This is a genomic window from Bradyrhizobium sp. 33ap4, from assembly GCF_032654765.1.
In the GTDB taxonomy this organism is placed as follows: Bacteria; Pseudomonadota; Alphaproteobacteria; order Rhizobiales; family Xanthobacteraceae; genus Bradyrhizobium; species Bradyrhizobium australafricanum.
Genome location: NZ_JAUMTJ010000010.1, coordinates 115,344 through 171,277 on the forward strand (window position 1 = coordinate 115,344; position 55,934 = coordinate 171,277).

The 55,934-nt window shown below is 61.9% G+C and carries 46 protein-coding genes (1 of these 46 only partly in view); 19 read left to right on the forward strand and 27 right to left on the reverse strand.

Features of this window, described 5'->3' with window-relative positions:
• Positions 1-438, reverse strand: the start of a protein-coding gene (locus Q2M23_RS10255) for an MFS transporter (RefSeq protein WP_316395466.1). It extends 846 nt beyond the left edge of the window; 438 of the gene's 1,284 nt are visible here — the first part of the coding sequence; it begins with the start codon at positions 436-438; its stop codon lies off the left edge, out of view.
• Between the two features lie 133 nt (positions 439-571).
• Positions 572-1,021: a hypothetical protein gene (locus tag Q2M23_RS10260; protein ID WP_057021152.1), complete on the reverse strand. Its 450-nt coding sequence runs from the start codon at positions 1,019-1,021 to the stop codon at positions 572-574.
• Between the two features lie 185 nt (positions 1,022-1,206).
• Here Q2M23_RS10260 and Q2M23_RS10265 point away from each other — a divergent pair, with 185 nt between their 5' ends.
• The 7 genes from Q2M23_RS10265 to Q2M23_RS10295 all read left to right on the forward strand — a co-directional run bounded on the left by Q2M23_RS10265 (position 1,207) and on the right by Q2M23_RS10295 (position 9,303).
• Complete coding sequence (locus Q2M23_RS10265; protein WP_199805383.1) at positions 1,207-1,665, forward strand: hypothetical protein; 459 nt, start codon at positions 1,207-1,209, stop codon at positions 1,663-1,665.
• Positions 1,666-1,770: 105 nt separating this feature from the next.
• Positions 1,771-2,436 carry a response regulator transcription factor gene (locus Q2M23_RS10270; protein WP_076834811.1) on the forward strand — a complete coding sequence of 222 codons (666 nt, stop codon included), beginning with the start codon at positions 1,771-1,773 and terminating at the stop codon, positions 2,434-2,436.
• Entirely contained in the window at positions 2,436-3,824 is a 1,389-nt protein-coding gene (locus Q2M23_RS10275) for a sensor histidine kinase (protein ID WP_316395468.1), read from the forward strand. Before Q2M23_RS10270 ends, Q2M23_RS10275 begins: the two co-directional genes overlap by 1 nt.
• Positions 3,825-4,037: 213 nt before the next feature.
• Positions 4,038-5,042, forward strand: a complete 1,005-nt coding sequence (locus Q2M23_RS10280) for a TAXI family TRAP transporter solute-binding subunit (protein ID WP_057021156.1) — start codon at positions 4,038-4,040, stop codon at positions 5,040-5,042.
• 32 nt (positions 5,043-5,074) lie between these two features.
• Entirely contained in the window at positions 5,075-5,668 is a 594-nt protein-coding gene (locus Q2M23_RS10285) for a hypothetical protein (RefSeq protein ID WP_229157735.1), read from the forward strand.
• A gap of 35 nt (positions 5,669-5,703) precedes the next feature.
• Positions 5,704-6,318 (forward strand): DsrE family protein, encoded by a 615-nt coding sequence (locus Q2M23_RS10290; RefSeq protein WP_057021157.1) that lies wholly within the window; start codon positions 5,704-5,706, stop codon positions 6,316-6,318.
• A gap of 123 nt (positions 6,319-6,441) precedes the next feature.
• Positions 6,442-9,303, forward strand: coding sequence for a hypothetical protein (locus Q2M23_RS10295; RefSeq protein WP_316395469.1), 2,862 nt, complete (start codon positions 6,442-6,444; stop codon positions 9,301-9,303).
• A 124-nt stretch (positions 9,304-9,427) separates the two neighbouring features.
• Here Q2M23_RS10295 and Q2M23_RS10300 read toward each other — a convergent pair whose 3' ends face one another.
• The 8 genes from Q2M23_RS10300 to Q2M23_RS10335 all read right to left on the reverse strand — a co-directional run bounded on the left by Q2M23_RS10300 (position 9,428) and on the right by Q2M23_RS10335 (position 22,162).
• Positions 9,428-10,855 (reverse strand): HlyD family type I secretion periplasmic adaptor subunit, encoded by a 1,428-nt coding sequence (locus tag Q2M23_RS10300; protein ID WP_316395470.1) that lies wholly within the window; start codon positions 10,853-10,855, stop codon positions 9,428-9,430.
• Positions 10,842-13,577 (reverse strand): type I secretion system permease/ATPase, encoded by a 2,736-nt coding sequence (locus tag Q2M23_RS10305; RefSeq protein ID WP_092079169.1) that lies wholly within the window; start codon positions 13,575-13,577, stop codon positions 10,842-10,844. The genes Q2M23_RS10300 and Q2M23_RS10305 overlap by 14 nt, the downstream gene beginning before the upstream one ends.
• A 491-nt stretch (positions 13,578-14,068) precedes the next feature.
• A complete protein-coding gene (locus Q2M23_RS10310; RefSeq protein WP_316395471.1) occupies positions 14,069-15,511 on the reverse strand; it encodes a hypothetical protein in 1,443 nt (480 codons plus the stop codon).
• Between the two features lie 366 nt (positions 15,512-15,877).
• A complete protein-coding gene (locus Q2M23_RS10315) occupies positions 15,878-17,092 on the reverse strand; it encodes a glycoside hydrolase family 5 protein (protein WP_316395472.1) in 1,215 nt (404 codons plus the stop codon).
• A 64-nt stretch (positions 17,093-17,156) separates the two neighbouring features.
• Complete coding sequence (locus Q2M23_RS10320; RefSeq protein ID WP_229189966.1) at positions 17,157-18,506, reverse strand: O-antigen ligase family protein; 1,350 nt, start codon at positions 18,504-18,506, stop codon at positions 17,157-17,159.
• Positions 18,507-18,599: 93 nt separating this feature from the next.
• Positions 18,600-19,781: a glycosyltransferase family 4 protein gene (locus Q2M23_RS10325; RefSeq protein ID WP_253588582.1), complete on the reverse strand. Its 1,182-nt coding sequence runs from the start codon at positions 19,779-19,781 to the stop codon at positions 18,600-18,602.
• A 17-nt stretch (positions 19,782-19,798) separates the two neighbouring features.
• Positions 19,799-20,932 (reverse strand): radical SAM protein, encoded by a 1,134-nt coding sequence (locus Q2M23_RS10330; RefSeq protein WP_316395473.1) that lies wholly within the window; start codon positions 20,930-20,932, stop codon positions 19,799-19,801.
• A 9-nt stretch (positions 20,933-20,941) separates the two neighbouring features.
• Positions 20,942-22,162: a glycosyltransferase family 4 protein gene (locus tag Q2M23_RS10335; protein WP_316395474.1), complete on the reverse strand. Its 1,221-nt coding sequence runs from the start codon at positions 22,160-22,162 to the stop codon at positions 20,942-20,944.
• Between the two features lie 335 nt (positions 22,163-22,497).
• Between Q2M23_RS10335 and Q2M23_RS10340 the strand changes: the two genes are divergently transcribed.
• Positions 22,498-23,511 (forward strand): polysaccharide deacetylase family protein, encoded by a 1,014-nt coding sequence (locus tag Q2M23_RS10340; protein ID WP_229157725.1) that lies wholly within the window; start codon positions 22,498-22,500, stop codon positions 23,509-23,511.
• A 113-nt stretch (positions 23,512-23,624) separates the two neighbouring features.
• Here the strand turns inward: Q2M23_RS10340 and Q2M23_RS10345 are convergent, their stop codons facing one another.
• From Q2M23_RS10345 to Q2M23_RS10360, 4 genes are all read right to left on the reverse strand, one after another.
• Positions 23,625-24,632, reverse strand: coding sequence for an FkbM family methyltransferase (locus tag Q2M23_RS10345; protein WP_229189970.1), 1,008 nt, complete (start codon positions 24,630-24,632; stop codon positions 23,625-23,627).
• Positions 24,633-24,649: 17 nt separating this feature from the next.
• Positions 24,650-26,074 carry an oligosaccharide flippase family protein gene (locus Q2M23_RS10350; RefSeq protein WP_316395475.1) on the reverse strand — a complete coding sequence of 475 codons (1,425 nt, stop codon included), beginning with the start codon at positions 26,072-26,074 and terminating at the stop codon, positions 24,650-24,652.
• A 384-nt stretch (positions 26,075-26,458) separates the two neighbouring features.
• The gene (locus tag Q2M23_RS10355) at positions 26,459-27,586 is read right to left on the reverse strand and encodes a Wzz/FepE/Etk N-terminal domain-containing protein (RefSeq protein ID WP_316395477.1); all 1,128 of its coding nucleotides are present in this window, start codon (positions 27,584-27,586) and stop codon (positions 26,459-26,461) included.
• A 166-nt stretch (positions 27,587-27,752) separates the two neighbouring features.
• Positions 27,753-29,252 (reverse strand): undecaprenyl-phosphate glucose phosphotransferase, encoded by a 1,500-nt coding sequence (locus Q2M23_RS10360; protein WP_316395478.1) that lies wholly within the window; start codon positions 29,250-29,252, stop codon positions 27,753-27,755.
• Positions 29,253-29,431: 179 nt separating this feature from the next.
• Between Q2M23_RS10360 and Q2M23_RS10365 the strand changes: the two genes are divergently transcribed.
• Both Q2M23_RS10365 and asnB read left to right on the forward strand, forming a co-directional pair.
• The gene (locus Q2M23_RS10365; protein WP_057021167.1) at positions 29,432-30,811 is read left to right on the forward strand and encodes a polysaccharide biosynthesis/export family protein; all 1,380 of its coding nucleotides are present in this window, start codon (positions 29,432-29,434) and stop codon (positions 30,809-30,811) included.
• A gap of 170 nt (positions 30,812-30,981) precedes the next feature.
• Positions 30,982-32,742 (forward strand): asparagine synthase B, encoded by a 1,761-nt coding sequence (asnB, locus tag Q2M23_RS10370; RefSeq protein WP_316395479.1) that lies wholly within the window; start codon positions 30,982-30,984, stop codon positions 32,740-32,742.
• A 163-nt stretch (positions 32,743-32,905) separates the two neighbouring features.
• On the opposite strand, the gene Q2M23_RS10375 is transcribed toward asnB, so the two are convergent.
• From Q2M23_RS10375 to Q2M23_RS10410, 8 genes are all read right to left on the reverse strand, one after another.
• A complete protein-coding gene (locus tag Q2M23_RS10375) occupies positions 32,906-34,084 on the reverse strand; it encodes an acyl-CoA dehydrogenase family protein (RefSeq protein ID WP_316395480.1) in 1,179 nt (392 codons plus the stop codon).
• Positions 34,085-34,149: 65 nt separating this feature from the next.
• On the reverse strand, positions 34,150-36,162 hold the full coding sequence (locus Q2M23_RS10380) for a non-ribosomal peptide synthetase (protein ID WP_316395481.1): 2,013 nt from the start codon (positions 36,160-36,162) through the stop codon (positions 34,150-34,152).
• Between the two features lie 36 nt (positions 36,163-36,198).
• Positions 36,199-37,239, reverse strand: a complete 1,041-nt coding sequence (locus Q2M23_RS10385) for an alpha/beta fold hydrolase (protein ID WP_316395482.1) — start codon at positions 37,237-37,239, stop codon at positions 36,199-36,201.
• A gap of 47 nt (positions 37,240-37,286) precedes the next feature.
• On the reverse strand, positions 37,287-38,198 hold the full coding sequence (locus Q2M23_RS10390) for a 4'-phosphopantetheinyl transferase family protein (protein ID WP_316395483.1): 912 nt from the start codon (positions 38,196-38,198) through the stop codon (positions 37,287-37,289).
• A 253-nt stretch (positions 38,199-38,451) separates the two neighbouring features.
• Positions 38,452-39,720 carry a GNAT family N-acetyltransferase gene (locus tag Q2M23_RS10395; protein WP_245311911.1) on the reverse strand — a complete coding sequence of 423 codons (1,269 nt, stop codon included), beginning with the start codon at positions 39,718-39,720 and terminating at the stop codon, positions 38,452-38,454.
• Between the two features lie 276 nt (positions 39,721-39,996).
• A complete protein-coding gene (locus Q2M23_RS10400) occupies positions 39,997-42,612 on the reverse strand; it encodes an AMP-binding protein (RefSeq protein ID WP_316395484.1) in 2,616 nt (871 codons plus the stop codon).
• Between the two features lie 280 nt (positions 42,613-42,892).
• Positions 42,893-43,903 carry a UDP-glucose 4-epimerase GalE gene (gene galE / locus Q2M23_RS10405; RefSeq protein WP_316395485.1) on the reverse strand — a complete coding sequence of 337 codons (1,011 nt, stop codon included), beginning with the start codon at positions 43,901-43,903 and terminating at the stop codon, positions 42,893-42,895.
• A 97-nt stretch (positions 43,904-44,000) separates the two neighbouring features.
• Complete coding sequence (locus Q2M23_RS10410) at positions 44,001-44,921, reverse strand: LuxR C-terminal-related transcriptional regulator (RefSeq protein ID WP_229189980.1); 921 nt, start codon at positions 44,919-44,921, stop codon at positions 44,001-44,003.
• Positions 44,922-45,382: 461 nt separating this feature from the next.
• On the opposite strand from Q2M23_RS10410, the gene Q2M23_RS10415 reads away from it, so the two are divergent.
• Complete coding sequence (locus Q2M23_RS10415; RefSeq protein WP_225162391.1) at positions 45,383-46,039, forward strand: LuxR C-terminal-related transcriptional regulator; 657 nt, start codon at positions 45,383-45,385, stop codon at positions 46,037-46,039.
• A 52-nt stretch (positions 46,040-46,091) separates the two neighbouring features.
• Here Q2M23_RS10415 and Q2M23_RS10420 read toward each other — a convergent pair whose 3' ends face one another.
• The gene (locus tag Q2M23_RS10420) at positions 46,092-46,508 is read right to left on the reverse strand and encodes a VanZ family protein (RefSeq protein ID WP_316395486.1); all 417 of its coding nucleotides are present in this window, start codon (positions 46,506-46,508) and stop codon (positions 46,092-46,094) included.
• Positions 46,509-47,132: 624 nt separating this feature from the next.
• Positions 47,133-47,369, reverse strand: a complete 237-nt coding sequence (locus Q2M23_RS10425) for a DUF6894 family protein (RefSeq protein WP_028335246.1) — start codon at positions 47,367-47,369, stop codon at positions 47,133-47,135.
• Positions 47,370-47,948: 579 nt separating this feature from the next.
• Between Q2M23_RS10425 and Q2M23_RS10430 the strand changes: the two genes are divergently transcribed.
• The 6 genes from Q2M23_RS10430 to Q2M23_RS10455 all read left to right on the forward strand — a co-directional run bounded on the left by Q2M23_RS10430 (position 47,949) and on the right by Q2M23_RS10455 (position 51,064).
• The gene (locus Q2M23_RS10430) at positions 47,949-48,209 is read left to right on the forward strand and encodes a hypothetical protein (RefSeq protein WP_076834843.1); all 261 of its coding nucleotides are present in this window, start codon (positions 47,949-47,951) and stop codon (positions 48,207-48,209) included.
• Between the two features lie 215 nt (positions 48,210-48,424).
• Entirely contained in the window at positions 48,425-48,766 is a 342-nt protein-coding gene (locus tag Q2M23_RS10435) for a hypothetical protein (RefSeq protein WP_168857653.1), read from the forward strand.
• Positions 48,767-48,945: 179 nt separating this feature from the next.
• Positions 48,946-49,656 (forward strand): septum site-determining protein MinC, encoded by a 711-nt coding sequence (gene minC / locus Q2M23_RS10440; protein ID WP_316395487.1) that lies wholly within the window; start codon positions 48,946-48,948, stop codon positions 49,654-49,656.
• A gap of 21 nt (positions 49,657-49,677) precedes the next feature.
• Positions 49,678-50,493: a septum site-determining protein MinD gene (minD, locus tag Q2M23_RS10445; protein WP_316395488.1), complete on the forward strand. Its 816-nt coding sequence runs from the start codon at positions 49,678-49,680 to the stop codon at positions 50,491-50,493.
• Positions 50,493-50,771: a cell division topological specificity factor MinE gene (minE, locus tag Q2M23_RS10450; RefSeq protein ID WP_026192121.1), complete on the forward strand. Its 279-nt coding sequence runs from the start codon at positions 50,493-50,495 to the stop codon at positions 50,769-50,771. Before minD ends, minE begins: the two co-directional genes overlap by 1 nt.
• Entirely contained in the window at positions 50,768-51,064 is a 297-nt protein-coding gene (locus Q2M23_RS10455) for a hypothetical protein (RefSeq protein ID WP_057021179.1), read from the forward strand. Before minE ends, Q2M23_RS10455 begins: the two co-directional genes overlap by 4 nt.
• A 157-nt stretch (positions 51,065-51,221) precedes the next feature.
• Here the strand turns inward: Q2M23_RS10455 and Q2M23_RS10460 are convergent, their stop codons facing one another.
• Positions 51,222-52,025 (reverse strand): NAD-dependent protein deacetylase, encoded by an 804-nt coding sequence (locus Q2M23_RS10460; protein WP_316395489.1) that lies wholly within the window; start codon positions 52,023-52,025, stop codon positions 51,222-51,224.
• A gap of 153 nt (positions 52,026-52,178) precedes the next feature.
• On the opposite strand from Q2M23_RS10460, the gene Q2M23_RS10465 reads away from it, so the two are divergent.
• The gene (locus Q2M23_RS10465) at positions 52,179-52,559 is read left to right on the forward strand and encodes a c-type cytochrome (protein WP_246786683.1); all 381 of its coding nucleotides are present in this window, start codon (positions 52,179-52,181) and stop codon (positions 52,557-52,559) included.
• A gap of 20 nt (positions 52,560-52,579) precedes the next feature.
• On the opposite strand, the gene Q2M23_RS10470 is transcribed toward Q2M23_RS10465, so the two are convergent.
• On the reverse strand, positions 52,580-53,737 hold the full coding sequence (locus tag Q2M23_RS10470; RefSeq protein WP_316395490.1) for an Ig-like domain-containing protein: 1,158 nt from the start codon (positions 53,735-53,737) through the stop codon (positions 52,580-52,582).
• Positions 53,738-53,922: 185 nt separating this feature from the next.
• Positions 53,923-54,387, reverse strand: a complete 465-nt coding sequence (locus tag Q2M23_RS10475) for an Lrp/AsnC family transcriptional regulator (protein ID WP_057021181.1) — start codon at positions 54,385-54,387, stop codon at positions 53,923-53,925.
• 161 nt (positions 54,388-54,548) lie between these two features.
• Here Q2M23_RS10475 and Q2M23_RS10480 point away from each other — a divergent pair, with 161 nt between their 5' ends.
• Positions 54,549-55,562 (forward strand): 1-aminocyclopropane-1-carboxylate deaminase, encoded by a 1,014-nt coding sequence (locus Q2M23_RS10480; protein WP_057021182.1) that lies wholly within the window; start codon positions 54,549-54,551, stop codon positions 55,560-55,562.
• Positions 55,563-55,934 lie beyond the last annotated feature (372 nt).

The window sequence follows — 55,934 nt, forward strand, 5'->3', positions numbered from 1 at the left end:
CTGGTTACGGCCGTTCTGTCGATTGAAGCCTGCCTGGCGGACGATACCCAGCGTGATGCCGGCGACGGCCGGACCGATCGCGGCGCCGGCAATCGCCGTCGCGACCTGTGAGGCTGCCACGAGCCAGAACTCCTGCGACAGCAGCACGATGCCGGAGGCGACGACACTGCAGATGCCGGGGATGATGACGAACAGCTTCTTGCTGCGCGTGGCGTCGATCAGGGCTCCGGCCGGCGTCGTCATCAACATCCCGGCAACGCCGCCCGCCGTCATCACCGTCCCGATCCAGCCGGCCTGCCAGCCCTGCGCGAGCAGAAATACGCCGAGGAACGGCCCGATGCCGGCCTGCATGTCGGCGATGAAGAAGTTCAGCGCGAGCAGCGGACGGAGCGCCTTCTCTGGACTCGCGCTGTATGAGGCCGTCGGTGCTATCGACACGTTGCATCCCGATGCTTGATTAAACAAACTGCCTGTCCGATGAGATCCTCGACGCACCCGAGCCGGTTGAGTCCGGTTCGGGTCCGGTTTCCTGTTACGGTTGCTCAGAGCGGCGTCAGTCGTCCCCTAAGCGTCAAGCAGCTTCGTGTCCGTTGCCGACGAGCTTGGCTTTCCGGATTCGTCCGCCCAATTCGACGTGCAGTTCGTAGGTCTCGCCGTTGCGCCGGCCGTCTATTTCGAAATGCTTGGGCTTGCGACGGGGCGTACCCATCGGTTCGAACCCGGCCGAGCGAGCGGCCTCGATCGCTGCGGCGGGGTCTGCGGGTTCGTGGTGGGCGTGCTCGGGCTTCTTCTTGTGCTGGATCGTCACGCCCGCGCCATCGCACGCGAAATGCGTCACCTTGAGCTCAGAAGGCTTCTGCTCGCCTTCCAGTTCGACATCGGCTCCGATCCGGAGCTTGACGAGGTCTGCTCCATGCGGCGTGAGATCGGCAAGCACCATGCCTTTCGGGGTCTGAACCACAAAGCGGTGCGCAAAAACGTGCACGATCCTGCCGGACAATTTGATCTGGTCTTCCGACATCCTGATCTCCTGATTTTCTACTGTTCGTGATTTGCTCAAAGCGCTTTGGGCCCAGGGGGCGGTGGCGGTGCTCCGGGCGGTGGTGGCGGGGCGTCAGCCCGCGGTGGTGGGGGTGGTGCCCCTGGGGGCGGCGGCGGAGGCGGCCCGTCGGCCCGCGGAGGCGGCGGTGGCGCGCCGCGAGGCGGATGCGGCGGAGGACCGAAGGCTTCGGTTCGGCCGTCGGCATGCGAGACGATTTGAGCGCGGAAGATCCCCTGATCGAACATTCCCTGGACCGTCACGATCTCTCCCCTGGTGACGGCATCGGCATTATCCCCACGCGGTCCGAGATCGATCAGGGCGCGGCCGCCGCCGTCCTCCATCAAGAACATGTGGCCGAAGATCTCAGCGACGTTGCCGCGCACGGCGGACGGACCGCCGGGTTGCAGCCTGTCGATCGCGGTCGGCTGCAGCAGCATGACGTTGCGCGGCGGCCAATTCTGGGCGACGCGAACGCCAGCGGCACCGGCCGCTGCGCCGGCGACAAGCACGGCAAGCGCGGCCCCTGCCAACAGGCCACGATGCCGGACCTGCCGACGCCCAGGCAGCGACGGGCTCGTATCCCTCTGTGCATCGCTTTCGGTCATTGGACGCTCCTTTCATGATTGCGATGCCTGAAGCCTAGGACACTGTCCCCAATCCAGCCTGAACCGTTCCGTTCAGCTTGAGTTAAGCTTGGGCGCCTAGTTCCGGTCCGAGGTGTGAGCCGAATGAAAATCCTTCTGGTCGAAGACGATCGCCTGCTCGCGCAAGAGATTGCCCGAGCCCTGCGTGAGGAGAATTTCGCGGTCGACATCGCCGCCAACGGCGAGGACGGACAGCACCTCGGCGAAACCGAATCCTACGATGCCGCGGTGCTCGATCTCGGGCTGCCCAAAGTGCCCGGCGTCGAGGTGCTGCGCGGTTGGCGGAAGCAGGGCCGGCACCTGCCGGTGCTGATCCTGACTGCGCGCGACGGCTGGACCGACAAGGTGGAAGGCTTCAAGGCCGGGGCCGATGACTATCTCACCAAGCCATTCCGGATCGAGGAACTGGTCATGCGCCTTCGCGCGCTGGTCCGTCGCGCCTCGGGGCATGCTGTGCCGCGAATTTCCTGCGGACCCCTGAGCTTCGAAACGCAGACCGGCGTGTTCGAGCTCGATGGATTGCCGTTGAAGCTGACCGGGTTGGAGTGGCGTGTTCTCGAATGCCTGATCCTGCGCAAGGACACCGTGGTCGAGCGAGGCCTGCTGTCGGAAAAGGTCTATGAGGGCGACGTCGGGACGGATTCGAATTCCATCGAAGTGATCGTCGCGCGGCTCCGGCGCAAGGTCGGCAAGGCGCTGATCGAGACCGAAAGGGGCCGCGGCTACAAGCTCAACTCGGGATCCCCATGATGAGCCGGAATGCATCGCTCGGCCGGCGCCTCATGATCGGAGCCGGCGTGTTCATCACCGCGGCCCTGATCGTCGCCGCGATCCTGATATCGTTCGTGCTGCATCGATTCGTGCAGGGGCAGATCGATCAGAGGCTCGACGCGCAGATCCTCTTCCTCGCGTCCATGCTTGAAGCCGACGGCGCCGGCAACATTCGTCTGGCGGGATCCGCCGACGGGCCGCCATTCGATCGACGCCGACGCGGCTGGTACTGGCAGATTTTGGGGCCAAAGAACGCCTTGCGGTCGCGGTCGCTCGACGGAGCGGATCTGGCTCCTCCCGATATCAGCAACAGACCCCTGCCGCCCCCGCCGCCGCCTCCCCCGATCGGCGAAGATCCGCCTCCGCGAGAACGCCCGCTGCCTGCCGACGGCAAGGGTCCATACGACAACGTACTCCACTTTCGCATTTTGAACGTCGCGGTGTCCGGCACTCCTGTCACGATCGTGGCCTCCGCGCCGAGAGACGCGGTGCGCGGGCCGTTGTGGGAAGCAATGCGCACGTTGGCCTTGTCGCTCGCGGTGCTCGGCATCGCATTGATCTTAGCGATGCTGATCCAGGTTCGTCTGGGGTTGCGTCCCCTCGAACGACTTCGTCAGGCGGTCGCCGATGTAAGAGCTGGACTTCGCGACAACGTGCCCGACGCGCAGCCGGGCGAGGTGCAGCCATTGGCCACCGAACTGAATGCGCTGCTGGTTCAGAACGCCACCAACCTGGAGCGGGCGCGCAAACACGTCTCGAATCTGGCGCACGGACTGAAAACGCCGCTTGCGACGCTGGCGGTCGCGCTGCAGAAGCAATCGTCAGGCTCAGAGGATCTTCACGGTCTCGTCGTCCTAATGGACCGGCGCATCCGGCATCATCTGGGTCGCGCCCGATCGGCCGCACTTTGCGGTCCGGTTCGGACAAGAACAGTAATCGCGCCACGCGTCGCGGATCTCGGTCTCGTCCTCGGCAAAGTGAACGCCGACAAGACGATCGATTTCGTCAATCATATACCAGCCGGCCTGGCGGTAGCCTGCGAACAGCAGGACGTCGACGAGATGCTGGGAAACGTGCTGGAGAACGCCTTCTCCTGGTGCGGCAGCAAGGTTGTCGTCGAATCTCGCGAGGAGACGCGAAGTGTGGTCCTCGTCGTCGAGGACGATGGACCGGGGCTTTCGCCGGAGCAGATGTCGCAGGCGGTGCAGGCCGGCCAACGGCTCGACGAAAGCTCTCCAGGATTCGGCTTCGGGCTGTCGATCACGCGGGAACTCGCCGAGCTTTACGCCGGATCCCTTAGCCTGGACCGGTCTCCACTCGGGGGACTTCGAGTGGCGATACGTCTGCCGTCCGCGGGGCTGGAGTGAGGGAAATCCCGGATGTCTGGTGCCGGTGACCGGTCCCTCGCTGCCGCGGCGTGGGGACACGCACAATGGATAATCCGGAAGGAGTAGTGGGCTCCCCCATGGGGAGAAATAGCGCGCGCCGATGAACTGCATGAAACTACGACAAAATCACCGATCGGCGAGGGCGGAGATCCCATGGGACAGACCGCAAAAAGGGAATTGCACCCGTTGCGCATGCTGGCGCTGCTGATTCCGCTGCTCACGACCGTTCCGCTGTCAAACGTGGATGCACAGGCGCAACCTGCTGCACCGCGTCAATTGCGCCGTGAGCCGCCGCCGCAAAAGCCGCAGGTGACGATGAATGCCTGGACGATCGGCCTCGCCGGGGGCCTGCTCGAGGGCGCGCCCATTCGTCTCGCGGCCGAAATCGCCCGCGTGGTAGACGATGGCGACAAGCTGCATGTGTTGCCGGTCGTGACGCGCGGGCCGACGGAGAATGTGAACTCGCTGCTGTATTTGCGCGGCATCGATGCCGCCATCATCAATTCCGACGTGCTCGAGGAATACAGGAGCCAGGTGCCGGATATCCAGCAACGGCTGGCTTTCGTGCTGAACCTGTTTCCGTCCGAACTGCATATCTTCGTTCGTCCCGAGATCCAAAGCCTGAGCGATCTCGCCGGCAAGAAGGTGAACTTCAATAATCTGGGTACCGCAGCGGCCTATTCGGGGCCGCTGATCTTCAGCCGCCTTGGCCTCGATGTGGAAAAAACATTCATTCCCCATCAGGTCGCGCTCGAGCAGATGCGCAAGGGCGAGATGGCCGCGGTCGTCTTCATCACCTCGAAGCCGGTGGATGCCTTCGTGCGCGGCCGCTGGGACCCGGGGTTCAAGTTCCTGCCTGTTCCCTATGACAGGAGGTTCGAAGACTTTTATCTTCCCGCCTCGCTCGAGGCCACGGAGTATCCCAATCTCATCAAGCAGGGCGAGCGCGTCACGACAATCGCCGTGCCGACCGCCCTGGTGGCTTTCAACTTTCCGGCCAAATCGAACCGCTATGAGCGCCTTGCGCGCTTCGTGGAGTATCTGTTCTCGCGGATCGACAAGCTGCAGCAGCCGGGCTTCGACCAAAAGTGGAAGACGATCAATCTCGCCGCGACCGTTCCCGGCCTGACGCGCTTCCCCGCAGCGCAGGCGTGGCTCGATCGCGAGCCGCGCGCCGCCGCAAATACATCGCAATGAGACGCGCGGCGACCTGCGCGGTGGCTGGAGTCTTGCTCGCAAGCGGCATTGCTTCGGCGCAGGCGGCAGGATATCGCCAGATCGCTCAGCTCCGCGATTGCTCCGCCAAGGAACGCTCCGAACGGCCGGAGTGCTCCGAGAAGACACCGCGGGCGTCGGCGCTGCCCCAGGCGAACCTGGGTAACAGCTGGGTCGTCAGCCTGACGACTTCACCGCTCGACTATTCACCGGTCGCCACCGCCACGACGTCATCGCGCGACGGTGCTGGCGAAAGCGCAATGACGCTTTCGATTCGCTGCCATGGCGGGCGGAGCGAACTGATCGTCGCGGGCTCCCGCGTGTCCGGTCGCGGCGATGGATATGCGATTTCCTACCGCATCAACGACGGTCCGCCGCAGCAAGTCGCGGCAGCTGTGCCTGCGTCCGGGACCGGCGTTGCGTTCGGCGGCGACGTGATTCGCTTGCTGCAGTCCCTTCCGGACGGCGGAGGTCTCAGTATTCACCTCGCACCCCGTACCGGACCGGCGCTGGATGCGGTGTTTCCGTTGGGCGGGATGGATGTGGTGCGCGCGAAGATCACCGCTGCCTGCAGGTGGCCACAGCCGACCGCAAAACCCAACGGCTAGGGATTTCAATAACGTGTCTTTAACAGGAGGTATCCATGCGCGTGTTTCAGCATATTGCGAAGGTAACCATCATCGGAGCCGCAACGGCGCTCCTGGCCGCTTCATACGCTGCGGCGGAGCAAGGCGGCGGACGGTACTGGACACCGACAACAACGAACCGCACTGCGGACTATCAGCACGTTTCAGAAAAGGTCCAAAGGGTTCATATCTCGCGCAAGGCGACCACCCACAAGAGGGAACGATCTCCTCTCGACGCCAACGCCCGGCTTCCATCCAACGCCAAGTCGCACAACCTGATCCTGCAGGTGAACACGAACGATCCCGCAGCCATGAATCTCGCGCTCAACAACGCAGTCAACGTTGCGCAATACTACAAGGATCTCGGCGAGAAGGTGAAGATCGAGGTGGTCACCTTCGGACCCGGCCTGCACATGCTGCGCGACGACACCTCGCCGGTGAAAGCCCGTCTCGAGGAAATGGCGCTGAGCACGCCGGAGGTCTCGTTCAAGGCCTGTGGCAATACCCAGGAAAAAATGCACAAGGCCGAGAACAAGGATATCCCGATTGTTCGCCAGGCGGAGGTGGTGAAGTCAGGCGTCGTGCGCGTGATGGAACTGCAGGAGAAGGGCTGGTCCTATGTGAAGCCGTGACCTGTGGCCTAACCCGAAAGGGGTGGGTGGGGTCCTCCATGCGGGCTGTAGGCTTCGCGCTGCGGTACGGCGCATAATGCCGTACCTCAACAGATCGTGTCGCCACGCGACAGGTGATTGCGGATGGGCCCGGTGATCCTCAAGGACAAGGCAGTTGCCGGCTGCGACATCGCAGATTCGTCGCGCCGCCTGCTGCCCAAGGCGGGACGGTCCGCGCTGTCGTGGACGACTGCTGCCATGCTCGCAATGGTGTGCGCGCCGGAAACACGGGCTTCCCCAGATCCGGCGCGCCCTTCGACGCAACCGCAGCATTCGGCGGCGGCCGGTAGTCCCGCTTTCATCGAAGCGGCAAGGAACGGCGCTCCCGAAGCCTTGCCGCCGGGTCGAGGCGGCAATGACAGACCGGTGCAGGTCGCCCAAGCGAGCGTCGGCGACACGGGGCAGGCCTCGAAACGGGAATACAACTGGGCGGAGTCGCTCTCCTGCGAACTGACGAATGCAAGACGTGACATCGAGTTGCTGCAACGTCTCGAGCAAGAGCGCTATCGGGCCGAGTCGATGGAGCAGAGTCTCGCGGCGGCGCGCCGCGATATCGAGGCCCAGGCCGCGTTGACGGACAAGGCGGCCGAAGAGAAGCAGGCCGCGCAGGGCGGCGCGGAGTTGCTGAACTCCCTGCAAGAGACGCGTGAGCGGGCGGAGCGCCTGGAGCGGGATCTGGCGGCAGCGCGGCGTGATGTCGAAACCCAGACCGTGCTGGCGACAAAAACGGGTGAGGAAGCGTCTCGGCTGAAAGCAGCGGCGGAAGGTGGCGCGGCGGATCTGCAGCGGGAGCGCGAGCGGTCCGCGCGGCTCGAGCAGGTTCTCGAGGCATTGCGCCGCAACGTCGAGACTCAGACGGCGCTGGCGGCAAAGGCAGGCGAGGAGGTTTCCCAGCTGAAGGGGATGCGTGAAAGCGGCGCTACGGAGCTGCAGTCGGCCCTGCAAAGGGAGCACGAGCGGAGCGCGCAGCTGGAGCAGGATCTGGCGGCAGCGCGGCGCGATGTCGAGACCCAGATGGCGTTGGCGACAACGACGAAGGAAGAAGCCCTGCGGCAGAAGCAGGCAGCGGACGTCGGAGCTGCCGAGCTCAGGCAATTGCGCGAACGAGCCGAGGCGCTGGCGCAAGACCTCTCGCTGTCGCGGAGCTCGATCTATGCATACGAAGCCCAAGTCCGTAAATCCGGAGACGAAGCGACGGAGCTCAGGCAGGCGGTTGCAAGCTGCACGGCTTCGGTCAGCAAATTCACACCCGACGAAGGTGAGCGGTTCGCACGGCTGGAGCGGGACCTTGCGGCTGCCCGCAGCAACGTCGAGACCCAGGCCGCGCTGGCGACCAAAGCCGGCGAGGAGGTTTCCCGACTGAAACAGCAAAGCGAAAGCGGAGCGGCCGAGTCGCAGGGCTCCCTGCAAAAGGAGCGAGAGCGGTCCGAAAGGCTGGAGCAGGATCTTGCGGTCGCGCGGCGTGATGCCGAGACCCAGACCGCGCTGGCGGCAAAGGCGGCCGATGAAGCCCTGCGGCAGAAGCGGACGGTGGAGGCCGGGGCCGCCGAGCTGCGGGACTCGCGTGCCAAGGCCGACGCGCTGACACAGGAGCTTTCCCAGACGCGAAGCACGATCTACGCCTTCGAGGCGCAGGCCCGCAAAGCCGGTGAAGAAGCAGCGGAGCTCAGGCAGGCGGCCGAGAGCGGCGCGGCTTCGGTTCACAAATCCACACCGGACGAACGTGAGCGACTGGTGCGGCTGGAGCAGGATCTTGCGGCTGCGCGACGCGATGTCGAGACGCAAACCGCGCTGGCGACGAAAGCAGGCGAGGAAACCGCCCGACTGAAGCGGGAAAGGGAAAGCGGTGCGGCGGAGTTGCAGAACTCACTGCAAGCGGCGCGGGCCGACCGGCTGGAGCAGGATCTCGCGGCAGCGCGGCGCGATGTCGCGACCAAGACGGCGCTGGCGACGAAAGCAGACGAGGAAACGTCCCGGCTGAAGGCGGTGGAGAAGAGCGGTGCGGCCGAGCTGCAAAAGGAGCATGAGCGGTCCGCCCGGCTGGAGCAGGATCTTGCGGCAGCGCGACGTGATATCGAGAGCAAGGCCGTGCTGGTGAGCGAAGCGGGCAAGGAAACGTCCCGGCTGAAGGCGGCGGAGAAGAGCGGTGCGGCCGAGCTGCAAAAGGAGCGTGAGCGGTCCGCCCGGCTGGAGCAGGATCTCGCGGCGGCGCGACGTGACGTCGAGAGCAAGGCCGTGCTGGTGACCGAAGCGGGCAAGGAAACGTCCCGGCTGCAAGCTGTGGGAAAGAGCGCTGCGGCGGACCTGCAAAAGGAGCGTGAGCGGTCCGCGCGGCTGGAGCAAGATCTGGCGGCAGCGCATCGCGACAGCGAAACCCAGACGGCGCGGGCGGCAAAGGCAGGCGAGGAAATCTTGCTGCAGAAGCAGGCGGCGGAAGCCAGCGCTGCCGAATTGAGACAATTGCGCGCCAGGATCGACGTGCAGCCCCAGCACCTCCCTTTGTCGCGGAGCGCAATCCATGCGTATGAGGCCGAGGATCGCAAGGCGCACGGCGCGGCGTTGACGACCGGTGCGACCGCACGGGACAAGTCCATCGAAGTGGCCACCAATCCAACCGCCGAACAGACGCGAGCGGCGCCTGCTCGCGCGGTTGCCCAGCCTGCTCCCGAGCAGGCTGCGGAAGCCGGAGGGTTGGTTGCGCGGGCGAGCTCCTTGTTGCGTCAGGGCGACATAGGCGCGGCGCGGCTTGTACTCGAGCGCGCCGTGGAAATGGGCAGCGCCCAGGCGAGCTTCGCGCTGGCAGAAACCTACGATCCCCTGATTCTTGCGAAGTGGGGGACTTACGGCACGCGCGGCGACGAGCGCAGGGCGCAAGACCTCTACGCCAAGGCCAACGCCGCGGGAGTTCATGAGGCGAAATCGCGTCTGGAAGCGCTGCGCCGATAGCGCATGTGCCAATCCACCGGCAATTTCACCGCAATCGTCCTAACGACGGGCGCCACCGCGACGAGCTTCGCTCTCACGCGCGTGGCGCCCCGCCCGGCCGCAACGTCCGGCGACGGGCTTCGCTTTAGCGTTCGCGCAGGGCTTCCTGCCGGTAGCGTGCCAGCGGCGACAGCAGGTAGCTGATGATCCTGCGCGTGCCGGTCTTGATTTCGACCGTCACCGCCATGCCCGGCCCGAGCTTGACGAGCTTGTCCTCGATTTGCATGTGCGTCCGGTCGAGCGAAACGCGCGCGGCGTATTCCAGCTCCTGACCTTTAGGCTCGCTGCTGCTCTGCGCCGCGCCCAATGTCCGGTCATTGGGGTTGCCCTGTTGCTTTTCGCGCGTGATGGCATCCGTCGACACGCTGAGCACATCGCCATGAAGCAGCCCGTACCGGGTGAAGTTGAACGTATCGACCTTGATCTCCGCCTTCTGGCCGGGATGCACGAAGCCGATGTCGCGGTTCGACAGCATGGCCTCGATCTCGAGCTGGCTCTCGCTCGGGACCACGACGGCCAGCGCCTGAGCGGGCGTCACCACGCCGCCCACCGTATGAACGGCAAGCTGCTGCACGACGCCGTCGACCGGTGCGGTCAGGCTCTGCAGTTTCGTTCGCCGATCCGCCTTGACCACCTCCTGCGCGGCGCTCGCAGCTTTCTGCTCGGCCTTCGCAAGAGCATCATAGGTCGCGCGGCGATACTCCGCGGCAGTCTTGTCCTTGGTCTCCTTCAGCAGCGCGATCGCCGCATCGGCTTCGCGCAGCCGGCTCTGCTGCAGGACGAGGTCCTGCTGCATGGCGACCAGTTCCTGATATTCGGAGAGATAGACGACCTTCGACGCCAATGCCTTCTCGACGAGACCCTTGCGGATATCGACGCGCTCCTTCAGTACCGGAATCGTCGCCTCCAGCTTGTCGACGCTCGCCGATGTGGTCGCCCGTTCCGCCTCCTTCTGCCCCCGCTGACGCTCGATTTCAGAAAGCTTTGCGCTCTGTTCGGCGCGCTGGCTGATCAGGAACTGGCGATGCATCTCGATTTCGGCCGCACTTGCGTTTTGCGGCGGCCGGAAGGCCGCGAGCGGGTCTGCGGCCAGCGCGGCGCGCAGCCGCGCGACGTCCAGCTCGGCTGCAAGCAGATCGCTCTTCTGGCGTTCCTGGTCGGCTTCCGTCATTGTCGGATCCAGCTCGATCAGGACGTCGCCGGCCTTGACGCTCTGGCCGTCGCGGACGCGGATAGCGCGGACCACACCGGTCTCGAACGGCTGGATCAGCTTGGTGCGCCCGCCCGGCACGATCTTGCCGGTCGCGCTGGCGACGATATCGACGCTGCCGAGCGTCGCCCACAACAGCGCGATGCAGAACGCGGCGATGATGCAGGCCCCGATCGCGCGCCCGATCGGCGACGGCGGCGATTCGGCGATCTCGAGCGCCGCCGGCAGAAAGGCGATTTCGTGCTCGCGGCGGCGAGGTTCGCGTCTCGGGAACGCGACGACATTGCGGCTAGCGGACGTCATGGATACCGGCCTGCAGATAATGGAGGTTGGCGTAACGGCCGTTGGTGCGGATCAGCTCGTCATGGCTGCCGTCCTCGACGATGCGGCCATGCTCGAGGGTGATGATCCGGCTTGCATTGCGCACCGTCGACAGCCGGTGGGCGATGACGAACACGGTCCGGCCGGCGGAAATCCGCCTCATGTTCTGCTGGATCGCGCGCTCGCTTTCGTAGTCCAGCGCGCTGGTCGCCTCGTCCAGGATCAGGATGCGTGGATCGGTGATGAGTGCACGCGCGATTGCGATTCGCTGGCGCTGCCCGCCGGACAGGCTGCTGCCGCGCTCACCCACGACGGTGTCGTAACCCTCCGGCAGTTCGAGGATGAAGTCGTGGGCGCCGGCTAGCTCCGCCGCTTCGATGACGCGCTCCATCGGCATCGCCGGATCGGCCAGCGCGATGTTGTCGCGAACCGTGCAGTTGAACAGTACGTTCTCCTGCAACACGACGCCGATCTGGCGCCGCAGCCAGCTCAGATCGACCATCGCGAGGTCGACGCCGTCGACGAGCACGCGCCCGCTTTCCGGGACATAGAGACGCTGGATCAGCTTGGTGATGGTGCTCTTGCCCGAGCCCGACGAACCCACGATGCCGATGACCTGGCCTGGCTCGACGCTGAAGGACACGTCGTGCAGCACCTCGGGGCCGTCGATGCGGTAGCGGAAAGTCGCGTGCTCGAATGTGACCTGACCGCGGATCGGTGGCAGCGCCGCGCGGGCCGGCGTGAAGCTCGGCTCGGGAATGGTGTTGAGGATGTCGCCGAGACGATCGATCGACAGGCGGGCCTGATGGAAGTCCTGCCAGATCTGCGCGAGTCGCAGAACCGGCGCGCTGACACGCGCGGCCAGCATGTTGAACGCGACGAGCTCACCGACAGTCAGGTCCCCGCTGACCACCAGGCGGGCGCCGAAGTAAAGGGTCGCGGCGATGACCAGCTTGTTGATCATCTGGACCGCCTGGCTCGCCGTGTTGTTCAGGCTGAGCACGCGGAAGCTTGCGGACACATAGCCGGCGAGCTGCTCCTCCCAGCGGCGCTGCATCTGCGGCTCGACCGCCATGGCCTTCAGCGTCTCGATACCGGTGACGCTCTCGACCAGGAAGGCCTGGTTCTCGGAGCCGCGATTGAATTTCTCGTCGAGGCGCCGACGGAACAGCGGCGCGGCTCCCGCGGAGATGCCGATGTAGAGCGGGAAGGACGCCAGCACGATCCACGTCAACGTCGTCGAGTAATAGAACATCACTGCAAGGAAGACGACGGTGAACAGCAGATCGATCACCAGCGTGAGCGCCGAGCTGGTCAGGAACTGGCGGATGTTCTCGAGCTCGCGGACGCGCGCCACCGAATCGCCGACGCGGCGGGTCTGGAAATAGGCGATCGGCAGCGCCAGCAGGTGACGGAACAGCCTGGCGCCGAGCTCGACGTCGATACGGTTTGTCGTATGCGCGAACTGATAGACGCGCAGCGTCTCGAGAACGGCCTCGAACACGGTCAGTACGACAAGCCCGACGACCAGCACGTCGAGCGTGCTCATGCTTCGATGCACGAGCACCTTGTCGATCACCACCTGGAAGAACAGCGGTGAGACAACGGCGAAGATCTGAAGGAAGAACGACGCCGCCAGCACCTCGCCGAGCAGGCGACGATACTTTTGCATGGCGCCGACGAACCAGGAGATATCGAAGCGCCGCGCGAGGTCGGTCAGGCTGGCGCGCCGGGCCATCAGGATGATGCCGCCGTCCCAGATCGCCTCGAGTTGGGCCTGGGTGATTGCTTCGGGCCGCGGAGACAGCGGGCGCTGAACGAGAAGCTTGTCGTCGATAACCTTGCCGAGGATCAGGAAGCTGCCGTCGCGCAGAACCGCAATTCCCGGCAGCGGGGTGACGGCAAGCCTGTTCCAGCTCGTCCTCTGCACCTTTGCCTTGAGTCCGAAATCCTTGGCGCAGCGCAGGATTTCAGTAACGCCGAGGCGCGCCGCGCCGATCCGGTGACGAATTTGGCCGGGGTCGGCAGCGATGCCATGGCAACGCAGCAAGATCGCCAGCGCAATGAGCCCGGATTCATCGTCATGTTCGGATTCGACGCCGGCGGCCGGGGATTCGGTGTTTGTGTTCGCCGGATGGATTGCGGCATCGTCGCGAGGCCCGCGCATCAGGATGCCAGGTCTCATCGCCAAGAAGCTCTTCGTGAGACCGTCACGAGCCCGCATCAGGCCCTCGCCGGCGCGGTGCATCAGGCCGGCGCCGAGGTCAAACGAGCGCGTGCGGATGCCGGCAAATGCATGACGTGCGCGCTGCGCGAGGCTCTGTGATCCAGCACAGATCAAACCGCCATCCCAGATCGCTTCGAATTCCGCGCGCGTCATCCGGCTCGGATGCGGCGAGGTCGGGTGCAGCACAAGCGCCACCTGGTCGTCGATCTTGCCCAGCAGCAGAAATCCACCGTCACGCAGCGAGGCGATTCCGGGCAGCTGGATACCCGCAAGGCGGGTCCAATCCATTGTCCGCGAGCGGACCTTGACTCCGAATTCGCGCGCGCAGCGAAGCATCGCGCGGACGCCGATCTCGTCGCTCCCGCAACGATCGCGGAGCTGGTCCGGCACAGTATTCACGCCATGGAGGCGCAGGAACAGAGCTAGCGCGCGAAGCCCTAGATCTGCGGCGGGGGCATTTCCGTTCTGGATCGCCATTCTTACTCAACCCTTCGCGGCTACCCGGCCGCGTTAGTGTTCCTTCTCATGCATTTCCAAAGACTGGGAATTCCAATGCCGCGCATCGACAGAGCATGCGACATACCGCTTGCTCGCAGCCTAAAGGCGCAAGCAACATCAAAGCACTAGGGCCTCGAACCGCGAGGGGATTTCAAAGCAGTGGGATTTTAGACCTGCCCCCCGACTGCTGAACCGGTTCGTTAATGCGCAAAAATGGCGAAAAAAGTTTCAAATCTTGATTTTTGCACCGTTATGTTGCGCGCAAATTTGCCGCATACCCGAAGCTGTTGCGCCAGCACGCATTTTGATCGCTTGGAAACAGATGCGAGCGATGAAGCCAACCGAGACCCCAAGACCCGCGCGTGGCAGTCCCTTCGCCGTTACCGTCCGCGATCGACCGCCCGTTTCCGACTCCCAACACGTTGATGGTACTGCACCCGGGCGCAGAGCCCCCGGGTGCAGTAGCCGGATCAACCCTGAGGTTTGCTCAGGAACGAGTTGTGCGTCCAGCTGTTCGCATTCGACATGGCCGCCGCGATCTGACCAGCGTCGACCCGACCGGAGCTGCCGGCCAGATACTGGTTCAGCAGCGCAAAGCCCTGGCTTGCCTGGGACGCTCGCGCGCCTTGATCGGCCCAACCGGTCGTCTGCGATGCTGTGTTCGCCAGGGTGCTCGTGTCGCCCATCTGCTGCTGCAACTGCGCAAAGCCGTGGTTTGCCCAGCTCCCTGCGTTTCCGCCAGTCCAGCTGGACGGCCGGGGATCCGTCACGCGGATCGTCTGCGGGTCCGACGACATCACTGCGCCGGTGGTCGGATCCATAGCGCTCGCGGTCAGCGTGAGGTTCGCGACCGGATGAGCATTGCCCCTGTAGTACGATGTCAGCGTCAGTCCGCTGTCGACCTGCGCGGACGTCAGGGTGATGTTGTTGCCCCTGAGCGTCGTGCCGTCGCCGGTCGTGATCGTCTCGTATCGCGGCAATCCCATGATACTGAGGGTGAGGTTATCGTTGGGGTCGGTCGTCGTAATGGTCGTCCCCAGGTCGACCTGACCGCCTCTGCCGGCCACCCAGAGCGACTTGTCCGCGACGTCGAGCACCGGTGCGGTCACGCTTGGAGTCGTGGGGGTTGTCGGCGTCGTGGGGTCGGTCGGCGTCGTCGGCTGCGCCGGTATCGTGGGATCGGTCGGCGTCGTCGGCGTTGTCGGCGTCGTGGGCGTCGTCGGCGAAGAGGTGCCCTGCAGCGGAGGCGGCAGATCGCCCTGCAACTGCGCAGAAGTCATCGAGGTGAAGTAAAGGGTCTTGTAGTTCGTCGTCAGTGCGACCCAATCGCTCATCCCGGCACCGGGATTGTTAGAGAAGCCATCGACGTATGCGGCCGTCGAGTTCGACCACCAATCAGCTCCCAGATCGGCAACGAGATGCTCGTTCGGATCAGTGGTCCTCATATCGGCCTGGACATAGACGCCATCGACCGTTCCGGCAGAATAGGTGCCGCGCGAGCCCGGCCAGAAATGGTCGTTGTATCCGCTGAGGGGCGCAGCGCCCATCGCGCTGCCGTCCGCCTGCCTTGTCACGCTCCAGGCAGAGTTCGTGTTTCCGGAAAAGTCAGCGAGAAACTGAGATCCGGCGATCGGGTCCGTCGCCTGATCTTGCACGAGAGACCAGCCGCCAGTTTTCAGATGCACCCACGTCTGGAAGTTCGCGATCTGGACGTTGGCCGGATTAGAATCGTTGCTTGCCCCGGATTGGGGATAGACCTGTCCCCACCCTGTGACGGCGGTGAAATTGGAGGGCGGGGTGCTACCTGTATGGCCGGTGCTCCCGCCGTACCAGGAATAGCTTGTGGGAACGCCAAGCGGAAACCCTTCGCTGTTGCCAGGCGTATTTTGATAGGTGACATCGGTCAGCGCCACTTTAGTTCTCCATTGCAGACCAGATTTAAGGACGAGGAATTCCGCTGCCGCGCATCAGGGATGTGCGACAGATTGCATGCTCGCGACTTCAGTCGCGAACAGATTCCAATGACTTGCAGCCTCGAACCGCGAGGAGATTTCAAGCAGTGGGTTTTTTGGAAGTTGGCCCCCCCGACTGCTGAGCCGGTTGGTTAATAATCAAAAATGGCAAAAAAACTTTCAAAGTGTGATTTATACACACGTATACCTGACCGGCATTTACTCCACATGGGCGATTTTCCGCTGACATTTGCCGCGGTGGTCGGTTTCACGCCATATTTGATTTCTGCAACGTCGCGTCGGCTTCGCCTGGCTCAGCCTACGGTCTCATGGCTTGCGCAGACCGAGCGCTGCCAAGAGCTCTGGGATAAATGCGCCGTTGTCGCTGGTGATGCGAAACGACTCATCAAGGTCGTGAACGCACCAGCCAAATCCGTTGTCCTCGACGGCTTGACGCACCGACTGCAACCACATCGCCCGATCCGATAACGCGGCACCGGTGCGACCGGCGAAGTCGCCAAAACATCCGAACTCACCGCACATGATGCGCTTGCGATCGACCTTGTTCTGGTCGGACCAAGCGGCGACCTCGCCCACTCTGCGACGGATGAACTCGATATCCTGAGGGACATTGAAATATTGATCGGCGCCGCTCATCAGCTGCTGGACAAGGTACTCCTTTCGCAACACGGAGGTTTGCTCATCCGATTTCAACAGACCTATCGCTCGCTCGATCGCCCGAGCGCGGTCGCCGGGTTGCGGGGGAAACTGAAGGCGATGCAAATATTTGCTATAGGATAGATTGACGCCCTGAAGAGTGAATATGAACGGCTCGTAGTAGTGAAAAACGAATATCGTATTCGCGTCGAAGGCCTTTACGTCGATCGAGAGCAGACCATCGATGCTCGCGTAATTCATTCCTGAAAGTAGCAGCGTGTGTTTCGGAGCGGCTGATCGTACTGCGTCGTAAAGATGTTTGAGCTGTTCCGCCCAAGCCGTCTTGGAGCTGAAATCCGACGGCGGCGGCGGTTCATTGAACAGCTCCAACGCGACCGACTTGGGCTCATATCTCGTCTGCAATGCCGCCGCGATGCTCGTCTCGACTTCGACAAGACGCAGGAAATGCGGGCCTGCGAGTCCATCGGTCAACGTCTGAATGTTCCAGTCCTCGTGCTCCGTACTGACGTGAACGTCGAATAACACCTTCATGCCAGCCTGAAGGACGGCGTCGACAGATCGAAGGACAGTTTCGATGCCTGAGGTCAAATCGGCCTTGGACTCGACAGCGAGTAGCGGCGCTGGATCGACACAGATGCGCAGGAAGTCGACTCCGCTGGCAGCGATTCTTTCGAGCCGCTGTTTCGGCATCCAGCTGTCCCAGCCCCTGCGGATGTTCCAGGGCTCACCTTTCTGCCAATGCGCGAAAGGCTGCTGGATGTTTATGCCGCGCAGGCGGTCGTGCGACGACGTGAACGCGACGTCCGACTGGCGATCAAGGGACGGCGCGGCGGTTGGCTGTCCGAAGACCGGCGATCGCGTCACGCCGTACCCAACCGCGCAGGCGGCGGCCCGAAGTGCGTGACGCCGGCTCAATCCAGGTCGAGATCTAGGTGGAACGCCGTTCTTCCGCGACTGCAAGGTTACGTTCTCCAAATGCTGCGCTGGCCGGCGAACCGGCGGTCATCAAAAGCTGGCGGAAGGACCATCCGGGGTTTCGCGCGGTGACCGCTTCCGGCTGAGACAGGATTATGAAAACGGTGACGATCAAATGCGAGAACGCCACTGTTTCCCGGTTGAAGCTTTGATCGAGTAATGCAACCAGCGTCACGCCGACAAAGATGGCAACCCAGAAATGCAGAATTCCGGCTTCCGCTGATTTCTTTCCGAATGTGTTGATGATCCGTCGCCGGTCGGACATTGCAGCCAGCGGAAGGCTGAACCAAAACGCGGCAAAGGAGATCAGGCCTACCATGCCCGTATCGAAGAATATCTCCACGAACTGATTGTGTGCCTGCAGAAGGAACGGACTGTAGATCGGGGTTTGACCGGGGCCATATCCGATCCATGCTCGTTCCAACCCAAGCGTGGACAGATAGTACCAGTGGTGAATGCGCCAATGGACCGAGGTCACCGCGGTTTGCCAGTCCCACACCACATATTCGCCGTTCATGATGTAGTCCGGAACGGTCTTCAGGTCCGAAAACAACTCTCCAAATGGAGACAGCCATAGGAGGATCGCGAATGCTGCCGCGAACGCGGGAAGGAGGCGAGGCCTCTGGATGAAGAGGTATACGCTGAGGGCCACCCCGAGCAGCGCGACGCCGGTCCTTGAAGCAGAAAGGACAAGGGCAACAACAAACAGCAAGTACACCGCGAGGTGAAAGTGCTGAATGGGAAGGCGCATTTTCCGTCGCGACAGCTCGCAAACGAAAAAGGTCAGCACGATCTCCAGGCTGTAGGGTACGGGGTGCGAAGAAAGACCCGCCACCCGTTCAAACTTGTCGTATTGCGTGACGAGCTCTGCATGACCGGTCAGGTATTGACCGAGCCCCACCGCGGAAATGATGAACAACAGCCACATATAAACACGATGGAGGCGCGGGCAAAAATCCGGATGACGATAAAGGGCAGCAAGTAGTGTGACGAACATGATCAGGTGCACGTACCTGAACATCTCGTACAAGGCGGCATACTGGTTGACGATCTTGCCGGCTCCGAAGCCATTGGTGACAAAAGACAGGATGCAAGCGGCAACAAAGACGGACATGGCTATCAAGAGCACGAACAGTCTTTTATGTATCCTGACATGTCGCGCGTGCCAGGCGGCCACAACACCGATCCCGATGACGGTGAGCGACAGGATCATGGAAAAGCTCGTCCCGGACAGACGGTCGAGGCCGTTGGAGATCGATCGAAAGAACGTATAGATGAGGAAATACAGCAAAAGCATATTCATCTTGAACGTCGCTTTGGTTCGATCGGTTTGAGGCGATACCTCAATTGCGGGACGGGAATCGCGCGTTGGCCGATGCGCCGCGTGCGCAGCTCGCTAGGCGGTGCTGGGCGGCGCCGTCCGGGACCGCGCATGAGGACCGCCTCGACGAGGTTCAATCGCCCTGCGATAGCATCCGAGAGTGCGCTCTGCGATCGAGCGCCAGTCTTCCCGTTCGGCCAACCAGTTGCGCGTCTTCTCCCGCAACTCCAACGGCCACGGACTGTGTGCAAACGATGCCAGGCGATCCGCGAGCGCTGATACATCTCCCACATGAAAATAGTGCGCGTCATTCAATCCGATCTCCAGGTGAGCAGGAATGTCACTGGCCACCACGGGCAAACCGAAGCTCAGAGCTTCCAGCAGCGCGATCGGCAAGCCTTCGTGCGAGGATGGCAGAACGAAAATGCCTGCGTGGGCGTATAGCTCCCGCAGTGCGAGCCCGCACTGGAAGCCCGCCATGATGACCCCAGCAGTCGCCCCAGCGCGTGCCGCAAGCATCTCGGTGTAGGCGTCTGGATGCTCGGAGGCGCCGACGAACACGAGCTTCCATCCGGTGAGCCTGGCATCGGCAAAGGCCTGAATCAGGTCGGTGTGCCGCTTCTCCGGCACCAGCCGGCCCACCATCAACACATATCGTCCCGGCGTAAGCCCAAGCTTGTCCAGCACCGAAGTGCTTTTCGGCACGTCGGGCAAGGTGACGCCGTTTGGAATGAGGTCCGAATTCAGGCCGTACTTTTCCCGCACCAGCTTTCGGATGGTCTGGGAGATGACGATGCGGCCGTCGGAAAATCGCATGCCCCAGGCCTCGCCGGCGCGCAGGGCCATCCTGGCCAATCGGCCCCACTTCTCCCGTTCGTAATCCGGGCCGTGGTGCGTCACCACAACATGCAGTCCCAGCAAGCGCGCGAGTGGCGCCATCAGGGCCGGTCCGATGGCCTGGATGTGCAGCACGTCCGGCCGCTGCCATGCAGCGACAAGCACCCCGAGGAACGAATGGACGATTGTCTCAAGACCCGAGGTCTTCGGACACCATACCCGCTGGTAGCGTACGCCGTGCCACTCGTCGCCGCGATCAGGCGGCATATAGGAGGAGCGAACGATTACCTCGACATCGCAGCCCAGTTCCTTGAGATGGGGGCACAGGTGCTCCGCGTGAACTTCCACTCCTCCCTGCACATTGGGAAATCCACGCAAGCCAAGCATGATCACCCGCAGTACCAGATGATCCGCACTCACTGCACCCTCCTGTCGAATTAGTTATTGATAAATTCCTTGAGTGGATATCGGGCGTCGGCCGTGTCTCTCCCGCGCACCAACCGTGCCTTTTGCTTTTCGTTGAGGAATGACGTTCGCTGGACGCGCGGAGTAGGCGCGACGTTGGAATAATCAACGTATTGATCGAAACAGATCGGTCGGCCGAGCTCGACCTTTAGCTTGTTCTTCAGCACCCAGATGAGCGGCCCCATCTTCGGTGCCTGCGGAATCAGCGTTGAGCGCATTGCCGTGCGCGCGGTCGTCACCATCCAGCAGTTCTGTTGGCAAGCGTGAACCTTGGCGACGGAGTTCCTGGCCGTGTCACTGGCCATGATCTCGCTCCAGGACTGGCGCGCCAAATTACCCAGCGGCAGGTCCGACCGCACGTTGCAGGCCCACACATCGGACCATGGGTCGATGAATGCGAAATCCGTCCCCGCGCTGCAGCGGATCAACCGTGGGTGGCCGAGGATCTTTTCGATCAAGCCCAGATTCAGGTAGGCGCGAAACCAGTTCTTCGGCTTGTTGCTCTTGAGCATCGCAGTGATAAGCCCTTCGACTTGCCGGGCCACCGCGACGCGTTCATAGAAATAATTGTCGTTCTTGTAGAATTGCCACGCGTTGTGCAGCGTCGATGTCGCAAGTTCGAACCCCATCGAACGCGCCAGTTCATAGGTTCGAACGAGCTGCGCCACATTCTCATCCTGGATGACGAAGGCGAATCCAAGGTCTTGCCCACCTGCCTCCTGCAGCATGCGAAGTCCGGCGACCTTCGTGGCGTAGCCGTCCTTCTCGCCGCGGATGCAGTCGCTGGTGGTCGCGTCACCCTCGAGGCTGAAACGAACCTTGATCTTCGGGTGCTTCTTGACGATGGGCAGGAGACGCTCGGGATGCAGGCCGTTCGAGCTGATCTCTATGATCCGGGCCTTTGGGTGAAGCAGGTCCACCATCTCGGCCAGATCCTTCCGCAGGGTCGGCTCTCCGCCGGAGATATTGAGATTATCGAACCCCGCAGGAAGTTTCGCCAGGGTCTCGAGCGTGACCTCTTCCTTTGGATCGGTCGGATTTTTCCAGATGTAACACATCTGGCATCTCGAGTTGCAACGAAACGTGGAGATTACGGTGAGGTCCATTTGCAATCCTCAATGCGATGAATGCCGCTCGCTCACCAGTGATCGGTAGACGGCCATCAGCTCGGTGTTATGCTTCTCGAGGGAGAAGTCCGCTTCGACGCGACTTCTTCCTGCTGCTCCCATGCCTGCACGGCGTGAGGCGTCGTTCATCAGGCAGTCGACGTGCTGACGAAGCTCGTCCGTATTGCCGGGCTCAAACAAAAGCCCCGTCACTTGATCGTCCACGAGCTCCGGAATGCCGCCGACGCGGGTCGCTATGACCGCCTTGCCATAGGCCATCGCCTCCAGCACCGACATCGGACAGTTCTCGCACCACTCCGAAGGCACAACCACCACGGAAGCCTCGGCGATCGTCTCGTTTAAAGTCTTGCCGGATAGCTGGCCCGCGAAACGCACATTCCGGGTGAATTGCGTCTTCAAACTATCCGCCAGCGGGCCGGAGCCTGCGATGACGAGAGGCCACCGGCAGTCCGCTGCTTCGTGGGCGCGCAACAGCGTCTCCGCACCTTTTCCCGGCGCGAGCCGGCCGCAATAAAGCACGTATCCCTTGTCCCGATCGCTCGCCGAAATGCCGCTGACATCCACGCCGTTGTAGAGCACCTGTACCCGGTCCGCGGCGAACCGAGGCAACACCGACTCCCGCATGAACTGGCTCGGCGCCAGGAAGCGATCCACCTTCTCGTAGCTGCCAAACCAGCGCTGAATGACCGCTTCCATGTAAAGCGTGGCGCTCTGTGCGATCGAGCCGTCAGCGCAACGGTGCATCAGCACATGATGGAAATCGCCTGAGAGACACGATGAACACAATTGGTCCTCTCGCATGCGGGTGTGCACCGGACACACGGGCTTCGAATCGTGCAGTGTGAGCACGACCGGAATCCCGCGCGACTTGGCGACGCCGACAATCGACGGGGTCAGCTGATGATAGATGTTGTGGCAATGCATCAGGTCTGGCCGAGTCTCCTCGATCAGGGATGCGAGTTTGCTCACGGCTTCGCGTGAGTGAATCAATGACAGCGCGCTCTTGATCTTGGCGAGATGGCCGCCGGTCCGGTATTCCTGGCGAGACACGAAGTGATTTGCATAGCGGGATTCGATGTTCCGCTCGTGCTGCATCGCGAAGTCAATGACGTCCGCCCCGCTGCTCGTCAGGAACATTCTTTCCTGAAGCAGCACTGCCTCCGCGCCACCGTTGTTGAACAGAAACTTATTGGCGAGCAGTACTTTCATTGAGGCCCTCGACACGCGCATCACGAAGGCCGGCATCACCAGTGGCCGGTGCACTCTGTGTCTGACGAAAAGCTACCGTGAAAGCAGTTCGATGCAGGCGGCGCATTCAGAGTGGAGGCGATGAAATCTGGGGTACCCAGTAGTGAGTACCAGCGCCGTGGTTGCCAGAGCGGCGCGGTTTGTCGATAAATGGAGGGGTGTTTCCCATCGGAAACACTGCTGTGTTCACGAGGGCTATTTGAGATGAGCATGGGCAGATCGCGCACGCAATCACATGAGCACCGACGACGCTTGGTCGGCTTGCGCGCAATCAACCTGTCCGGTGGTGATTTCGCGTGAAGCGACTACTCAGCCGAACGATATTCCATGCGGCAAGTTGGGCGGGACTTGCGCCTGCTTTGCGCATGGCATTTGCCGGCAGGGCCACTATCCTGATGTTCCACGAGATTCAGCCGGATTGGCGCTCGGAGCTGAAGACCGGTGCATCGCCTGATTTCTTTGAATACACCCTGAAGTGGCTGCGCCAGCAGGGATGGGAGATTGTCAGTCTCGATGCATGTCTCGAGCGGCTGGCGGTGGATCCTGAACCCCGCCGCTATGCGGTGCTTACCTTCGACGACGGCTACAAGGACAACGTCACGACGGCATTGCCGATCCTTGAGCGAAATAACGCGCCCTTCACCGTATATGTTCCAACGGGTGCGGTGAAGCGAACGCTGCAACCGTGGTGGCTGGGCTTGCGCGACCTGTTTCGCTCGAGAGACAGTCTTGCGATCGACGCAATGAACATGCGATTCAGCTGTCGCGATTTTGACGAGAAAGCATCGGCCCTGGAGAAGGTGAGCAACTGGGTCCATGAAGATTACCAACGAGTCGAGATGCTCGCCCCTACGTTCAGCAAGGCCGATCTGTCGCTGGAGGCCTTGAACGACGCCTATTTCATCAACGAGCGGGAGCTTCAGCTCCTGGCACGACACCCCCTGGCTACGATTGGCGGGCATACGGAATCGCATCCAGCGCTCGCGTACCTGAATGCAGCTTCAGCGCGCGCCGAAATGGCGGGTAATCGCACCTATCTGGAGAGACTGCTTCAGCGCCCGGTTCGGCACGTCGCTTTTCCCTACGGCAACTCCAGGGCATGCGGTGATCGAGAACAACATCTCGCGGTGGAGGTCGGTTTTTCGACCGCAGTCACAACCCGGCATGGACAGATATCTGATCGGAAGCTGAATCCTTTTGGGCTCCCCCGCATCGCGGTCGGAGGTCCTTCCGACGGGAGAATTCCGTTCGAGGGGCGAATGAATGGCGTCCAGTCGGCGGTCCAGATGCTGTTCGGTCGCGGCGACTGATATCGTGCATTCCGATCGCGTCGAAGAGTTGAGGGCACGCGAATTCCGGCTCGGGCGCGCGAACTAGGTTGAGCCGCCGGCGATCTCGTGCCCAGGATCGGCGCCCGACACGATCAGGCCTGACTGGCGATTCCTGATATCCAGCGGTGGAAGCCGGATCCGGGTGGGCAGGTCGCGAAATTGTAGCCGATTTTGGGGTTCACCTTCAGGCGATCCAGTGTGCCGAGGTCACTGACCTTCGTGATTGACCCGTCTGCAGCAAGAGCAAACACCGGAAGTCCAAGTGCCTCGAACACATACCTCGTGGTCGCGTGGCTGCGATCCTGGCCATGATCTTCGTAGATGATCAGCGTGTCGCGCTTCAGAGCCTGCCGAGCGCCCTTCAGGGCCGCAACCTCCTGGCCCTCGACGTCGAGCTTGATGACGAGCCGATCGCTGTCGGTCAGCTGCTGGTCCCTTGCCAACGCATCGATCGTTATCGACATGACGGGTTCGGTGTGTGACGGACGGCTGCTCTGCGACGTTACGATGTGCCGGGCCGAATGAGGTCCGTCGTCGGAGAAGAACAGGCTGCGCCCGTCGTACTCGAACAATGCCCTTCGGCAGATCTCGAAGCGTTGATCATTCGCGTCACGGTTCTGCTCGAGAATTGCAAGCGTCTCCCGTGAAGCCTCGACGGCAATCGCGCGCTTGCGACCCAGCATTTCCGACGTGACGAGAACGGACCAGTATCCGATGTTTGCACCGCAATCGAAGAACGTATAGTCGGTATCCTTCAGCCGCAGCAGAAGCGTCGCTATGTCCGGCTCGTAGGTCATGCCGGGCTGGCCGATGAAGAACGCATTCCAATAGACGTCGTTCAGCTCGAAGTACAAGCGGCTACCGTCGGCGAAATGGACGCAAGACAGCTGGGAATGCAGAAGCGGCTTGACCGCCCGCATGGCAAGTCCCATACCGCGCCCGGTACTCCGCGCAACAACGGTGTGCAGAAGCCTCACCAGCCCCATGGAAAGCCGGCTTCCTGACACCTCGTAATCGAATGTAGACCGGCCCATCAGGTACCGCCTCCCGCGCGTAAATCCAATTGCAGCAGTCGCGTCCTCGGATGACAGCGAACGCATTCAACTATCTCCCCAATTCATGTACGTGTGTCCCGACTGCCGCGAGCAGGCTGCAGGTCAAGAATGGTGCCGCTGGCTTCTGGCCGTATTGCCTCGCTACGCGGTTCGGATACTCCTCGGCTCGTTGCGCGCCTAGCCAACGCGCGGAGCGCCGTGGTGGCGGTGATATCGATCCCTTCCGCCGAATAAATGTAGGCCGCAGTCCACACCCTGGTCGCGATGCCCGCGCAGGAGCCAGCAACCGCTGCTCCTATCGTCCCGAAGGCCCAAGTCGCACCGACCATGGCCAGGATTCCCGATACCCAAGTGATCACCACGATGTGCATCGCGGCGCGCTGATGGCCTGTCATATTCAGGGCGATGGGGCCGATCCCGAAATATGTCGACACCAGCATGCCGGTTGCCAGGACCATCAGGACGCCGTAGGCGCGGGTGAAAGTCGCTCCGAACGCCATCAACGCGAGGTCGCCGCCAAGCGCCAACGTCGCAACGCAGCCGAGCACAGCGACAAACGCAGCCAATGACGCTCCCGACGTGACGCGCGTGATTTCCGCATGACGATTCTCATCGAACAGACGTGCGATGAGGGGCGCCGCGGGAATACAAAAGGTCGCCAGGAAGAAATCAAGAAGGAGCGCGATCCGGCTGGCAGCGTAGTAATATCCTCCGGCTTCCGGGCCGACCATGACCGAGATGACGACGAGGTCGACTGTGCCGCCCATGATACTCGTGACGCTGGTTACCCAGAACGGTCCCGACGTGGAAAGGATGTCGCGAAGCCGGTCATTCGATCGCCCCACCGCCATGGTGAATACCTTACGCCCCTCCGCGAGATGCCGCAGGTAGATGTTCTGGGCGGCGATCAACACGATCAGGATTCCAGTCGCAATCAGCAGAACGTCTTCAGCCGGCAGCGGATGGCCAGACGTCGCGAAGAGAACGGCGCCCAACAATATGATGAGAAATCTCCACAGCACATCCTTCGACACGAGTGCGAGATTGACGGAGCCGAGCGCGCGCCCCAGCGAGCTCTGCATTTCGATTAAGGACAACGGCAATATCAGGAGCACGCTCATGGCATATTGCCAGCCTCCGAATATTCCGTCGCGGCCGTGAGCGGCGACGAACGGAAGGAGGGCGAGTACGGCCACGGCAACGCTGCCCAGACATGCCACGCGAACCCGCTTCGCGACAATCGAGCCGATCTCCGGGTAGTTTTTCCGGGCGGCGATGCTTGGTATTTCCCGCAACACGCGAAATTGCTGACCGATGAGGCCGACCGTGGAGGCGACGAGCGCGAACGTCATCAACGACATGAGCGCACCGTATTCCTCTATGTTCATCATCCGCGCAAAACTTACGCCGAAGAGGAGGGAGACGACGGCGCCCGAGCATCGGTATGCCAAGGCCAGCCATGACTGCCGGAAGACATTGCTGAACATGGTCGCCGGTCCGGACGGTCGAGTAAAGCTCGTCATTGCTCAAGCCAACGTTGGTGGACGCCACGCGGCGCCCAGTAATTGTGATCGAGCTCTTGCCCGGAATTCCCGGTTCGGCGCACCTCGTGGGCGGAGGAGCGGACTGCGCGGAGGCTGAGCGTTCAAATGTTACACATTGTCAAATCGGCACATTGTCGCAGGGTCGAATATAACCCCACGGCTGCGGAGAGCGTCCGGCCCTTCTGGATTACCCACTCCGGTGGCCGTAACGAGAAACATGCTGCCTTCGTCGCGATGAAGGCGGTTCGCCGACGAGCATTGTTCGACGGGTGATGTCCGGGGCGTTTCAATCGAGCTTGCGGTATCGCGATAAGCCAATTCATGCGACTATAAGTCAGGATTGGCCTCCTTGTAGGTGTGTTGTTTCTCGACCTTGAACGAACCATCGAAATGGGTCTTCACGCCGTTCGCCTTGAGTCCCTGGACGACTGCAGTTCCTCCGGATGCGGTGGCTGCAGACCTGCGCGCGGGCGCGCGTTCCCGGTCCGACCTCTCGCGCAGCAATCCTATTCCAATCCCCAGTAGCATGCCGCCGAGGATCGCTGATCCAAGTATCAAACGGGCGTTTGGCGAACTGGCCGTGTAGGGATGAGACACTCCGGTGAGCAGACGAGCCTCGAACACCGGCGCGGATTGCTGCTGCATGGCGTCCATGTAGCGCAACATCCGCAGGAAATTGTCATACGTTCTGGTGGCGGCGTCCGCCGTGGCTTCCAGTTCGCGGAGTTCGTCTTGCGCCGTTCCGGTCGACTGCGACGAGGGTGGACCTGCCCCGGTGGTGTTCGCAGGAGCCGCGATGCCATTCCTGGGCCTGTTGTAATCCGCTACGGCCTTTTTGGCAGTCGACGCCTGGTTGCTCAATTCGTTGACACGTTCCTTGACCCATTTCTCGTTTTGCAGACCCCATTTGTATTTCGCGTCCATTTGCGTCGTGATGTAGGTCTCTACGACGGTGTCCAGGACCTGCGCGGCCCGATCGGGGTCGGCGGAGCTGAAGGCGAGATCGACTATGTAGGTGAGACCGGCGCGCTTCACCGAGAGCTTGCGCGCGAATGCTTCCATCGCATCACGCGTGACGACGTCCGTGTCCTGCCTGCTCCAGCCGAGCAACCGGGATGTCGACCGACTGAGGTGGTGCAGGGCGCCGCCGGAGAATTCCCGGTCTCCCGCCAAACCGAGCTTCGCGATCGCTGCGCGAGCGACGCTCTCCGACTTCAAGATTGCGACCTGACTTTCGACGGCTGTCGTTGCCGAGGCCGTGTCGTTGGAAGAAGTCGTCTTGGCGTCGACGATGAGTTGCGCGGTTGCCGTAAACGTCGGAACTGCGACAACGAGATAGAGCAAGCCGGCGCCAAACATCAAGGAACACGTCAGCAGTATGATCGAGAGGCGGCGGCGCAAGAAGGCGAGACCCTCCGCCACGAATTCGGCCGGCGAACCAAATTCAGGCGGCATCGTGTCCTGAGGTGCCGAATTGTCAGTTCTGTGAGTTTGCAGCATTGTCTCGAACCTGCAGTTACTGGTGGCCTACCGAAGCCTCCGCCGATCAAACGGGAACGGGATCGACTGCAATGCCCTTGCGATCTTGCTGTACGGACTGCATGCAGCAATCGTCATCGCGCTAGAAGGCATTCCAATAGACCTTTCTGGAGAAGAGGGTCATGACGATGATCTTGAGATCGAGAAGGAATGACCAATTGTCGATGTAATACAGGTCATGCTCGACACGACGTTGCATTTTCTCCAGGGTGTCGGTTTCGCCACGATAGCCGTTGACCTGTGCCCAGCCGGTAATGCCGGGCTTGACGTTGTGGCGGCGGGAAAATGACGAAATCATCCGGGCGAAGCTCTCGTTCTGCGAGGTCGCGTGCGGACGAGGCCCGACGAGTGACATATCGCCGACCAGCACGTTGAAGAGCTGTGGAAGCTCATCGATATTGGTGTGGCGCATGAAGCGTCCCAACCGGGTCACGCGTGGATCGTGTCTGGTCACCTGCTTGAAATTGTCGCCGTCCTCCGTCACGGTCATCGATCTGAATTTCAACACGCGAATAGTCTCGTTGTTGTAGCCGTGCCGCGTCTGACGAAATAGCACCGGCCCGGGGGAATCGAGCTTGATTGCGATTGGAATGATGACGAAGAGGGGACTGATGATGACAAGTCCGGCAATTGCGGCCGCGATGTCGAAGGCTCGTTTGATCGCCCGGTGGAACGGCGTCAGGGGAGACTGGAAGATGCGCATCGTCACCATGTTGCCGAATTGCGTGATGCGCGACACGGCCATGAGGTCGATTGCACCGACCGGGACGACGTGAACGTCGACCGGGAGCTCTGACAGGGCGCCGGCGAGCGCGAGGGCCGCCCGAACATCCGACTCCGAAGTCAGAATGACAATGTCATCCGCTCGCAGGGGCCGGCACTCTGCGATCAGTTCGCGGACATGGGATAGCACTTCGACCGCCCCGAAGTGCTCCGATGCCGAAGAGCCCTTGCGAAAGGTCGGCAACTCGAACGAGCGAATGGTCCGGATTCCGGTGGCGCTTACTCGTGCGGAAAAATCCAGGCAGTGGCTCGGTTCACCTATGAGGATGACGCGCCTGGCGTCGATCAGTCCGGATGCGATGGCAGGCTGCAGCAACGAGAAGCATATTGCCCGCGCGAAGAGCACCATGACGATAACGCTTGCCGCCTGGGCCATCACGGTCGCGCGCGAGTAGCCGTCCGAGATCTTGAGAAGAAATATCGTTGAGATGAAGAAGGAGAATACGAAGAAGACGGCGCTGACGCCGCTCCATAGGAAGATGTGGCGGGGCTGCGTCTGGATCCGCGAATACTGCCGGAGCCCAACGGATACGAGCAGTTGCAACGTGGCAATCAGAAGAGATTCCAGGATGTATTTGGGAGTGTCCGGATAGTCGAGCGCAAGGACCAGCCGATAATAGAGGACGGCAGCGGCAAAAGCCCCAACGGCTACGAGGAGGAACTCGGCGCCTGCCGCCAGCACCAGCAAGGCGGCCAATCTGTTCTTGCCAAGGTCAGCCGCAATCGCCTTGCGGCCAGTGACCGAATGCGCCGAACGCTCGGTAGGGGCCGGCGAATTGGTGAAAAACGCATAACTCACCGGTTACTCCCAAGCAGTCCGTCACGCAGTCCGTCCCCCTGACAAAAACATAGCATTCGGGTCAGGAGGCGGATTGGCAATAAATGGGTAGCCGGGAGTAACTACGATGGTCAGTTGAGCCGAGGCGCTGCGGGATTAGATTGTCGATCAATCCGTGAGACCGAGCCATCGAGCACGCCATGCCGCACGCCAAGCTGCGTAATTTCCTCCGTCTTGACAACCGTCGCGGTCAACCAGGCCATTGCGTAAGGTGGGGCCTGGTGGCTGTTGGCCTGACGATTTCCGCGCAGGCGAAAGCCGAATATCGAGTGAGTGTCGGAGATGTTCTGGAGGTCGCGGTAGCCGGCGTGCCGGAGCTGCGGCAGCGCGCGCCCGTCCAAGTCGATGGCAATATCTCTTTGCCGCTGGTCGGGATGGTCCCGGTCGCCGGCCTGCCGTTGCAAGAGATTCGGGCCAAGGTCGGGGCCGCAATGACGAGCAAGGTCTTTCGACAGAGGACCGTGGACGGCCGCGAGGTCGTGGTCGTGATAGATGCAGATCAGGTCACGGCGATCGTGGCGGAGTACAGGCCTGTTTACGTCAACGGGGACGTGTCGAAGCCAGGGGAGTATCCTTATCGTCCCGCGAGCACCGCGCGCCAGCTCATCGCCATGGCGGGTGGCTACGACATCATGCATATCAGGATGAACAACCCGTATCTCGAGTCGGCCGACCTGAGAAGCGAGTATGGTTCGCTTTGGACAGAACTCGCCAAGGAACAGGCGCGTATGTGGCGCATCAAGAGCGAGCTCGGGGAAGGGACGCAGATCAATCCAAGCGCTTCTCTTGCCGACCTGCCGATAGCCCGGTCGGCGGTTTCGGAAATCGTCAATGCGGAAGCCGAATATCTGAAGACGAAGCAGAGTGACTATCAGCAGGAAAAGGCGTACTTGCAGCGCAGCGTTCGGCAGGGAGACGACGAGGTCCGCGTGCTGTCGGAGCAGCAAAAGAAAGATGAAGAAGGACTTCAGTCCGACGTCGAGGACCTTCAGAAAGCGACCGACCTGTTCGGCAAGGGATCGTTGATCAGCCCTCGCGTGACGGATGCGCGTCGCGCGGTTCTGCTGTCGGCGACCCGGAGGCTGCAAACCTCTGCGCAATTGCTCCAGGTCAAGAAGTTGCAAGACGAGTACGCCAGACGGTTGGCAAAGCTCGACGATCAGCGGAAGCTTGATCTGTTCCGTGAGCTGCAAGAGACCAGCTTAAAGCTCAATCAGATTCGCGAGAAACTGCAGAGCGTCGGTGAGAAGCTTCAATACACTTCGATGGTTCGATCGCAGCTCGCACGGGGAGCCGGCAGTAAGCCGGATATTGCTATTATCAGAAAGAGCGAGAAAGGGCCGGAACGGATTGTCGTGAACGAGGATGCCGAGTTGCAGCCGGGTGATACCATCGAGGTCTCGCTGCGATACCAGGATGGTCCCGACGCGGCCCCCCGAAAGCTGAGCAGTTCAAACGTTCCGGTCGTGATAGGCCGGACCGACGTGACCGCGGCAGACTCGCGGCGTGACAGCAGGTGACAAAGCCGGAAGCGGCAGAGTGATCGGGATTGGCACGTCGAGAAGACACGAGCAGCCACGGAGTTTGATGCCGCTTGTCCGTATATTTTTAGAATATTTTGTGACTTTTGCCGTTCTCGATCCGCTGTTCCGCTTCGCTGCGATCTGAACTTACAGAAGGGGCAACCTCCTTGTGCGGCTTCGTTGGCATCTTTGGATTTAAAGAATCGCTCGAGACGGCGCGCGGCCGGGCGCTCGAGATGGCCAAAACGGTCAGGCACCGCGGGCCGGACTGGAGCGGCATTTATTCCAGCGACGGCGCAGTGCTCGCGCACGAGCGCCTTTCCATCGTCGACGTGGAGCACGGCGCTCAACCCCTTCTCGACGTGACCGCGGGTCGCGCTTTGGCCGTGAACGGAGAGATCTACAATCATGTCGGTTTGCGCGAGGCGCTGAAGCTGCCGCACGCATGGAAAACGAAGTCCGACTGCGAAATCATCCTGTATCTCTACGACGAGTACGGTCCTGCCGTGTGCAATATGCTGAGTGGCATTTTTGCATTTGCCCTCTTCGATGAGCGCAGTGGCGATTTCTTCGTCGCCCGAGACCACATCGGCATTGTTCCGCTTTACATCGGATGGGGCAGCGACGGCACGACTTACGTCGCGAGCGAAATGAAAGCCCTCGATGGCGTATGCGAGACGATCCGGGAGTTTCCTCCGGGACATCATTACAGCGCCAAGGCCGGAAAGTTCGTCAAGTGGTATGATCCACAGTGGGCACATACTCTTCCAAGCAGGAAGGTGTCGCTGCAGGAGCTCCGATCTTCGCTCGAAGCTGCGGTCAAGCAGCAGATGATGTGCGATGTGCCTTACGGGGTGCTTATTTCCGGCGGGCTCGACTCGTCGCTTATCGCGGCGCTCGCGGCGCGCCACCGCTTCAAGCGGATCGAGTCGGGAGAAACCGAAGAGGCATGGTGGCCGAGGCTGCACTCGTTCTCGGTCGGCCTCGAAAACTCACCTGACATGAAGCATGCGCGAGACGTGGCGGCTCACATCGGCACGGTCCATCACGAGATTGTTTTTTCCGTGCAGGAAGGATTGGACGCATTGCCGGACGTGATCCGGCACCTGGAGACCTTTGACGTCACCACCATTCGTGCCGGCACGCCGATGTATCTCATGGCGCGCAAAATCAAATCAATGGGCATCAAAATGGTGTTGTCCGGAGAAGGCGCTGACGAGGTATTCGGCGGCTATCTCTACTTCCACATGGCGCCGTCAGCAGAAGAATTCCACGACGAGACTGTCCGAAAGATCTTTGCGCTCAGCAAGTATGATTGCTGTCGCGCGAACAAGGCAATGGCGGCTTGGGGAGTCGAAGCCCGTGTGCCCTTCCTGGACAAGGAATTCCTGGACTACGCAATGTCGATAAACCCCGCCGAGAAGATGTGCCCTGGCGAGAAAATCGAGAAGGGCATATTGCGGGAAGCATTTACCGATCTGTTGCCGCAAGCGATCTTGTGGCGTCAAAAGGAGCAGTTTTCCGACGGGGTAGGGTACAGCTGGATTGAAAGCTTGAAGCATCAAGCCGAGAATAAAGTCTCGGATCAGATGCTCGCAGAGGCGAGCAAGCGCTTTCCGCGGCAAACGCCGACGTCCAAAGAGGGATATTTCTACAGGACCATCTTTGATGGCATTTTCAACAACCCGACAGCCTGCCTGACTGTGCCCGTCGGTCCTTCGATCGCATGCTCCACGCCGACCGCGTTTCTTTGGTCTCAGCAATTTGCGAGCATGAATGACCCATCCGGAAGGGCCGTGAAGGGGATCCACGTTCAGGCCATCGATCATGTTGCATCGGTTGGAAACCTCGGCAGTCCGATTTTGAACGAACGAAATCCCCTATCAAACGAATGCCGGATTCCGTTGGCCGGTGTTCGGCGGCAATGACGCCCATCGGGCTTTATGGGTGAATCCGGCGCGGCGGCCGCGTCGGTCGCCGCGAACGGCCCGGATGCGGAGGACATCCAGGCCCCGGCCCGCCGCGCGAAGCGCCGGCACTTGGCCTTTCTGCAAGCAACGCCAGAGCGACGTCCTCAACGTCGCGTCAGGATCATGACATCGAGGCGACCACCTCAAGCATCACTTCGGTCGCGCCGCCAGCGATCGAGAGGACGCGGGCGTCACGTGCGACGCGCTCGATCGCGCTCTCGCGCATGACGCCCATGGCGCCGTGAAACTGCACGCAATCATACGCGACCTCGTTGACGAGCTCGCCACAGATGGCCTTCAGCATCGAGATCTCGCGCAGGCAATCGTCATCGGCCGCCATGCGCCAAGCGGTGGCATAGAGAAACCCGCGGCTTGACTCGACTTTCGCAGACAGCATCGCGAGCCGCTGACGGATCGCCTGCATGTCCCAAAGGACGCCCCCGAATGCCCGGCGGGTTTTCACGTAGGTGAGGGTCATGTCGATCGCTGCCTCGGCCATCCCTATCGCCATGGCGGCGAGGACAAGGCGTTCGTTCTGCAAGTTGCGCATGATGGAGTAGAAGCCTTGTCCCTCCGCGCCGAGCACGTTGTCGGCGGGGATGCGGCAGCCGTCGAAGACAAGTTCCGCCGTGTCGGAGGAGCGCCAGCCGAGCTTGTCCAGCTCGCGCGCGACGCTGAAGCCTGGCGTTCCCTTCTCGACGAGGAACATCGTGATCCCGTTGCTTCCGGCCGAGGGATCAGTCTTGGCCGCGACGCAGTAGAGATCCGCGTGGACGCCGTTTGTGATATAGAGCTTGGTGCCGTCGAGCACGTAAGAGTCGCCGTCCCGGACCGCGCGCGTGCGGATGGCTTTCACGTCCGAGCCCGCATCCGGCTCCGTGATGGCGATCGCGGTGATCACCTCGCCGCTGATAATGCCCGGCATCCAGCGGGCCCGCTGGGCTTTGGTCCCGTCGTGAAAGACGTACGAGGAAGCCATGTCGGCATGGACGAGCATCGCGTCGGCGGCGCCGCCATAGGTCGAGCGCCCGAGCTCCTCGGCGAAGACCGTTGATGCGACAGAGTCCATTTCGGCGCCACCATACTCAGCCGGGTAGCGGATGCCGAAGAAGCCGAGTTCGCCCATGCGGCGCAGGATCGAACGGGGAATGAACCCGTTCTCTTCCCAGTGATCCGCGCAGGGCTTGATTTCCTCCTTGACGAACCGGCGGACCTGGTCCCGCAAGAGCTCATACTCCGCCGCCATCCAGGGCAGCTCCGGCTCTCGTGACGCGTTCCAAGCTTTGTCCATCATCTTCATCCGATCTGCTACGAGCCTGACTCAAAGGCTCCTGTCCCGCCCAAGACCAGGCGGAGACCTTCCGGCTAGAGTTCGACCTCCTCTCTCGGTCCCTCCGAGAGGGAAGGGGCATTGGAATCGGCCACCCAGCGCATTCCGTCGATGACTTCCGCCAGTTCGGCCAGTGTCGGCCGCTCAAAGAGGTTGCGAAGCTGCACGTCGACGCCGAAGATCTTTCGCATGCGCGACACCGCCCGCACCACCAGGAGCGACTCCCCGCCCAGCTCGAAGAAGTTGTCGTGGCGTCCGATCGACTCGAGCTTCAGGAGTTGACACCATAGAGCGGCCAGCGCCTTCTCGGTCTCTGTCGAGGGGGCGGCGAAGACCTGCGCCGGCTGGATGTTTTCCGCCGTCGGCTCGGGAAGCGATGAGCGGTCGATCTTGCCGTTGGGCGTGAGCGGCATCCGCTCGAGGCGAACGTAGTGCGTCGGAATCATGGACTCCAGCAGTTCTTCGGCGAGGTGCGCGCGCAGGTCCGCCACGGTCAGGGGTTTCGACGCAACATAGTAGGCCACAAGTCGTGCGATGCCGTCTTCGGGCGTCGACGGTTTGCCATGGCCGATTTGGGCCGTTTTTTGTGTCGCTCCTTTCGTCATCGAGGTGACGACGGCGCATTCGTGAACGTCCGGGTGCTTGAGAAGCCGTGCTTCGATCTCGCCGAGCTCGATACGGGTGCCGCCGACCTTCACCTGATGATCGGCGCGGCCGAGAAATTCCAGGCGTCCTTCCGAGTTCCAGCGGGCGAGATCGCCCGTCTTATAGAGCCGCAGCTTCGAGCGCCCATCTCGGGGATCGGCGACCGTGCGGAAGCGCTCGTCGGTCAGATCGGGGCGATTGAAATAACCTCTCGCGAGACCGTCGCCGGCAATGAACATCTCACCGATGATTCCGGGCCCGGTGGGCTGATATTCCTTGCTGAGGACGTAGATTCCCGCATTCGCGGCCGGAATGCCGATCGGCACCGATGCGGATTGATCGCGGTCGGTGTCGAAACGGTGAATCATGCAGCCCACCGTGGCTTCGGTTGGTCCATACTCGTTGTAGATCTCGATAGGATGGGGAATAGCGTCGGTGATATCGCGAGCCAGCGCGGCCTTGAAGTCCTCACCGCCCACGATGAACTTGCGCAGTCTTGTGGTCTCAAGATTGCGGTCGCGGATCATCGCGAGATGCGCCGGCGTCAGCTTGATGATGTCCACCGCATTGTCGTCGATCACCTTCAGCACGACCATGCTCTGCACTCCGGGATCGCCAAGATAGACCGCGATGCGGCCGCCGGTGATGAGTGGCGTAAAGAGCGTTGTGACGGTCAGGTCAAATGCGAGAGATGAGAAAAGGGGCCATGCGAGGCTTTCGTCGGAACTGTACACCTGGGCGGCCCACCAGATGTAGTTCACCAGGCTTCGGTGCTCGATCTCGACGCCCTTGGGAGTGCCGGTCGAGCCGGAGGTGAAGATGATATAGGCGGCGCCGTCCGGCGTCGCAGCGGACGGTCGGGCCGAGGCCGGCTGATTCGAGATCGACTCGAGATCGGCGTCGAGCACGAGAATTTCGGCAAGGTTCGCGGCAATGCCCGAACGCAGGCGCGACTGGGTGATCGCCACGGGCGCCCGCCCGTCGGTCCCGTTGGAAATGTCCTGCAGGATTGTTGTGATACGCCCCTTCGGCGTTGCCGCATCCACCGGCACATAGGCCGCGCCGGACTTCAGCACGCCCAGGATCGCAACGACGACTTCAATGGAGTGCTCCATGAAGACAACGGCAATCCGGCCCGGGCCCACGCCGGTCGAGCTCAAATACGCGGCCATCTGGTTGGAGCGTTCGTCGAGCTGCCGGTAGGTCAGCGTTGCATCGCCAAAGCGGATCGCTTCAGCGTCGGGATTACGCGTCGCCTGGTCGCGGAAGAGATCGATGATCGTCCTGTCCGACGGATAGCGTGCCGCCGTGGCGTTGTAATCGACAACCAGCGCCTGATGATCGGAATCCTTCAGCAGGGGAAGCGCTACGCCCTCCGGCGCGATAGGTAGGACTTCGTTCATGAAATACGCTCCCGTCGGGAAAACTAAAAACGAAAATCACGTGTTCTGCTTCTGGGTTGCCTGGCGATAGAGGTCTGCGATGGCAGGTGCGTCAGGTTCCATCAGCATCGAGGCTTCGTTGCAGTCATCGGGCCCGAAGTAAAATTCGGCATGCGGCACTACTTGCAGCCATCGGTGTGGCGCGGCGCCCGATCGCAGCCAGGCTTTGTTGGGAAGGATGATGCAAACCCGACCCGAATACGGAGTGGGAGTGTACCGCTGAAAGGCCGCGATCGCCGTGGATTTGAGCAGAGCCCTGCTCGCCAATACCGGGTCTGTCGCGACAGGCTCATTGCTCTTGCCAACGAGGGGTACGAGGGCGCGGACGTGCTCGCGCAGGCGACTGCCGAAATATCGGAGACGGGCGCCGAATGTCGGCAGCTTCGCTGTCTCATGCAGGAACGATTCCGCCTTGCCCCTGGCAATAAAATACAGCCGGCGCGGCCATTCCCCATAGGTGGTGGGGTGAAGCGGGCCAAACAGCGCAACGCATGAGACCTCGGATTCGCGCTGTCCCAGGATTTTCGCCAGTTCAAAAGCTGTTGGAGCGCCCGAGCAATAGCCGACGATGATGTACGGACCGGTCGGCTGATATTCGACGATCTGGCGGGCGAAGTACTCGGCGATATCTTCGACGCGATCCATCGGCTCGCTCTGCCCATCGAAGCCAGGCGGTTGGAGGGCGTAGAACGGTTGATCGACGCCCAGGTGCTTCGAGAGGTCCAGGAATGAGGACGGTGCCCCGACATGACCGGGGACTGCGTAAATGGGTATGCGTGTGCCGCGAGACTGCAACGGAACGATTGCAGACGGTTGCTTGGCCGCGGCCGTGGCCATGTTCAGAAACGCGATGATCTCGCCCTTCCGCCCCTGCAACTGATCGCGAAGCTCCGCCGTCAGCGCGCCGGCCGGGGCGTTGCAGCGCAGCCGGTCGCCATCCACCCAGACCTTGATGTCCTTGACCGCGAGGTCTGCGAGCAGCTCCGGGAACTGCATCACGTGCGCTGACATCGGGCTTTTCATCGATGAAGCTGACATTTCCTGTTCCGTGCGCCATCGCGGTGACTTCGACTCCGGATGACAGTTCATTTCCGGACGACCACGCTCCCAACATATCCAGGTTGCGGTACGAAGCTTCGGACAGCCCAATCCCTTTCATCCCAGGAAATCGGCTGTCCCAAGCCACACCCCAGCGCCTTGGAGACAGCCTCCAGCCGGGTCCAACGCTGGAGGAAGCCTTCCAGCCGGTCTTCCGGATCGAGGGCGGCGTAGGACTCGTATTCGGAGGTGGAAAGGCAGAGCGCTGCGATCTCGTCCGCTTCGGGCACAGGGAGGATTGCCTCGATGTCCACGCCGACCTCTTGCCTGATCGAGAGGGCGATGACCGCTACTTCTCCAGATCGCGAGACGCTGAAGCGCACGTCGCGGGCGGGCATGCGGCGGGAGAGGTGGGGTTTGCCCAGCCGTCCATATTCCAGCTCGATCTCTGAAGGCGAAATTCCCAGTCTGGAAGCGAGGACCTGGCGCAGCTGCCCGCGGCTAACAATGAAGCGGCGGCGATCGCGCTCCAATCTCAATCCCGCGGCGCGCCGATGTTCTTCCTCGTTGAGGCAAGCGCTTAGCTCCCGGATGACGTCCTGCTCCACATGGAGCATGAATGCCAGGACCTCCAGACCATCATGCTCGAGAACGGGCGTGATGACCCCGGGTCTCAGCTCAACTGCTTTGTCCAAAAAGCTCAAAGGGGCGGTGCCGGCTCCGCGAGCCCCGCGTTCAAGTTTGCGATAGCCTCGCCCGTCAAAGGAACGACTATTTTCCCACTCGCTCTGTTCACAGGCACCTGTGCGAAAAGCCATCACAACTTGCTTTCTATTAGCCTCGATCCGGATTGCCGCCGGTAGGTTGCGAACGGTATTGCGATGGGCATTCGAGCGGACTGCTGATTGAAATTTTAATCGCGCACCGCCATGGCTCAATGGACCATCGTAATTACCCATTTTTTGCCAGTTCCCGTCCGGTGCCCCGGATCGGACTGCTTGAGTTGAGTGACCTGGTGGCAAAGTGCCGCGTCCTTCCGCCAAAAGCGCAAGCGGGGGAATATTCCTGGGGGAATCGGACCGCTAAACGGTCAATGGATGCAGTCCAGGCGTCAGCGCCTGCCCCGGCCGGCAGTCAGAGGGGGAGAAGCACCGACATGGCCACATCGCTGACCTGGACATTGGTTCTCGCCAAGGAGCCCAAACCGATCGACTAGGAGCCAGCCCCGAATACGGAATACAGAGCCGCGGTCTTTTTTGGAAGATTCGTGGCAATGGTCCGTAGCATCCGCTTGGCACTGCGGAGCTTGGCCTCGATGTGGCGCTCTGGACTGTCTCTGCCGACAGCGATCCACGTCATGGCCTGCTCCCTGTTGGCCAGATGGGACTTGTGCCCGCCGCCACCGGCCAGGAAGTCGTAGCCACTTTCCCCGCGTGCAATGCTGTCCTCAATAGCCAGCACATGGCTGACGAGCCCGGGCTTGAGCCGGCTATCGCTCTCATAGAGAAAGCCGCTCTGGTAGTTCAGGACACGGCCGTCGTGCACGAAATTGTACACGACCCCAATTGTCTCGTTCCCAACCAGCGTCCGTGAGATGCGAACGGCCCCCGTCGGGACTCCGCGCGCAATCAGCTCCTCGTGAAACGGACGGAAGCCGGGATTGGCGAAGGCTCCCCTGCGTCCCCATCGCGACCGATGAAAGTCGCCCAGCAATTCGAATGCGGCGAGGGCCTCAGTCGTCGTTTCCATGATCCGGAGTTCAACGGGGCCGCGTTCGGCATACAACCGCATGGCGCGATTCACGGCCTGGCGTGTGCTGCGGCCCAATGTGGCGCGATAATCCCCCCCTCGCTGGCGGACCGGGGCAAAATCAACCCACAATGCCGCATCAGCCTTTTTCACCTCGGTCACGAGCCCGGCCCGGCCTGCGGCGCGACTGGCAGTCGCCTCAAGGTCCGGATCAATTCCGGAGAGCACCAACTGATCCGAGCGGTGCAAGCGGGACGTCAACGCATTGAGGCCTGCCGATATGATGGCATCGGATTGCTCTGCAAGAATACCGTTGTACTCGATGAACAATCGGTCGAAGCGAGTATCTCCCGTTTCATTGAGCAGCCAGCGCGTCCGCGCATGCGGCCCGAGACTCCACGCCCTCCGCCGGCAAATAATCGCCAGGCCAACGATCTTGCCTGATGACCGAGCCACGAGGACGTGTGGTCGCGCGCCATCCGGGATATGCCGCAGCCAAGTGCCGATCCAGAGCCAGGACAGGAAGAACGAGTGAGTCACTCGCGCTTCGAGCTCCTTCCATGAGGATTCAAGCCACGCAATGCTCTCCAGGGCATCCAGGCTGACATCGGTAACCGTCTCAGGCATGCTTTCCCGTTCCAACGCCGGAGGGCTGAATGCGCGATGTGACGGGAATACCGAAGGATCGAGCTGCAATGTTCGCGCAAGATCCGATGATGGATGGCTCGTCACGCGCGGATATCCCTCTGACAGACACGTCCTGGTGGGGCGTCTCTGACCGTTGTCTCGGCGAAGGCCGATAACGGCAACTATATCCGGAATTCGATCGAGGTGCGGACCCTTTCTGATTACCCACGGTAGCTGCTTGTGCCAGCGCAGCAACTGTGCCGAGGTGAAGCTGTGATCGACCGGGTTCGAGGCGGGTGCAGCGCGGTCCGGCCTTCGGCGTCCGACGGCCTCGATGCTCCGCCCGCTCATCGGGGCGTGTCATGGCTGACGTCCGATTTCTCACGTGGCGCTCGATCCCGAGGCGAGTTTTTCAAATCTCCGCCGCAGGTGATCCACGAGCAGTTCCGCACCGATCAACAGGCAGCCCGGATGTCCGCCAGGCACCTGTATCAATTCCAGTTGAGGGCTGAGACGCCGCCACGCTCGGCCATCGTGGTCGGCCGCGTAAAAGGCCACCGGGATCTCGAGCGGCGCCGGACAATACCGCGCCATTGCGATTGAATGAGCGTCCCACAACGCCGTTGGAATTGCGACTTTGGCGATCGCAGGCTGTTCGTTCGCCGGGAGCTTCAGGTATCGCTCCAGTCTCACCATTTGCTCGAAGGTCCAACGCAAGAGATAAGGCGAAACCAGCGGCTTCAGCAGCCCCAGGATCGCCCGTGGCATTGGACGGGCACTGACGGTCGGCGGGTCCACCATCGTAACCAAATCAACCGTGTGGCCGGCAGCCATCAGCTGGCGGGCCACTTCGAACGCCACCATGGCGCCATTGCACTTGCCGCCCAGAAGAAAGGGGCCGCTCGCTTGCCTTGCCAGGATGAACGGCAGGCGGTCGGCGGCCATCGCCTCGATCGAGCCCGGAATCGGCTCGCCATGAAGACCGTGGGGATTGATCGAGATGATCGGATAATCCGGCCCCAGAAGCTCTACCACCCGCCGCACACTCGCGTGGCCGCTGACAAGATCGCCGTTGAAGAAGTACAGCGGAGACCGCGTGCCAGGCGCATGGGGCTGGAAGAACGGCGTCGTCCACGTGTCCGTTGGTGCGGAAACCCTTGCGGCAAATTGCCGGACGGTTTCTGCCCCGAACATGATGGTTTCCGGCACGGGATAGCCGACGAGCCGCTCGACCTCGATCAGCATCTCCATCGCGAGAAGGGAGTCTCCGCCGCTGGCAAAAAAATCATCGTCAACGGTCACGGCCTCGTTCTTGAGCAGCCTGCGCCAGAGGGTCAGCAACTCGGCTTCCAAATCCAACGGCCCGTTCGCGACGGGCGCCGGCGTCATCGCCTGGTGCCCGCGTGGCCGGTCGACCAGCTCGCGCAGACGTCGCCGCTGAACCTTTCCCGTCACGCCCTTCGGCAGATGGTCGAGCGTCAGAATGCGCCTCGGAATCTTGAACGAGGCCAGCTCGCGTTGCAGGAACAGGCGAAGCTCCGCAGCGCTCGCCTGCGCGCCGCGCTGAGGGACGATGGCGACTGCGACGTCCTCGCCCAGGCGCGGATGCGAGATCGCGAAGGCCGCAGCTTCGGCGATCGCCGAATGTCGCAATAGCGCGGCTTCGATCTCGGCGGGAGAAACCTTCTCACCGCCGCGATTGATCAGCTCGCTCAGGCGGCCGTGCAGCGAAAGGAAGCCGTCTTCGTCGAGGCTGCCGATATCGCCGGTGCGAAACCAGCCCTTCGTGAAAGCGGCTTGATTGAGTTCCGGCGCATCGAGATAGCCCGACGTCACGGTCGGTCCACGAATCCAAATCTCTCCGCGCTCGCCGGCTGCCAGGGGAAGTCCATCCTCGCCAACGATGGCCACGGTATCGGGCCAGGGTCTTCCGCAGGTGCCCGGCCTGTTCGGACCGGGCGGCAGCTGGTTGGCGGCGATCTGGGCCGCCTCGCTGGAGCCGTAATGCTCCAGCACCGGCACGCCGAGAGCGTGTTGCAGGCCGTCCTGCACGGCCCTCGCGAGCGGCGCGCCGCCCGACATCGCGAACCGCAGGGTGTGCGCCGGCTGTGCATTCTCGAGGCTTTGTGCCTTGTCCAGCACCGTGGTGTGAAGCGTCGGGCCTGCCGAGTACCAGGTCGGCCGCAAGACATCGAACCACTCATCGAGTGCGACGACGGCACTGTTCGCCGGGATGGCAATGCTGCCTCCCGTCAGCAACGGCGTGAAGACCGTCACTTTGAGCCCATGGGAATAGTAGGGGGGCGACACGCTCAGGCATCGGTCCCGGGACGTGAGGCCGAACCAGGCCTGAAGGCGTTCGGCCGCCGCCAGCATATTGTCATGGCTGAACGGAATGAGCTTCGGCTGCGCGGTCGTGCCCGACGTCTGCAGAATGAAGGCGGGGGAGCGCGGATCCGGCTCGGCGTCGATGGCAGGTGAGCCGGCAACTTGCACGGCGATCTCGAGTCCAAGCTGGCCCTGTCCGACCGGAGCGGCTTCTATGATGGCAAGCGTTCTGCGGGCTGCGGCCTGGCGAGCTTCAGGGGCACTGCCCTGCAGCACAACGAGGGCGCTCAAGTTCAGCATGTCGAGACGCTGCTCGATTTCAGGCTGTGAGAGGCGTGGGTCGAGGGGCACCGCGACGCTACAGCAGGCGACTGCCACGATGGCGAGAACCGCCTCCGGGCCGTTCGGCATCAAGACCCCGATCCGGGTATTGCAATCGAAACCGGCCAAGCGCAGCCGCCGGCGGATTGCCTTCAACTGGCGTTCAAGACCGTTGTATGTCAGAGGCTCGAAAGCGCTCGAGACGATCGCCGGCTGGTTCGGAAACCGACTGGCAGTTCGACCTATGACCTGGCTTATTGTGAGCCGGGCTTCCGACTCCCCATGGTCGCGAGCGTGGAAGCTCTCGGAACACATGGTGGCGCCAGGCGTCTCGTTGTCCAGAAGCATTCCGTCCTACCTTGAACAACGTAAGTCGGTTGGCAGGACCATAGCCCGCCGCTCCCGAAGATGCCTTGCCGTACAGCAAGTGAAGCTAGCAATTAAGGATTAGCCAATATTCGGTGCGTCATCCTGCCATCCTGCCGATTGCGACCATTGGTGAGTGGTGGCGGAACCAGGCAGCGGCGCGACTTGAGCTTGCCGATGAGAGCAGTCGTCTGGCTTGCGCGGGATTGAGCAGGCCTCGAACAAGACAGAAATTCTCGAAGACGCAGATGGCTCTCGCCGACTACGTGCCGCGATAGCCATTCGGGTTCTTCATCTGGAAATGCCAATGGTCGGCACACATCTGTGTCAGCGATCGCGCTGATGTCCAGCCCAACAGGTTCTTCGCGAGAGTTGGATCGGCATAGCAGATTGCGACGTCACCGACCCTGCGTTGGTCGATCACATACGGCACGGGCCGGCCACTCACTTCCTTGAATGTCCGGATCACGTCCATGACGCTACTGCCGCTTCCTGTTCCGAGATTGACCGTCAGAAGGCCGGGCTGTCTCAGTTGGCTAAGGGCGCTCAGATGTCCGGATGCAAGATCGACAACGTGAATGAAGTCGCGGATCCCGGTGCCGTCCGGAGTATCATAGTCGTTTCCCCAAACATGCACCGTCGGACGTCGTCCGATCGCCACTTGTGCCACAATCGGCAACAGATTGTTCGGCACATCCAGGGGATCTTCTCCGATCAGTCCGCTTTCGTGGGCGCCAACCGGATTGAAGTAGCGCAAGATGGCAATCCGCCAATCCTTGTCGGACTCATGAAGGTCCTTCAGTATTTCTTCGATGAAGTATTTTGTGCGGCCGTACGGATTGATCGGTGCGACGGGATGCTTCTCGTCCAGCGGCAGGTACGCGGGTGTCCCGTAAACGGTTGCGGATGAACTGAAGACCAGCGTCTTGACGGATGCTCGCGTCATGGCCGACACGAGCCGCATCGTTCCCACGACGTTGTTGTCGTAATAGGTGATGGGTTGTGCGCTGGACTCGCCCACCGCCTTGAGGCCGGCGAGATGAATGACCGCAGTCACGTCGTGGGCGCGCAGGATCTGGTAGATCGCCTCTTCATTGCGAATATCGGCATGCCGGAAAATGACCGGTCGCCCGCAGATGGCTCGTATCCGTTCGAGAGAGGCGCTGTTGCTGTTGGAAAGATTGTCGACCGCGACGACATCGAGCCCGGCGTCGAGTAGGGCGACAGCGATGTGGGATCCGATATAGCCGGCACCGCCGGTCAACAAGATCATTTCCGCTTCCGTTTCGCGTCTGCGTGGTCAATGCTCGCCGCGCGCGGGAAATCATCCCGCGCGGTGATGCCGATGCGCCAGACCGGACGAGTCTCAGCTATTTCCGCAGTCGGATCGCCCCGTCGGCTTTTGAACTCATGTCCTTGCGGGTATGGCCGTTGGTGAGGGAGACCTCGAAGTAGTTCTCCGCATGGTCGATCGCGCCAAGTGGCGCCGGCCGGCCCGCTCTCGCAATCTTGGGAATTTCCCGGCCAGGTGGGAGGAGCCGCTCGGTTACGTCAACGATCTGATGCGCCGAACTGCTGTTTCTCGACCAAGCCGCAGATCGATGGTTCAATCCCCAGATTGCTGCCTGCGTTCTGTTTTGAACCCGAATCTTGCGAAGGATCGCCTTGATGTGAACCTTCACCGTGGCTTCGGCAATCTTGATCTTGCGCGCAATGCACTTGTTGGAATCGCCTTCAATCAGGCACTGCACAATTGAAACTTCCCGCGGCGAAAGTTGCTGAGCCAGCGTGTCATCTGCCGTTGCGACGGCATGATCGTCATCGTTGGGTACAGGAGCATCGTCCACCTCGCGTTTCTCGGTCTCGAGAGCGGACTCCAAGAATGCCGGCGGGAATACCGTCCCACCCATCATGACGAGTTCGATGGACTTGATGAACGCGTCGCAGTTCATCACGTCGATGAAATATCCGGTGGCGCCGGCTCGGAATGCGGCAACCAGATCATTCAGATGAAAGTGATCCGCGACAACTGCGACACGTGCATCCGCGTGACGGCGCTTGAACGAGTCGATTTGCTCGACTGTCGGGCGAAAATCATCGCCACTATGAACGATGAGGAACAATGACGGACTCGCGGGGGCTTTCTGAAGCGCCTCATCGCTGGGCCAATCATCGGCGTCGTATATCGAGGTTAGGACGAAATTCTCCGAATTTAGAATTCTTGCAAGGCCTTCTTTGCGAAGACTATTTTCACCAACCAGTGCAATGGCAAAAGGATATCGTCGTCTCATGGAAACTCTCCCGGACGCTACAATGATACAAGCGGTTGAAGGGTTGAACCCGATTCATTTTTGGTGGCCCGCCCAGCTGAAAAGAACGACGTAAAAACAAGCTTCCTCAGATTCGGTCGATAGAACAAACCTGGGACGAAAAGCGCTTAACCCACTCAGAAAATATTTAAGAATGTTAGATGCTAATCCCCAATATCCCTATATACCGTTGGTTATAGGCATTTGGGGCCGCCAAACTGACGAGGGTGGTCTCTCGGTCCCGGTCGACAGGCACTCGCTGAGGGTGCCTCGGATCGTCGCTGCGATTACGCGTTGTGGAATCTGGTTATCGGCGCGCTCCAGGCGGTAGATTCACGGGACCAAACGACAACAAAACCTTACTGAAATATCTCATATTGGAGTAGCTTATTAATGACATTGGGCGCCGATCTGAACTGAGGGGGATTGAGGGTTGATCGGAAATGCATTTCAGTCGTGTAGTCATTGCCAGTAGATATCCAGTCGTTTTATTGGGTCTGAACTGCCTGCTCGAAGCAGAGCGTGATTTCAAAGTTGTTGCTCGCTGCAATGATATTGCGAGCTGCTTCAAGGCAATACAGAGCCTCGCGCCCGACATCGCCATTTTGGACATGTCGATGCCTGACATTTCTGGGCAGGCCATGCTCGAGGTCGCAAACTCCGGGGCGCTTGGTGTGCGGCTCGTGTTTCTTGCCGCCTCGGTTGAGGATCGCGATCTCGCCATGCTCGCAGCAGCGGGAGCTTGCGGTGTTCTTCTGAGCGAGGAGGAGCCCGAAACGCTCTTGCAGACGTTGCGGCAAGTCGCCGACGGCCAGAAGACATTGCCTCCGCCCTCGTACGAAGAAGCCATCCCTTATGCGCAAACGACGATCCCGGAGAAATATCTTGCGGTGCTGACGGACCGCGAGCGTCAGATCATGCGTTTGGTGTCGGAGGGCTTGTCGAACAAGGAGATTGGCCGCCGTCTGAAGGTGGCCGACGGTACCATCAAGGTTCATCTGCACCACATCTTCCGCAAGCTCGAGATCAGCAACAGGACCGTCCTTGCTACGCTTGCCGTCTCATATTCCGGGCCGACCGGGTCTCCATCCGTCGAATAGCGGCGACGGACCGGCGTTTTTCATCGAGCTTCATGCGCGATGATCATCCCCGCTAGGCCAACGGGCTGTCTGTCCGCCTGGAGATTACGGAAAACGAGCGTCTCAAGGCAGTTGCGATGAAAACGCCTGCACAACAGCCGGCGCCTTTGACGAACATGTCCTTTACGTATCCATGTCTGTCGGGGAGCAGTCTTTGGATGAGTTCGAAGCCGACGACCATAGCGAGAAGGACGAGCAGGATTGGCAGCACGTGCTTCGGATAGGCGAGCGAAAAGGCGACCCCGACAATGAACAGAGCTGCAAAACGATCGATGTTCGCCGATATCAACGTGTGCGGACGGAATGCCAGCGGTGTATCGGTGACGATGAAGAGGCCTAGGATCAAACCCCAAGCCAAGCATCGGAATACGGTTTGCGTCATCCCTTGTGGTTCAGCAAGAGCGCAGTAACCTGGTTTCATCATTCGCATTCGCAACTACTCTTCAGGCGCGGCCGTTTTAAAGAGATGGATCGTCGTTGCACGATGGGGGCAAGCTCAACTGCGGATCACCATGGCGGGCTAGGGTTTTGCCAAGCCACTGGCCAATGTCTCTGGATCCGATGACCCGTTTGGGCCGGTATGGGTTGATCGTTCCAGCTGAAAGTCTCTCGATGCGCTGGTCCTCCGCCAGTTTCCTTGTGAACTGCTTCGCATCCTGTTCGGATACGAATGTCGCAGTCCTTCGTGCGTGCCTGTCGGGCGGAGCATCGCGTTGATCAATGAAGGAGACGTACCAGATGTGCCTTGCTGTCATGCGGGACCTCCGAGGTCAGGTCTAGGCGCGAATACAAATTCGAGACACCAGGCGGTGATATCTGAAAGCTGATCGGCAGAAAGCTTCTTCTCCATTGTGTAGTCGTGATTGCTTTCTGCGAGCCAAAGCAGGCCGGCGATTGGTCCGTCCGCAATGGACGGGAATTGCAGCTTTCGCTCAGCGTGTCGCCGGGGCTTTCAGAGTACTCCTCCTGGACATCAAGCTTGCACGCTTCGTTCCATCGCGAAGTTTGAAGATGGCCACGAGGCGCCGCAGGCGAGCGCTGCGTTCGCTGCTATTCATGCCGCAATGGAAAACTGAAGGACGAACAGTGACTGGCCGCCCGGCTCGGGGCTGTCGCTGATTTCGACATGCCAGCGAAGATGACGCAAGAATGGCTCCGTCACGTCGTGCTTGAGTATCTCGCCGCTCAGTTCAATCGCCGTCGTCCGTGCGGCGAAAATGTCGGGAAGATCCAGGCCGACATCATCGAGCACTGAATGGCCGCCGTGGATATGAAAAAAATACCGCGGCATTGGTGTCTCCGGATGAGGCGAACATTCCGACGACTGCGACGAGTTCGACGCATCAAAGTGGTGTCATCGCACCACGGTGAGGCGGACGGCAAGCCGCTATTCTAGGAGGGCGGATCATCATTGTTGGGTACCCCGACGTGGACCTGCACCATCATCGGTTCGGAAGGTCGAGCGACGCATCGGGTCGACAGAGGAGACCAGCCGAATTCGTGTTGGCTTGTCGGCAATGAGCCAGCGATTCGGTCATCGTGATTTCGAGACAATGGCAAGCGGCCGGCGGGAAGCAGAGAGCGCCGCTCGTCACCGCGAATAAAATCACGCCGTTACAGAAGCTGAGGCAGGCGGCCGACCAGCGGGAAACGGCTGCGGACCACCGGACGCGCCGAGATCTCTCGGATGGTCAGGGAAGCGTGCGGCAATGCCTAGCACCCGAAGCTAACGAGCAGCATTTTCACGACGGCCCGTGGTGCTCGCCAGCGACGCCGGCGATCAATTATTTGTGCGGTGCGGCAATATTGATATTGCATTGCAATAATAGCTGACTAACTCTGCTTCTCACGTGCCACTGAGGAGCCTTCCGTGATCAAGATTTCCCTCTCCACCCTTGCCGCCGCTCTCGCGATCGCAACCGCCGCGTCCGCTGCGGAGCTTCCGACCTATGAGGCTGCGGGCCTGCCGATCTCGGCGGTGCAGGCCGGCGTGATTGGCGCCGCCAACGCCCGCGAGCAGGCGCCTGTTGCGACCACATCGGCGACGCCGCATCAGCTCAGCGTTCTGACGCCCCGCAACAAGATGACGACCGCGCGGGCCGCTGCCCGCACCGACCGCTCGGTCCACTGATCGGCATAGCCGTTCCCCGGGAGGCCCGCGACGACGTCGCGGGCCTTCGGCGGGCCAATCCTCCTAGACCAAAATAGATCGCGCCGCCGCCAGGTCGCGCTTGCCGGCGGGTGATACGCCTCACGCCGTTGGCGCGAACTCCCGCAGGTGGAGTTTGATTGCGGCGTCGACCCTCGTCCGGGTGATCGACCTGAGGCAGTCGCCGAGGTCGAGAAATGGTGGCCGATCGTCAAGTCGGCGAATATCAAGGCGGAATAGCTACAACGATGATTTTCGGCGTGATCGGCAGATGCGCGTTAAGGCATCCGCTGTCATGGCAGGGCTGGCAGCTTGCAGGCTCGGCACTGGAAATCGTCGCCGCGCTCGTCGGCGCGAACTTCGAATTCCTCCGAAACCCGAACAATTCGGTTGCGAAGCGGGGCGACCTCGGAAAGCTCAGCGTGGCCCGTGCGTCGGCATTTCGGGCACCGCAGGATCTCAATCCAGTAGGTTTGGGTCATGACGTCGTCTGCAAACGCTCGCGCAATGATAACCCCGTCTGGCGCGAAGAAAATTGATCCAGCTCAAAAGCGCGGCCGCATCTCCTCCAATTCCGCACCTGTTCAAACGCCAAAGCGCGTTTCGAGGCCCCGGGGCGAGCGCTGCTCAAATCGGTGAAAACCCTGACCGCGTTAACCTTTGATTAACCATGCGGTCCGATTGTTAACCATTCGACAAGACAACCGAGTCAGGGGCGATGGACGCAACTCAACAGGTCGCACGTCAGCAGGTCCGCATGCGCGGCCGTTCCTACGTTGCGTTCGTTTTCTCGCCGGTCGTGCCTGTCGTGTCCTGGCTGGCCGAGATCGACGCGACGCTGGCGAAGTCGCCGGGCTTCTTCACCGGCAAGCCCATCGTGCTCGACCTCTCGGCGGTCGATCTCAGCCAGACCGCGATCGCGCATCTGATCGGCAGCCTCGGTGAGCGCAACATCCGCATCCTCGGCATCGAGGGCGTCGACGAATCGAAGCTCGGCGCCAACATGCCGCCGCTTCTGACCGGCGGCCGGGCCTGCGCGATCACCCATGTCGAGCCGCAGAAGCCGCAGGTGCAGGAAAAAAACAAGGACAAGACCAAGCTGCCGTCGCTGCTGCTGGAGAGCCCGGTCCGTTCCGGCCAGTCGATCGTGTTTGCCGAGGGCGACGTCACCGTGCTCGGCTCGGTCGGCTCCGGCGCCGAGATCGTCGCCGGCGGCTCGATCCATGTCTACGGCACGCTGCGCGGCCGGGCGATGGCCGGCATCAACGGCAATTCGGCGGCCCGCATCTTCTGCCAGAGGATCGAGGCCGAGCTGCTCGCGATCGACGGCTACTACCAGACTGCGGAAGAAATCGCCGACAGCTTGCGCAACCGGCCCGCCCAGGCGTGGCTCGAGGGCGAAATGCTGCGCATTACACCATTGAACTGACCGACCACAAGGAGAGAGAGAATGGCCAAGGTATTGGTCGTGACGTCTGGGAAGGGCGGGGTCGGCAAAACGACCTCAACCGCCGCGCTCGGCGCGGCGCTCGCGCAAATGGGTCAGAACGTCGTCGTCATCGATTTCGACGTCGGCCTGCGTAACCTCGATCTGGTGATGGGCGCGGAGCGTCGGGTGGTGTTCGACCTCATCAACGTGGTGCAGGGCGTCGCCAAGCTGCCGCAGGCGCTGATCCGCGACAAGCGGCTGGAGAATCTCTGGCTGCTGCCGGCGTCGCAGACCCGCGACAAGGACGCGCTGAGCGACGAGGGCGTCAAGCACGTGATCGCCGACCTCAAGACCAAGTTCGACTGGATCCTGTGCGACAGCCCGGCCGGCATCGAGCGCGGCGCGACGCTCGCGATGCGCTACGCCGACGAGGCCGTTATCGTCACCAATCCGGAAGTGTCGTCGGTTCGCGACTCCGACCGCATCATCGGCATGCTCGATTCCAAGACGGTCCGCGCCGAGCGCGGCGAGCGCGTCGAGAAGCATCTTCTGGTCACCCGCTATGATGCCGGCCGCGCGGCGCGCGGCGAGATGCTGTCGATCGACGATATCCTGGAGATCCTTGCGACTCCCTTGCTCGGCATCGTCCCGGAAAGCCAGGACGTGCTGCGCGCCTCCAATGTCGGCTGTCCGGTCACGCTGAACGCAGCAAGCAGCGCGCCGGCGCGGGCCTATACCGACGCGGTACGCCGCCTGATGGGCGAGGCGGTGGAGATGACCGTGCCGGTTCAACGCAAGGGACTGATGGATCGGCTACTGCGACGGAGGGCGGCATGATGAACGTAATGCGGCTGTTCGGCGGCCGCGCCGCATCGGCGCCCGTCGCGCGGGAGCGGTTGCAGATCCTGCTTTCGCATGAGCGTGGCCGGACCGGCGCGCCAGATCTCCTGGAGACACTTCGCTCGGAAATCCTGAGCGTGGTTTCCAAGCATATCGACGTCGACCCCGACAAGGTCGTGGTCCGGATGGACCGTGGCAAGTTCGTCTCGATGCTCGAGGTCGACATCGAGGTTCCCAATGGCGTGCAACGATCGAAGATGGTGGCGGCCACATGACGGCAGACAGCGATAGTCACATTGCCTGGCAGCGCGCGCAGCTCAAGAAGCTGCGGGCGGCGTTGAGGGCGATCGAGGCCGATCAGCTCGGCAAGGCCAATTGCGGCCGCGCGACGCAGATGACGATCGACGAATTGCAGCGCAAGATCGGCGAGTCGGGCCGCTGCATCGCGGAGTACGAGCGCCGCACCCGTCGCCCGCTGGCGACGGATCTCGGCAGCCTCGCCAGCGTCAGCTGGACGCACTGGAACGCCAACATGCCGATGGCCAAGGCGCCGCGCCATCGCGCGTGATGCGATAGTCTATCCCGTCGTCATTGCGAGCCACCCGGTCGGCGCAAGGCGCCGCCGGATGACAGGCTCCGCGAAGCAATCCATTTTTCCGCATAGGCGGCTCGATGGATTGCTTCGTCGCTATCGCTCCTCGCAATGACGTGGAGAGAGCAGCGGCCTACAGCAAAAAAGCCAGCGCGCTCTCGCAACTATCCTCGATCTTGAGGGTGAGCAACTCGTCGGCGCGGGTGCGGCCTAGATTGACGGCGGCAATCGGCAGGCCGTGCTGCTCTGCCATCCGGACGAAGCGAAAGCCGGAATAGACCATCAGCGAGGAGCCGACCACCAGCACGGCGTCGGCCTGCTCGAGATGCGCCTGCGCCGACGCGACCGTATCGCGCGGCACGTTCTCGCCGAAGAACACCACATCGGGTTTCAGCACGCCGCCGCAGGCTTCGCAGGCCGGCACCACGAACGACGAAAAATCTTGCTCGAGATCGGCGTCGCCGTCGGGAGCGTCGGCGGCATCGAGCGTGAGCCAGGCGGGGTTTCGTTGCGCGAGCTCGTGCTGGAATTGTTCGCGCGGCATCGTCGCGCCGCAGCCGAGGCAGCGCACCACGTCTAATCGGCCGTGCAGGTCGATCACCCGCCGGCTGCCGGCGGCCTGGTGCAGGCGGTCGACGTTCTGGGTCAGCAGCAGCTCGCAGCGCCCCTGCTGTTCGAGCTTGGCCAGCGCGCGATGCGCGCCGTTCGGCGCGGCGCGGCCGAACCGCCGCCAGCCCACCATGCTGCGCGCCCAGTAGCGCTGCCGCGTCGCCGCCTCGCCCAAGAACGCCTGGATGGTGACCGGGCGCGTCCGCTTCCAGTTGCCGTCGCTGTCGCGATAATCAGGAATGCCGGAATTGGTGCTGCAGCCGGCTCCGGTCAGGACAAACAGGCGCTGGTGGCCGGCGACGAAATCCTCGAGGGCGGGGTGTGGCATGGCAGCACATCTAGCGCGGGGCACGCATCTGCGCCAGATGTGGGGCCTGCCGCGAGCGGACCTTTCACGCCGCCTCTGCGTTGACGGCATGGCACCCGAGGCGTGGTGCTGCGCGCGCCTGTTTGCCTGGCGCAATTGCCGACGGAGTGATCGATGCGGCCGGGATTCATCGTCGTCGTTTGCGGGCTGATGTCGTTGGCGTCATCGCCGTCCCATGGTCAGGATGCGGGCGTGTCCGGCGAGCAGGCGTTCAACAATTCCTGCCGCACCTGCCACACGGTCAAGGACGGCGACAACCGCGTTGGCCCGAACCTGCACAATGTGGTCGGCCGCAAGGCCGGATCGGTTGCGAACTTTCCTTATTCGGAGGCGATGAAATCATCCGACATCGTCTGGGATGAGAGCACGCTGCTGCGCTTCATCGAAGATCCCGAGGCCGTGGTGTCGGGCAACGGCATGAAGCCGTATACCGGCGTGCGCTCGGCGGAGGATCGCGCCAGGATCGTGGCGTTCCTGAAATCCCCCGGCAAGTGACCGTTGGCGGTAGGCCGGTCTCACTTTGCCGGCACGACGAAGACCTGGCCGGGATAGATCAAATTGGGATTGCGGATCTGCTGCGAATTGGCCCGATAAATCACGGCGTAGCGCTGTCCGGCGCCGAATGCGCGCTGGCTGATCCGCCACAGGCTGTCGCCGCGGGCGACGGTGGTCGTGGTGATCTTCGGCACGATCACAGCGGAGGCGGACTTCACATCGGATGCGGTGGCGGTTGCCGCCGCGGCGAGCTGCGGTTTGGCGATATCCGCACGGCCGGACGAGGTTGGCGATGCCGGGATCGATGCGGTCGTCATCGTGTCCGGAACGTTGAATGGCACCTCGGCACGCGCGCGGACCTTGCCGGAAGTGGGGTCGACGTCGTCAAGCCGCACCTGATAGTTGCCGGCCGTCACGCCCTTGTTGATCGTGACCGAGAGGTGCCCCGCCTCGTCGGCCGTCGCGGACGTGATCAAGCTGCCGTTGAGATAGAGCCTGACGGTCGCGCCGGGAGCTGCCTGACCGCTCACATGGAGCTTGCCGTCCGGTTCGGTTTCGACGGCCTCGATGGCCACTTTCCCAGCGGCCGGCGCCGTGGCCGCAGGTTGCGACAGCACGCGGACCGGTTTGTCCGGTGCCATCAGCGCCACCATCGGCCGCTCTCGCGTCGCAGCCTCGAGCGCCACCGCCACGCTTTGCTTGGAGGTCACCTGCTTGCCGTCGCGCGTCATGCGCAGGGTGAGGTCATAGTTTCCCGGCGGAAGCGGGCGCGGGACCATGACGAACTGGCCGGACTTGTCCACCACGACGCGATCGTGCACCTCGCCATTGCGCAGCAGTTCCACCGTCGTGCCCGGTAGCGCCCGGCCGGCAACAACGGTCTCGCCGGTCGGCTCGATGTTGACGACGTCGAACTCCGGCACCGCGTCGCCGCCTGGTGCCGGCGCCGGTCCCGCCAGCACGTCGGCCAAGGCCGCGGTCTCGGTTTGTGCCTTTGCCAGCGCGGTCTTGTTTTGGTCTCGCGCCGGAGCCGCTGGCGCGGATGGTGCCGTCGCCGTCAAAGGCGTGCTCCCGCCCAGGATTTGCTGGGTTTGGCGGATGCCGAAGACGAGCGCCGCCGTGCCGCCGGCGGCAAGTGCCAGCAACGGAATGACCAGTCGGATCGCCGTGGCGTTCATGATTGTCATCCGCGGATGATGTCCCCCGCGCATCCGCGCGCGACCCCCGCCCCCCGCGGGGATTTAGTGAGAGACTGCGCCGGTTTGCGCCGGCCATCAAGTCGGATGAAGGGATTACTTCTCTCGGGCAGGCCGGCCGATCTGGCGGCTCGCGGCGCCCGGCCCGGGTCGGGATCACGTCAGGTTCAAAATTCCAGCGCCGCATTGTCCACCACCTCCTTCATGACGAAGAAGGTGCGGGTCTGCCGCACGCCGGGCAGCGCGATCAGCTGATCGCCATGGATGCGCTTGAAGTCGTCGACGTCGCCGGCGCGGATCTTGAGGAAGTAGTCGAAATCGCCGGCGACGAGGTGGCAGTCGAGCACGCATTTGAGCTTCGCCACCGCCTGCTCGAAGCTCGCAAAGCTTTCCGGTGTCGAGCGGTCGAGCACGACGCCGACCATCACCAACGTGCCCTTGCCGAGCTTGCGCGGCGCCACCATGGCGCGGACGCCGCTGAGATAACCCTCGTCGAACAGCGCTTGCGTCCGGCGATGGCAGGTGGCGGGGCTGACGCCGACCTGATCGGCCAGCTCGGCATTGCTGAGCCGGCCGTTCTTTTGCAGCAATCTCAACATCTTGAGGTCGATGCGGTCGAGTCGGGCGGACATGGAAGAATCTCTCACTATTGGTCGATTTCATGAGAGAAAATATACCATCAGGGCCAGATCCGGCAATCTTCGGCAATTGTGCGAGCTGAGTTAGAGAGCACCTTTCGCGCCAGGGGTGATAGCTGTGGCCGCCGTTTCAGACCACCAAAGAGGATGCCAGCATGCTGGAGAAGTTCGCGCGCTATCCACTCACATTCGGGCCGACTGCCATCGAGAAGCTCGATCGGCTGTCAAAGCATCTCGGCGGCAAGGTCGAGCTCTATGCCAAGCGCGAGGATTGCAATTCCGGGCTCGCCTATGGCGGCAACAAGCTGCGCAAGCTCGAATACATCATCCCCGATGCGATCGCCTCCAATGCTGACACGCTGGTCTCGATCGGCGGCGTGCAGTCGAATCACACCCGCATGGTCGCGGCCGTCGCGGCCAAGATCGGCATGAAGTGCCGGCTGGTGCAGGAAAGCTGGGTGCCGCATGAGGACGCGGTCTATGATCGCGTCGGCAACATCCTGCTTTCGCGCGTCATGGGCGCCGATGTGCGGCTGGTCGACGAAGGCTTCGACATCGGCATCCGCAAGAGCTGGGAGCAGGCGATCGAGGAGGTCAAGGCCGCGGGCGGCAAGCCCTACGCGATTCCGGCCGGCGCCTCCGTGCACAAATTTGGCGGGCTCGGCTATGTCGGGTTCGCCGAGGAGGTGCGCGCGCAGGAGCGCCAGCTCGGCGTCAAGTTCGACTACATCATCGTCTGCACGGTGACCGGCTCGACCCATGCCGGCATGCTGGTCGGCTTCGCCGCCGATGGGCGCGCGCGCAACGTGATCGGCATCGACGGTTCGTTCACGCCCGCGCAGACCAAGGCGCAGGTGCTGTCGATCGCGCAGAACACCGCAAAGCTCGTCGAGCTCGGCCGCGACATCGTCGAGGATGATGTCGTGCTGATCGAGGACTACGCCTATCCCGCCTACGGCGTGCCGTCGGAGGAGACGAAGGAGGCGATCCGGCTCAGCGCGCGGCTCGAAGGCATGATCACCGACCCCGTCTATGAGGGCAAGTCGATGCAGGGCATGATCGATCTGGTGCAGAAGGGTTATTTCCCGGCCGGATCGAAGGTGCTCTACGCCCATCTCGGCGGCGCACCGGCGCTCAACGGCTACGCCTACGCGTTCAGGAACGGCTGAGGCGGGCGGGCCTCTGATTTCGTGGCTTCGTAGCCCGGATGAAGCGAAGCGCATCCGGGTAGGTCTCTCGGCGGCGCGAGATCCCCGGATTTGGCGGAGCCTGTCATCGGGCGCGCGTTCGCGCGACCCGTTGGCTGCATCCGGGCTATGCATTCTTACCTCCCCTTGAAAAGGGGAGGTCGCTTTGCTCGCAGAGCAAAGCGGGTGGGGATCTGCTCTCTCCGCTTGCAGCGTCGCCTGTAGCTGACCCCCATCCCGACCTTCCCCCTTTCAGGGGGAAGGGGAAGAGAAGTCCGTAGATGGGGTAACGGGCCGGCCGCCCGCTCGCTACGGCGCAATTTGGAAGCGCGCTCGCGAGCGGCCTGTTGGTTG

Coding starts and splice junctions, on each gene's coding strand:
- Q2M23_RS10355 (WP_316395477.1), bottom strand. CDS start 27,586: ATGCCGCCTGAATTTGGTTCGCCGGCCGAATTCGTGGCGGAGGGTCTC.
- Q2M23_RS10270 (WP_076834811.1), top strand. CDS start 1,771: ATGAAAATCCTTCTGGTCGAAGACGATCGCCTGCTCGCGCAAGAGATT.
- Q2M23_RS10390 (WP_316395483.1), bottom strand. CDS start 38,198: ATGGGTAATTACGATGGTCCATTGAGCCATGGCGGTGCGCGATTAAAA.
- Q2M23_RS10335 (WP_316395474.1), bottom strand. CDS start 22,162: ATGAAAGTACTGCTCGCCAATAAGTTTCTGTTCAACAACGGTGGCGCG.
- Q2M23_RS10435 (WP_168857653.1), top strand. CDS start 48,425: ATGGTGGCCGATCGTCAAGTCGGCGAATATCAAGGCGGAATAGCTACA.
- galE (WP_316395485.1), bottom strand. CDS start 43,903: ATGATCTTGTTGACCGGCGGTGCCGGCTATATCGGATCCCACATCGCT.
- Q2M23_RS10320 (WP_229189966.1), bottom strand. CDS start 18,506: ATGAATATGCTTTTGCTGTATTTCCTCATCTATACGTTCTTTCGATCG.
- Q2M23_RS10410 (WP_229189980.1), bottom strand. CDS start 44,921: ATGAGACGACGATATCCTTTTGCCATTGCACTGGTTGGTGAAAATAGT.
- Q2M23_RS10455 (WP_057021179.1), top strand. CDS start 50,768: ATGACGGCAGACAGCGATAGTCACATTGCCTGGCAGCGCGCGCAGCTC.
- Q2M23_RS10475 (WP_057021181.1), bottom strand. CDS start 54,387: ATGTCCGCCCGACTCGACCGCATCGACCTCAAGATGTTGAGATTGCTG.
- minE (WP_026192121.1), top strand. CDS start 50,493: ATGAACGTAATGCGGCTGTTCGGCGGCCGCGCCGCATCGGCGCCCGTC.
- Q2M23_RS10305 (WP_092079169.1), bottom strand. CDS start 13,577: ATGGCGATCCAGAACGGAAATGCCCCCGCCGCAGATCTAGGGCTTCGC.
- Q2M23_RS10265 (WP_199805383.1), top strand. CDS start 1,207: ATGCGGCGGAGGACCGAAGGCTTCGGTTCGGCCGTCGGCATGCGAGAC.
- Q2M23_RS10470 (WP_316395490.1), bottom strand. CDS start 53,737: ATGAACGCCACGGCGATCCGACTGGTCATTCCGTTGCTGGCACTTGCC.
- Q2M23_RS10380 (WP_316395481.1), bottom strand. CDS start 36,162: ATGAACGAAGTCCTACCTATCGCGCCGGAGGGCGTAGCGCTTCCCCTG.
- Q2M23_RS10420 (WP_316395486.1), bottom strand. CDS start 46,508: ATGCGAATGATGAAACCAGGTTACTGCGCTCTTGCTGAACCACAAGGG.
- Q2M23_RS10280 (WP_057021156.1), top strand. CDS start 4,038: ATGCTGGCGCTGCTGATTCCGCTGCTCACGACCGTTCCGCTGTCAAAC.
- Q2M23_RS10300 (WP_316395470.1), bottom strand. CDS start 10,855: ATGACGTCCGCTAGCCGCAATGTCGTCGCGTTCCCGAGACGCGAACCT.
- Q2M23_RS10415 (WP_225162391.1), top strand. CDS start 45,383: ATGCATTTCAGTCGTGTAGTCATTGCCAGTAGATATCCAGTCGTTTTA.
- Q2M23_RS10400 (WP_316395484.1), bottom strand. CDS start 42,612: ATGCTTCTGGACAACGAGACGCCTGGCGCCACCATGTGTTCCGAGAGC.
- minD (WP_316395488.1), top strand. CDS start 49,678: ATGGCCAAGGTATTGGTCGTGACGTCTGGGAAGGGCGGGGTCGGCAAA.
- Q2M23_RS10260 (WP_057021152.1), bottom strand. CDS start 1,021: ATGTCGGAAGACCAGATCAAATTGTCCGGCAGGATCGTGCACGTTTTT.
- Q2M23_RS10385 (WP_316395482.1), bottom strand. CDS start 37,239: ATGTCAGCTTCATCGATGAAAAGCCCGATGTCAGCGCACGTGATGCAG.
- Q2M23_RS10295 (WP_316395469.1), top strand. CDS start 6,442: ATGGGCCCGGTGATCCTCAAGGACAAGGCAGTTGCCGGCTGCGACATC.
- Q2M23_RS10330 (WP_316395473.1), bottom strand. CDS start 20,932: ATGGACCTCACCGTAATCTCCACGTTTCGTTGCAACTCGAGATGCCAG.
- Q2M23_RS10275 (WP_316395468.1), top strand. CDS start 2,436: ATGAGCCGGAATGCATCGCTCGGCCGGCGCCTCATGATCGGAGCCGGC.
- Q2M23_RS10345 (WP_229189970.1), bottom strand. CDS start 24,632: ATGCGTTCGCTGTCATCCGAGGACGCGACTGCTGCAATTGGATTTACG.
- Q2M23_RS10365 (WP_057021167.1), top strand. CDS start 29,432: ATGCCGCACGCCAAGCTGCGTAATTTCCTCCGTCTTGACAACCGTCGC.
- Q2M23_RS10425 (WP_028335246.1), bottom strand. CDS start 47,369: ATGCCGCGGTATTTTTTTCATATCCACGGCGGCCATTCAGTGCTCGAT.
- Q2M23_RS10375 (WP_316395480.1), bottom strand. CDS start 34,084: ATGAAGATGATGGACAAAGCTTGGAACGCGTCACGAGAGCCGGAGCTG.
- minC (WP_316395487.1), top strand. CDS start 48,946: ATGGACGCAACTCAACAGGTCGCACGTCAGCAGGTCCGCATGCGCGGC.
- Q2M23_RS10465 (WP_246786683.1), top strand. CDS start 52,179: ATGCGGCCGGGATTCATCGTCGTCGTTTGCGGGCTGATGTCGTTGGCG.
- Q2M23_RS10480 (WP_057021182.1), top strand. CDS start 54,549: ATGCTGGAGAAGTTCGCGCGCTATCCACTCACATTCGGGCCGACTGCC.
- Q2M23_RS10290 (WP_057021157.1), top strand. CDS start 5,704: ATGCGCGTGTTTCAGCATATTGCGAAGGTAACCATCATCGGAGCCGCA.
- Q2M23_RS10460 (WP_316395489.1), bottom strand. CDS start 52,025: ATGCCACACCCCGCCCTCGAGGATTTCGTCGCCGGCCACCAGCGCCTG.
- Q2M23_RS10350 (WP_316395475.1), bottom strand. CDS start 26,074: ATGTTCAGCAATGTCTTCCGGCAGTCATGGCTGGCCTTGGCATACCGA.